The following is a 57,492-nucleotide window of genomic DNA, read 5'->3' on the forward strand; positions in this document are numbered from 1 at the left end:
GGCCGTGACCTTCTCCGCGAGCGTGTACACGTCCACCTGGGCGCGGCCGCACGACGGGCAGGAGACGATCTCGAGCTTGCGGGGGCGCAGGTTGAGCGCCTGGAGGATCTGGTTGCCGACCTTGACCTCCTCGACCGGGGGCGCGGACAGCGAGACGCGGATCGTGTCGCCGATGCCCTTGCTCAGCAGCGCGCCGAACGCCGTGGCCGACTTGATCGTGCCCTGGAACGCCGGTCCGGCCTCGGTCACGCCGAGGTGCAGCGGCCAGTCCCCCGCCTCCGCGAGCAGCTCGTACGCCCGCACCATGACGACCGGGTCGTTGTGCTTCACCGAGATCTTGAAGTCGTGGAACCCGTGCTCCTCGAAGAGCGACGCCTCCCACACCGCCGACTCGACCAGCGCCTCGGGCGTCGCCTTGCCGTACTTGGCGAGCAGTCGCGGGTCGAGAGACCCGGCGTTCACGCCGATGCGCAGCGACACGCCCGCGTCCGAGGCCGCCTTCGCGATCTCCTTGACCTGGTCGTCGAACTTGCGGATGTTGCCCGGGTTCACGCGCACCGCGGCGCAGCCCGCGTCGATCGCGGCGAACACGTACTTGGGCTGGAAGTGGATGTCCGCGATCACGGGGATCTGCGACTTCTTCGCGATCGCCGGCAGCGCGAGCGCGTCGTCCGCGCTCGGGACCGCCACGCGCACGATGTCGCAGCCCGACGCCGTGAGCTCCGCGATCTGCTGGAGCGTCGCGTTGATGTCCGTCGTCGGCGTCGTCGTCATCGACTGGACGCTGATCGGCGCGTCGCCGCCGACGTCCACCTTGCCGACCTTGATCTTGCGGCTCTTGCGTCGCGGGGCGAGGACCGGCGGCGGGGCAGCAGGCATTCCGAGACTGATGGGTACGCTCACGCCCCTAGTATCCCCCGTCGGCCGACCCGAGGGCGCGCCCGCCCACGAGCGACCACGCACCTCTCCTCCGCGTCCCGGACTTCGTCGCGGATCCTCCACGGCGACGGACGCTCGGCGCCCGACCCCTGCGCATGCCTTGACACATCTGCCGCAGCGACTTAGTTTGCCTCTAAAGTTATTGCGAAACAAAGGAGTTCCGGATGCGCCAGACCCCGAACCGGGGAGACCTGAGCGGAGCCGCCACGCTGGCGCTGGTCGGCTCACGCGGCCCCCGCAGCCGGGCGGCGATCGCTCGGGAGCTGGGCGTCAGCCCCGCGACCGTCACACAGGTGACCAAGGACCTCGTCGACCGGGGCCTCCTCGTCGAGCTGGAGACCGTGCCCAGCACGGGCGGACGGCCCGGGCGCCTTCTCGGCCTCGCCGACGGGCCGGCGCCACGGGCGATCGGCGCGAAGGTCACCGCGGACCACGTCGCGATCGTCTCGGTCGGCTTCGACGGCAGCACCTTCGACCAGTCCTCCCACCCCTTCGACCCGGCGAGTCCCGACGCCCTCGACACGCTCGGCCGCCTCCTGCGCGAGACCGTCGACGCGCAGGAAGGTCCCGTCCTCGGCGCGGGCGTCGGTCTTCCCGGCTCGGTCGACTCCCAGGCCTCGGGCGTCGTGGTCGCGCCCACGCTCGGCTGGAACGGCGTGCCGGTGGGCGCGTCCCTGCGCCGCGCGCTCGACCTGCCCGTCCTCGTCGAGAACGACGTCAACACCCTCGCGGTGGCCGAGCAGCTCTACGGCGTCGGTCGCGACCACAGCTCCTTCCTCGTCCTGACGATCGGGCGCGGCATCGGCTCGGGTCTCGTCGTCGACGGCACGATCCGGCGCGGCGCGGCCGGTGGGGCGGGCGAGATCGGCCACTTCCCGGTCCACGACGACGGGCCGCCCTGCACGTGCGGCAACGTCGGCTGCCTCGAGTCCTTCATCGGAGACGACGCGTTGCGCGCTCGGGCCGTCACCGCCGGGATCCTGCGCCCCGGCGAGACCGTCGCGGACCTGGCGGTCCGGGCCGAGGCGGGCGACCCAGCGGCCCGCGACCTCTACCGCGACGCCGGTCGCCTGCTCGGGCGCACCCTCGCCGGTGTCGTGCATCTCCTCGACCCCGAGCTCGTGATCCTCCTCGGCGAAGGCATCGGCGCCTGGGCGCACTGGCGGAGCGGGTTCGACGCGGCCTTCCGCGCGCACCTGCTGCCCTCGCGTCGCGCCATGCCGTTCGTCGTCGAGCCGTGGGCCGACGACAAGTGGGCGCTCGGTGCCGCAGCCCTCGTCCTCGCGACGCCCTTCGACGCCGCGGGCGCCTCGGGCGAGCAGGGCCGTCTCGTCGTGGCCCGCCTGCACTCCGACGTCGGTGCCGAGCCGACCCCGACCGCCGCGAGGAGGGCGTGATGACCGTCCCGGCCACCGCACCGCCACGACCCGCAGCCGAGGGCGGCACCGCACCCCGTCGCCGCCGTCGCACCTCCGCGGGATCGCGGTGGCGCAACCGCGGGTGGGTCGCGTTCTTCCTGCTCCCGAGCGCCGTCCCGCTCGCGCTCTTCACCCTCGCACCCATGGTCAGCTCGCTGTGGGTCAGCCTGCACGACTGGAACCTCGTCTCCCCCATGGAGTGGGTCGGGCTCGACAACTACGCCGACCTGCTCACGTCGGGCGACACCTGGCGGGTCCTCGGGAACACGCTGTTCTACATCGTGGGCTACCTGCCGCTCGTGTACGTCGGCGGTCTCGGTCTGGCCATGCTCCTCAACCGGGCGTTCAAGGGCCGCACGATCTTCCGCGCGGCGTACTTCCTTCCCGTCATCACGAGCTGGGTCGTCGTCGCCCTCGTGTGGCAGTGGCTGCTGAACCCCTCGAACGGGCTCGTGAACCAGCTCATCGAGCCCGCCCTCACCGGGATCAACGGGATCCTCGGCACCGAGCTGACGCCCCCCGGCTGGTGGACGGACCCGCAGTGGGCCATGCCGTCGGTCATCCTCGCCTCGGCGTGGAAGGACCTCGGTTTCGTCATGGTCATCCTGCTCGCAGGGCTGCAGTCGATCCCCGGGGAGGTCCTGGAGGCCGCCCGGGTCGACGGCGCGGGCGGTTGGAAGCGCTTCTGGCACATCACCCTCCCGCTGTTGTCCCCGTCGACCTTCTTCGTGGTCGTCATCTCGCTCATCAACGGCTTCCAGGTCTTCGACCAGGTGTACGTGATGACCGACGGCGGGCCGTCCGGTGCCAGCCAGGTCGTCGTCGGCCAGATCTACGACCTGACGTTCCGGTACGGCCGGGCGGGTGACGCGTCCGCCCTGTCCTGGATCCTCTTCGTCCTGATCCTCATCGTCACCGCGCTCCAGATGCGCGGTCAGCGCAGGTGGGTGAACCATGCCTGAGACCCTCGTCCCGACCGCCGTCACGAGTCCCGCCTCACCGGCTCGCGCGAGGCCACGTCAGCCCCGGCGCAACGCGCGCCAGGTCCTCGGCCGGGTCGGCCTCTACCTGTCCGTCGTCGTCGGCGCGGTCCTCATGCTGCTTCCGTTCCTGTGGACCGTCATCACGTCGATCACGCCCAGCGGCTCCCTGTCGGGTGGCCCGTCGCTGATCGTCGAGGACCCGACGCTCGACGCGTACCGAACCCTCATGGCGTCCATGCCGATCTGGCGGATCATCGCGAACTCGTTCGGGGTCGCGGTCGTCGCGACCCTGCTCCAGATGATCACCGGCTCCATGGCGGCCTACGGGTTCAGCCGCCTGCACTTCAAGGGCAAGCCCATCCTGTTCGCGGCGTACCTCGCGACGCTCATGATCCCGCTCCAGGTCCTCGTGGTGCCGCTGTTCATCCAGATGAGCCGGCTCAACCTCAACGACACCTACTTCGCGCTCCTCGCGCCCACGATCGCGTCCGCGTTCGGCATCTTCCTGCTCCGCCAGGCCGTCGACGGCGTGCCGCGCGAGCTCGACGAGGCCGCGACGCTCGACGGCGCCGGGCACCTGCGGATCTTCGGGCAGATCGTCCTGCCGCTCGTGAAGCCCGCGCTCGCGACCCTCGCGGTGTTCGCGTTCATGGGCTCCTGGAACAGCTTCCTGTGGCCGCTGGTCGTCATCCGCTCGCCCGAGCTGATGACCCTCCCCCTGGGCCTGTCCACGCTCCAGGGCCAGTTCACGACCCAGTGGGACGTCGTCATGGCCGGCTCGGTCGTCTCGATCCTGCCCATCGCGGTCGTCTACATGTTCGCCCAGCGCCACATCATCGCCGGGATGTCCCACACCGGGCTCAAGTAGACCCCGACCCACAGCACGCACCCGCACCGAAAGGAGAGGTCTCATGGCCTCACGCTTCACCCAGCGCACCGCTGCGCTCGTCCCCCTCGCCCTCATCTGCGTCACGGCCCTCACGGCCTGCGCCCAGGGTTCCGCCACGACGACCGCGGGCGAGGACGGAAAGACCGTCGTGCGCTACATGAACTTCACGTCCAACGACGGGCACGAGCAGGACCTCGACACCATCGTCGCGGCATACGAGAAGGACAACCCCGAGGTCGACGTCCAGGTCGAGACGATCCCCTTCGCGGACTACTTCACCAAGCTGCAGACCGCGTTCGCGGGCCAGACCGTCGCGGACGTCGTGGACCTCAACTACGAGAACTTCGTGTCCTACGCCGAGTCGGGCGCCCTCGCACCGCTCGAGGACGTCGACGCCTCGGCGTACAAGGACACCCTCCTGGAGTCCTTCGCGCTCGACGGCACGCAGTACGGCCTTCCGTCGTCGTACTCGAACGTCGTCATGTACTACAACACGTCGCTCTTCGACGCCGCGGGCCTCGACTACCCCACCGCCGACTGGACCTGGGAGGACGAGCAGGCCGCGGCCACCGCGCTCACCGACGTCGCGGCAGGCGTGTACGGCGACTTCCAACCCGTCACGTTCCACGAGTTCTACAAGGTGCTGGACCAGGCAGGCGGCCAGTTCTTCACCGAGGACGGCACGGCCACGGCGTTCGACAGCCCCGAGGGCATCAAGGCCGCGACCTGGCTCGTGACCAAGCCCGGTACGGTCATGCCGACCGAGGCCGACGGGTCCAGCACCCCCGACTACGACAAGGACCTGTTCTCTGCGGGCAAGCTCGGCATGTGGCACTCGGGCATCTGGATGTTCGACGCCCTGTCCCAGGTCGAGGGACTCGAGTGGGACATCGTCGTCGAGCCCGGTGACGTCGACAAGGCTTCGGCCCTGTTCACCAACGGTGTCGCCGTGACTGCCGCCTCGAAGCAGAAGGAGGCCGCGCAGGACTTCGCCGAGTTCCTCACGTCGTCGCCGACCGCGATCGACACCCGTCTCGCGAGCTCGTGGGAGCTGCCGCCCGTCGCCGACGAGGAGGACCTCGCCCCGTACCTGGAGCAGACGCCGCCCGCGAACCGTCAGGCCGTGATCGACTCGCTCGACTCCGTCGCGCTCCCGCCCGTGACCGCCTCGCAGCAGGAGATGCAGGACGCGATCAACGAGGAGCTGTCGAACGCGGCCGCGGGCCGCAAGACGGTCGAGCAGGCCGTCGCCGACGCCGCCTCGCGCGTCGACGCACTGCTCGGCTGACCTCACCCAGCCGGCGGGTCGTGGTGCCCCCTGCACCACGACCCGCCACCCCCGGATCCACCCACCCTCACCACCCAGGACGACATCCATGAGCATCGCCCTTCCCGCGACGACCGACGACCTCGACCACCTGCGCGACCTGGCGCACGTCAGCGCGGAGGTGATCTCACAGCACCAGGACGTCGGCGGCGCCTACCCCGCCTCGCCGACGTTCAGCGCCTACCAGGGCTACGCGTGGTTCCGTGACGGGTCGTTCGTCGCCGAGGGGATGTCCCGCTACGGCGACGTCGAGTCCGTCGACCGCTTCCACCGGTGGGCCGTGGGCGTCCTGACGTCCCGCGGCGAGCACGTCGCGGCACTGCTCGCTCGGGCCGAGGCCGGGGAGGAGCTGCCGCTGACGGACATGCTGCCCACGCGGTTCCGGCTCGACGGATCCGACGGTCAGGACCCCTGGTGGGACTTCCAGACCGACGGGTACGGCATGTGGCTGTGGCAGCTCGTGACGCACGCGGAGCGTCACGGCCGCCCTCTCGACGCCTACCGCGACGCCGTACGGATCGCGGTCGACTACCTCTTCGCGACGTGGCGCCTCCCCTGCTACGACTGGTGGGAGGAGCACGTCGAGGAGCGCCACCCCTCGACCCTGGCCCCGGTCCGCGCGGGCCTCATGGCCGTCGCGGGCGCCCGGTCGGCCGACGGCTCCCCCCTCCTCGACGACGCGCGCTCGATGCGCGCCCTCCGGATCGCCGAGGAGATCGTCGCGCTCGTGCACGCCGAGGGCATGACGTCGGGCCGCGCGAGCGACCCCGACGCTCCGCACCTCGCGAAGTGGTTCGGTTCGGGCGCGGTCGACGCGTCGCTCGCCGCGTGCGTCGTCCCGTTCGGCCTCGTCGAGCCCGGATCACCCGTCGCGGAGGCCACGCTCGACGCCGTCGCGCGCGACCTCGACGTGGACGGCGGCGTGCACCGCTTCCGCGCCGACGTGTTCTACGGGGGCGGCCAGTGGCTCCTGCTGTCGGCCCTGCTCGGCTGGAACCACGCGCGCGCCGGTCGGACCGACGAGGCGTGGCGCCACCTGCGGTGGATCGCCTCCCAGGCCGAACCCGACGGGCAGATGCCCGAGCAGGTCCCCGACCACCTCCTGCACGCCGACTCGCGCGACGAGTGGATCGAGAAGTGGGGGCCCGTGGCCCTGCCCCTGCTCTGGTCCCACGGCATGTACCTGATCCTGGCCGACGAGCTCGGCCTCTTGACCGACACGACGACGGAGCAGCACCCATGACGACCCTGATCCACCGCCCGGCCGGCATCGGCCACCCCTACGCCGCGTCGGCCGACCAGCGCGTGCCCGTACGCCCGCACGCCGGCAGTGCCGTCAGCCTGGGCGTCGTCGTCGAGAACGCCCCCGCCGACGTCGCCGTCACGTGCGAGTGGGACGACGGCGAGCAGGTCACGAGTCTCGGCGTCGCGCCCGGCTCTGTCTCGCCGGCCGACGCGGCGGCCCTCGCGGGCGGCGACGGCCACCTCGCCGCGGCGCAGGCGGGCCAGCTCGCCGCCGACGGCGCCTGGCACGCCACCAGCCCCGTCCTCGACGCCGGGCGCCGCTACCGCTACCGCTTCACGGCCGACGGCGTGAGCACCGAGTGGTTCGAGGTCAGCGCGGGCGCGTGGACCTCGACCGCCCCCGCCGGTTCCCGCGGCGTGACCGTGGGCGGGGTCCCCGCCGACGAGCACCCCCTCGTCGTCCCCGGCTCGGTCGAGTGGTGGGTCGACCAGGACCGCGCGCACCGCGTGCGCCTCGCGTTCCGCCTCGCCGACTCCGAGCACGTCGTCGGCTTCGGCGAGCGCTTCGACGCGGTCGACCAGCGCGGCAAGCGCCTCGACGCCGTCGTGTTCGAGCAGTACAAGTCGCAGGGCGCGACGGGCCGCACCTACCTGCCCATGCCGTTCGCGCACGTCGTCGGCGGTGAGGGCTGGGGCTTCCACGTCCGCACCTCGCGCCGCACCTGGTACGACGTCGCCGCCACGGCGCCCGATCGTCTCGTGATCGAGGCCGCGCTCGGGGACGACGCGGCGCTCGACGTCGGCGTCTACGAGGGCGACCCGACCGCGGTCCTCAAGGCGTTCGGCGACGAGGTCGGTCGCGCCGAGGAGCTCCCTGAGTGGGTCCTGCGTCTGTGGGCCTCCGGCAACGAGTGGAACACCCAGCAGCTCGTCATGAGCCAGATGGACGCGCACCGTGATCTCGACATCCCCGTGGGCGTGGTCGTCATCGAAGCGTGGAGCGACGAGGAGGGCATCACGATCTTCCGCGACGCCCGGTACGCGGTCCATGCCGACGGCGCACCACACTCCGCGGACGACTTCACCTACCCGGCCGACGGCGCGTGGCCCGACCCTCAGGGCATGATCGACGAGCTTCACGCGCGCGGCGTCAAGGTCGTCCTGTGGCAGATCCCGCTCCTCAAGACCGAGCACGACCTCGGCCCCGACGTGCCGCACGACGCGCAGGTCCTCGCCGACGGCCGTGCCATGGTCGCGGCCGGGCACGCCGTCCGCGAGGCCGACGGCAGCGCGTACCACAACCGCGGGTGGTGGTTCCCGCAGTCCCTCATGGCCGACCTGTCGACTCCCGAGGGCCGCGAGTGGTGGACCGCGCGGCGGCAGTACCTCGTCGGCGAGCTCGACGTCGACGGCTTCAAGACCGATGGCGGCGAGCACGCCTGGGGCGACGAGCTCCGATACGGCGACGGGCGCCGCGGCGACGAGGGCAACAACATGTACCCCGTCCACTACGCGCGCGCGTTCGGCGACCTGCTGCGCAAGAACGGCAAGGCACCCGTGACGTTCTCCCGCGCCGGGTTCACCGGCTCGCAGGCGCACGGCCTGCACTGGGCGGGCGACGAGAACTCCACGTGGGAGGCGTTCCGCTGGTCCATGACCGCGGGCATCACCGCCTCGGCGTGCGGCATCGTCTACTGGGGCTGGGACCTCGCCGGGTTCTCCGGCCCCGTGCCGGGCTCCGAGCTGTACCTGCGCGGCGTCGCGGCCGCGACGTTCACCCCCGTCATGCAGTACCACTCCGAGTTCAACCACCACCGGCGGCCGCTGCGCGACCGCACACCGTGGTACGTCGCGGAGACGAACGACGACCCGGAGGTCGTCGACGTGTTCCGCGCCTACGCCCAGCTCCGCGAGCGGCTCGTGCCCTACGTCGCCGAGCAGGCGCGCCGCTCGATCGCCACGGGCGCGCCGCTCATGCGCGGCCTGTTCGTCGACCACGCGCACGACGAGAACGTGTGGGCGCACGCGGACGAGTTCCAGCTCGGGGACGACCTCCTCGTGCACCCGGTGACGCAGGAGGGAGCCACGTCGTGGAGCACGTATCTCCCGGCCGGCGACTGGGTGGACGCGTGGACGGGGCGACCCGCCACGGGTGAGCGACGCGGCCCGGGCCAGGTCGTCACCCGTCCGGTGCCGCGCGACGTCATCCCCGTGTACGTCCGCACCGACGCGTGGGAGCGCCTCGCGCCGGTGTTCCAGGCGTAGCGCGGCTCCGGCGTAGCGGTCAGCAAGACGTCGCGCAAGAGGACGGGCCCGGGACCCGCAGAGGCGTGGTCCCGGGCCCGTCCGTGCGCTCAGGTCAGGCGGACGGGGTCGATGATGTCGGCGAGGATGAGGAGGGCGCCGACGCCGACGAGGACGACGAACATGACGTACGCGACGGGCATCATGCGGGCGAGGTCCGCCGGGCCGGGGCGCGGGAGGCCGCGGACCCGGGCGACCGTGCGCTTGGCCCCCTCGTAGAGGGCGTTGACGACGTGCCCGCCGTCGAGCGGCAGCAGCGGGATGAGGTTGAAGACGAACAGGGCCACGTTGAGCGCGGCGAGCAGCATGAGCATCGTGACGACGCGGTCGAGGACCGGGCTCTCGGCACCTGCCACGTCCACCGCGACACGGCCGACGCCGACGACGCTCATCACGGAGTCCTGACCGCGGGGCGCGTCGGTGAACGCGGCCTGGGCGGCCTCGTAGACCTTCACGGGCAGGGTGACGATGATCCCCGCCGTGCCGCTCACCTGCTGCCACGTGGCCTCGGCCGCGACGCCGATCCCCGTGGGCTGCCGCTCCACCGTCGGGGTGAAGCCGACGAAGCCGGCGGGCTCGGTCACCGGGTCGCCGGACTCGTCCACGACGGGCGTCCCGTCCTCGGCGACGACCTGGCGCTCCACGTCGACCGGCGTGATGGTGAGGTCGACCTGCTCGCCGTCGCGCTCGACGACGACGGGCGTCGCCTGTCCGGCGGAGCCGCGGATCATCCCCGAGAGCTGGTCCCAGGAGGTGACCTCCGTGCCGTCGAACGACACCACGGTGTCGCCCGGCTCCAGTCCGGCGGCGGCCGCCGGCGACGGGTCGGCCGTGGCCGCGCACTCCTCCTGCTCGGTCGCGACGACCGACGGGACGCACGCGGACACGGACCCGACCGTCGTCGTGACGGCGGGCAGGCCGATGCCGACGCACACGATCGCCATGAGCACGAACGCGATGAGGAGGTTCATGAAGGGGCCGCCGAGCATGACGACGACCTTCTTGGGGGCGGAGAGGTTGTAGAAGGCCCGGTGCTCCTCGCCGGGCCGGATCTCCTCGGTGCTCGCGTCGCGGGCGTCGGCGACGACCTGCGAGAAGAAGCCGTTCCCCCGCGGGCGCGCACCGGCGGGCGCGGGCGGGTACATGCCGACGAGGCGGACGTAGCCGCCGAGCGGGATCGCCTTGAACCCGTACTCGGTCTCGCCCCGGGTGCGCGACCACAGGGTCGGGCCGAACCCGACCATGTACTGGCTCACGCGGACGCCGAACCTCTTGGCGGGCACCATGTGCCCGACCTCGTGCAGCGCGATCGAGACGACGATCCCGACCACGATCACGAGGATGCCGATCAGCGTCGCCATCTGTCCCTCTGCTCCTTCTCGGCCCGGGCGCTCGACGCGACCGGACGCTTGCTCGTCACCGGCGGTCCAGGATCTCGCGCGCGCGGGCGCGCGCCCAGGCCTCGGCCTCCGCCACGTCGTCCAACGTCACGGCGTCCGCGGAGGTTCCGTCGTGCGCCGCGAGCACACGCTCGACGGTCGTCACGATGTCACCGAAACCTGCGCGTCCGCTGAGGAAGGCCGCGACGGCCTCCTCGTTGGCGGCGTTGTAGACCGCCGGGTGGGTCGCGCTCGCCGCGACGGCGGCGCGCGCGAGGCTCACCGCGGGGAACGCGGCGTCGTCGAGGGGCTCGAACGTCCACGACGTCGCGGCCGTCCAGTCGCACGGCGGGGTCACGGGGTCGAGCCGCTCGGGCCACGACAGCCCGAGCGCGATGGGCAGGCGCATGTCCGGGGGCGACGCCTGCGCGATCGTCGAGCCGTCGACGAACTCGACCATCGAGTGCACCACGGACTGCGGGTGGACGACGACCGTGATGTCGTCGGCGGGGACGTCGAACAGCAGGTGCGCCTCGATGAGCTCGAGGCCCTTGTTCATGAGGCTCGCGGAGTTCACGGTGACGACCGGACCCATGGCCCACGTGGGGTGCGCGAGCGCCTGCTCGACCGTCGCCGCCTTGACCGCGTCCGCGTCCCACCCGCGGAAGGGCCCGCCGGAGGCGGTCACGATCAGCCGGCGCACCTCGGCCCGCGTCCCGGACCGCAGGCACTGCGCGATGGCCGAGTGCTCGGAGTCGACGGGCACGATCTGGTCGGAGTGCTGCTGCGCCGCGCGCACCAGGGCACCCCCGGCGACGAGCGACTCCTTGTTCGCGAGGGCCAGCGTGGACCCGGCGCGCAGCGCGGCGAGCGTCGGGCCGAGCCCGACGGAACCCGTGACGCCGTTGAGGACGACGTCGCTCCCCCGGGCGGCGAGCGCAGCGGCGGCGTCGGGCCCGGCGAGCACCTCGGGGACGTCCGCGCGTCCGGCGAAGGCGCGCGCCAGCGCCTCGCCCAGCGCCGTGGCGCGCGACGCGTCGGCGACGCCGACCGCGCGCACGCCCAGCGTCGCGGCCTGGCGCGCGAGCAGCTCCACGTCTCCGCCGCCCGCCGAGAGCGCGTCGACGCGGAACCGGTCGGGGTGGGCCTGGACGACGTCGATCGCCTGCGTGCCGATCGACCCGGTCGAGCCGAGGAGCGTCACGGTGCGGAGGGCGGGGGCGGGTCCGTCGGGCATGGTTCCCATCCTCCCAGGCCGCGGGCGGTGCGTGCGCACGGCGCGTCCCGACGCGTCAGCGCGGGGCCGTCCACTCGAGCGTGTACCGGAAGAAGAGCCGACGGCGCACGCGCACCCCGGGCAGGTGCGCCCGGGCCGTGCGCGCGATCTCGTCGACGGTGTGCCGCGGGTCCCGGACCGGCATGCCCGGGGCGTCCGTCCCGGGATCCCCGGGCCGGGCTCGGCGCGGGTGCTTGACGAGGCCCACGAGGGGGTTGAGGAGCGCCGACGGGACGTCGACCGCGAGGTCGCGCGCCGACACCACGCGCGCGAGGCCGACGACGAGCAGCCGCCCGCCCGGGGCGAGGAGGCTGCGGGCGTGCGCGAGTCCGTCGTCGAGGTCGAGATGGTGCAGCACCGCGACCATCGTCACCGCGTCGTAGCCCCCGCCCACCCGGGCGTCCGGGCCGGTGGGGCGTCCCGGAGGACCGGGCTCGCCGGGTGAGCGGACGTCGTCGGGCGAGCGGACGTCGTCGAACCCGAGCTGCCGGACGGTGACGGCGGGGTCGGCGGCGAGGCGCGCCCGAGCCTGGGCGACCATGCCCGCGTCGGCGTCGATCCCGTGGACCTCGGGAGCCCGGCGGCGCAGCCGGCCGAGCAGCACGCCGGCCCCGCAGCCCACGTCGAGCACGACCCGGGCGCCGCGCGGCACCCGGCGCACGACCCAGCCGTGGAAGTGCTCGTTGTGGTTCCACGGGTGCCGGTCGTTGGCCGCCCTCAGCCACGAGGCGGCGCGGCGCACCAGCGGGTTCGCGGACGTCCGCGGATCGAGGCTCACGCGCGCCGGGTCCTGGGGCGTCGTCACTCGACGCCGAGCAGGACCTCGATGGCGCGGGCGAAGAACGCGTCGACCGGACCCTCCGCGTACCCGTCGCGACCCCGCGCACGGCCGAACGTCGCGGAGCGGATCTCCGCCGCGGTGATCGGCACCTGACGGTCGAAGTAGGCGACGAGCCGGTCGCACAGGTCGTCCACGTCGTCGATGTCGTACGCGGGCTTGCCGCGCTCCGCGAGCGCGAACTTCTCACCGTCCGGGCGGCCCAGGCGGCCGTAGAGCGACCGGGCGCGCTCGGCGAGCGCGTTCATCCAGGCCTGCTGGCCGTGGGCGGCGACGTACTCGGCGCGCTGGCGCGCGATGAACGCACCCTCGAGGCGGTCCAGCGCCGCGTCGACCTCGTGCGTGTCGTATCCCCCACGGACCAGGTCGAAGACCGAGGCCTGGATCTCGGTGCTGGTCAGCCGCTCCTGCACCCGGCCCTCGTACACGTCGCGGGCGTGCTCGAAGAAGTCGTCGACCTCCTCGGGGTCGTACCCGTTCCGGGTCTTGCCGACCGTGGTGAACAGCGAACTCACTCGTCCTCCTCTGCCGCGAGCTGCCCGCAGGCACCGTCGATGTCGCTGCCGCGGGTGTCACGGATCGTCGTCGGGATCCCGTGACCGCGCAATCGTGCCACGAACTCCGCCTCGACGGCAGGGTCGCTGGCCGTCCAGATCGAGCCGGGCGTCGGGTTGAGCGGGATCGGGTTGACGTGCACCCAGCCGCGACCCCGGGCGTTGAGCTTCTCGCCGAGCAGGTCGGCACGCCACGCGTGGTCGTTCATGTCCTTGATGAGCGCGTACTCGATGCTCACGCGCCGTCCGGTGACCTCGAAGTAGTGCCGCGCCGCGTCGAGCGTCTCGTCGACGCTCCACCGCGTGTTGATCGGCACGAGCTCGCTGCGCAGGTCGTCGTCGGGGGCGTGCAGCGACAGCGCGAGCGTCACCGGGATGCCCTCGTCGGCGAGCTTGCGCATCGCCGGGACGAGGCCGACCGTCGACACCGTGATGTTGCGCGCCGACATGCCGAGCCCGTCCGGGGCCGGCGCCACGAGGCGTCGGACCGTGCCCATGACGGCCTTGTAGTTGGCGAGCGGCTCCCCCATGCCCATGAACACGAGGTTGTTGAGCCGGGTCGGGCCGCCGGGGATCTCCCCGTCCGCGAGCGACCGGGCGGCGGAGCGCACCTGCTCGACGATCTCGGCGACGGAGAGGTTGCGCGTGAGGCCGAGCTGCCCCGTCGCGCAGAACGGGCACGCCATGCCGCAGCCCGCCTGGCTCGACACGCACAGCGTGGAGCGCTGCGGGTACCGCATGAGCACCGACTCGACTTTGGCGCCGTCGAAAAGGTGCCACAGCGTCTTGACGGTCGTCCCGCCGTCGGCCTCCATCCGGCGCGCCGCGGTGAGCAGCGGCGGGAAGAGCGCGTCCGTGAGCACGTCGCGCGTCGCCTTCGGCAGGTCCGTCATCGCCTCGGGGTCGCGCGTGAGGTGCGCGTAGTAGTGCGTCGCGAGCTGCTTGGCGCGGAACGGCTTCTCCCCGAGCTCGACGACGACGTCGCGCACCTCCTCGGGCGCGAGGTCGGCGAAGTGGCGCGGCGGCTTGCCGCGCCGGGGCGCGGTCATGACGAGCGGGAGCGGCTTCGACTCCGCGGACGGGCGGACGGAACGGACGGTCATGAGGAGGTCCAAGCGTGGGGGGTCGTGCGGACGGTTCGCACCGCGGTGCGAGCGGGCTGTCGGACGGCTGTCAGACGGCCAGCGCGAGGAGCACGTACACGAACGGGGCGGTGAGGAGCATGGAGTCGAGCCGGTCCAGGATGCCTCCGTGACCGGGCAGGAGCGACCCCATGTCCTTCAATTCTAGGTCGCGCTTGATCATCGACTCGGCGAGGTCGCCGACCGTCGCCGTGAGCGGGGCGAGGATGCCCAGCGCGACGCCCACGAGCGGGCTCGCCCCGAGGCCCACCACGGCCCCGACCACGCCGACCGCCGTCGCGAGCACGAACGAGCCCGCCAGCCCCTCCCAGGACTTCTTGGGGCTCACGGAGGGGGCCAGCGGGTGGCGCCCGAACAGGACGCCGGCGACGTACCCGCCGACGTCGTTCGCGACGGCGAGCAGGATGAAGATCAGGACCCGCACGCGCCCGTCGGGAGCGGCCAGCATGAGCATCACGAAGCCCGCCATGAACGGCAGGTACGCCGCCGCGAACGTGGCCGCCGCGGCGTCGCGCACCGCCGCCGTCCCCGACCCGTCGATGACCCGCCACACGACCGCGCCCGCGACCGTGAGCATGAAGGAGACGAGCAGGGCCTCGGGCCCCGAGTAGTACGAGGACACGAGGATGCCGACCGTGCCCACGAGGAGCGGGAGGAGCGGGAGGTGCAGCTCGCGGCGCTTGAACGCCTGGGCGAGCTCCCACAGCGCGGCGCCGACCGCCACGGTCGCGAGCAGCACGAAGAACTCGGGCCGGAAGGCGAGGCTCGCCGCGACGAGCGCGAGCAGGCCGAGGCCCACCGCGATCGCCACGGGGAGGTTGCGGCCCGCCTGGGGAGCGCGCGCCGCGGAGGTGCTGTCGCCGGCGGCCGTCGAGGAGGTGTCGGTCATCGGTGCGTGGAAGAGCTCGCCGGACGAGGTGCTCAGACCTCGAGCAGCTCGCTCTCCTTGCCCGCGAGGAGCGCGTCCACCTGGTCCACGTGCGCCTTGGTGAGGGCCTCGAGCTCCTTCTCGGCGCGCCCGACCTCGTCCTCGCCGGCCTCGCCGTCGCGCGCGATGCGGTCCAGCTCCTCCTTGGCGCGACGGCGCACGTTGCGGATCGCGACGCGCGAGTCCTCGGCCTTCGCCTTGGCGAGCTTCACGAAGTCACGGCGGCGCTCCTCCGTGAGGGCGGGCAGCACGACCCGGATGACGTTGCCGTCGTTGGAGGGGTTCACGCCGAGGTCGGAGTCGCGTAGCGACTTCTCGACCGCCGTGATCGAGCTCTTGTCGAACGGGGAGACGAGGATCGTGCGCGCCTCGGTCACCGTGAACGACGCGAGCTGCTGCAGCGGCGTCGACGCGCCGTAGTAGTCGACCGTGATCTTGTTGAACATCGCGGCGTTCGCACGGCCCGTGCGGATCGCGGCGAAGTCCTCCTTGGCCACCTCGACGGCCTTGTCCATCTTCTCCTCGGCCTCGAGGAGGGTCTCGTCGATCACCAGTGCTCCTTCGTCGTTCGTCGGTGGGGTCGTGCGGTGTCCGTCGTCAGTCGGTCGTGACCAGTGTGCCAATATTCTCGCCGACCAGGGCACGCGTGACGTTCCCCGGCTCGCTCATGCCGAAGACGCGCATCCGCACGTCGTTGTCCCGGCACAGGCTCAGCGCCGTCGCGTCCATGACCCCGAGGTCGTTGACGAGCGCGTCGGTGTACGTGAGGTGGTCGAGCTTCGTCGCCGACGGGTCCTTGCGCGGGTCGGCGGTGTAGACGCCGTCCACGCCGTTCTTGCCCATGAGGACCTCCTGGCAGTGCGTCTCGAGGGCGCGCTGCACGGAGACCGTGTCGGTGGAGAAGTAGGGCATGCCGGCGCCGGCGCCGAAGATGACGACGCGGCCCTTCTCGAGGTGGCGGATCGCCCGCAGCGGGATGTACGGCTCGGCGACCTGGCCCATCGTGATGGCGGTCTGCACGCGCGTCTTCACCCCCGCCTGCTCGAGGAAGTCCTGGAGCGCGAGGCAGTTCATGACGGTGCCGAGCATGCCCATGTAGTCGGCACGCGCGCGGTCGAGCCCGCGCTGGGAGAGCTCGGCGCCGCGGAAGAAGTTCCCGCCGCCGACGACGATGGCGACCTGCACGCCCTGGGCGACCGCGTCCGCGATCTCCTGGGCGACGCGCTGGACGACGTCGGGCGCCAGACCGATCTGCCCGCCGCCGAACGTCTCGCCCGACAGCTTGAGGAGCACCCGCCGGTGCTCGGAACCCTCGCGGGGCGTGGTCTGCTCGCCTGCCGTCACTGTCGACACCTGTCCTTCGTCCTGGCCCGGTGGGGTGGGGGGGTGGTCCTGCTCCGCCGTCGTCCCACCCGATGGTGCGGCACGACGCCGGTCGTCGCGCGCCCGGAGCCGGGTGCGCGGTCGGCCCGGTCCCGCCGCCTCGGGGGGCGGCGGGACCGGGCCGACGGGGGCGTCAGGCGCCGACGCGGTACCGCACGAACTCGGTGATGGTGCCACCGACCTCGGAGACGACCTGGCCGACCGTCTTCTTCGGGTCCTTCGCGAGCGGCTGGTCGACGAGGACGACGTCCTTGAAGTAGCCGTTGAGACGACCCTCGACGATCTTCGGCAGCGCGGCCTCGGGCTTGCCCTCGTTGCGCGAGGTCTCCTCGGCGATGCGGCGCTCGTTCTCGACCGTCTCGGCCGGGACCTCGTCGCGCGACAGGTACGTCGGGGACATCGCGGCGACGTGCTGCGCGACGTCCTTCGCGACGGCCTCGCCCGCGGCGTCCGTGGCGACGACGACGCCGATCGACGGCGGCAGGTCACGCGCCGTGCGGTGCAGGTACGCCGTGACGCGCTCGCCGGCGACGCGGGTCACGCGGCGCAGGACGATCTTCTCGCCGAGCGTCGCGGCCTGGTTGTCGATGACCTCCTGGACGGTCTCGCCGTCCGAGTCCGCGGCGAGGGCCGCGTCGGCGTCGCGCGCGCCGGCCTCGGCGGCAGCCTTGAGGACGCGGTCCGCGAGCGAGATGAACGTGTCGTTCTTGGCGACGAAGTCCGTCTCGGAGTTGAGCTCGATGAGCGTCGCGACCTGGCCACCCTCGGTGTCGCGGATGTCGACGGCGATGAGGCCCTCGGAGGTCGAGCGGCCCTCGCGCTTGGCGACGCCCTTCAGACCCTTGACGCGGATGATCTCGAGCGCCTTCTCCGCGTCGCCGTCCGCCTCGTCCAGAGCCTTCTTGACGTCGAGCATGCCGGCGCCGGTGCGCTCGCGCAGGGCCTTGATGTCAGCGGCGGTGTAGTTCGCCATGGTGGTTCCTCACTCGTGGTTCGTCACGGGTTCTTCGTCACGGGTACGTGCTGGGGCACCGTGCCGGTGCCCGGTGCGCCGGTGGGACGGCACGGGGTGGGGGGGGGGGGAACGACGCGACCACCCACTCCCCCCCCCCCCCCCCCCCCCCCCCCCCCCCCCGGGACGTCACTTGGTCTCGTCGGCCTCGGCGTCGGCGACCACGGCCTCCGCGTCGGCGACGGCGGCGACCTCGGCAGCAGCCTCGGCCACGACCTCGGCAGCGGCGTCGCCCGGCTCCTCGGCGGCGACCTCGGCAGCGGCCTCGGCGACCTCCTCGGCCGCGGCGGCCTCGACGTTCGCCTCGGCGGCGGTCTCGTCGGCCGCGAGCTGCTTCTCGGCACCGGCGAGGAGCTCGCGCTCCCACTCGGCCAGCGGCTCGGCCTCGGCGCCCGCCTCGGCCTCGGCACCGGAACGGCCGGAGTGGCGCTGGAGCAGACCCTCGGCGACCGCGTCCGCGATGACGCGCGTGAGCAGCGTCACGGAGCGGATCGCGTCGTCGTTGCCCGGGATCTTGTAGTCCACGACGTCGGGGTCGCAGTTGGTGTCCAGGATCGCGACGATCGGGATGTGGAGCTTGCGCGCCTCGTCGACCGCGAGGTGCTCCTTGTTCGTGTCGACGATCCACACGGCGGAAGGGACCTTCGCCATGTCGCGGATGCCGCCGAGCGTGCGGGCGAGCTTGTCCTTCTCGCGACGCAGGACGAGGAGCTCCTTCTTGGTGAGCGACGAGCCGGCGACGTCGTCGAAGTCGATCTCCTCGAGCTCCTTGAGGCGCTGGAGACGCTTGTGCACCGTGGTGAAGTTGGTGAGCATGCCGCCGAGCCAGCGGTGGTTCACGTAGGGCATCCCGACGCGCGCGGCCTGCTCGGCCACGGGCTCCTGGGCCTGCTTCTTGGTGCCGACGAAGAGGATGGAGCCGCCGTGCGCGACGGTCTCCTTGACGAACTCGTACGCGCGGTCGATGTACGACAGCGACTGCTGGAGGTCGACGATGTAGATGCCGTTGCGCTCCGTGAAGATGAAGCGCTTCATCTTCGGGTTCCAACGGCGGGTCTGGTGCCCGAAGTGGACACCGCTCTCGAGGAGCTGGCGCATGGTCACGACGGCCATGACACGTCCTTTCGCCGTGCGGCCCGGGATCCACCCGGTGCGCGCACGCTTCTGGCGGCCCCTCCCGTGGGACGGACCGCGGTGCGGTTGTCGGTGACGACCCTGGTGGTCGCACCCCTGGCGTCACCCGTGCCGACGCCTGCGACGCACCGTTCGAGCAGGTGCGGGCAGGACCGACGCCGGACGCGGCCCCGCCCGGTCCGGCGGAGCCGGGAGGATGGGCGAGGACGTGACGCGCGAAGTCGACCGGCTCCGTCCTCGGCCGAGGTGATCACCTCGGGCCGGGCACGGCGAACGCGCCGGTCGCAGCGGCAAGTCTACCCGACGGCAGGGCCGACCACAGCCGCCGGTCCCGGGCGCCGTCGCGACCCGCCGTCCACAGGCCGCCGGCTCCCGCCGCCCGGCCACGGCCCGCGTCGGGCACCCTGGCGCGATGGCTCTCGACCGTACCCCTGCGACCGTCCGACGACGTGCGGTCGCCCTCGCGCTGACCGCGCTCCTGCTCGTCCTGGTCCCGGGGGCGACCGCGGCGCCGGGCGGGCTCCTGGTCGCCGCCTCCGCCCCCTCCCCCGGGTGGGTGCCGCCGCTCGACCGCGCTCCGGGCGCGCTCGGCGTGCTCGCGCCGTTCGACCCTCCGCCGCACGACTGGCTGCCCGGCCACCGGGGCGTCGACCTCGCCGCCGCCGCCGGGGAGACCGTCCTCGCCCCCGCACCCGGGGTCGTCACGTTCGCCGGCCCGGTCGCGGGCCGCGACGTGGTGGTCGTCACGCACGACGACGGCCTGCGCACGTCGCTCGAGCCGGTCACCGCCGTGGCACCGCGGGGGACGCGCGTCGCCGCAGGGAGCGTCCTCGGGACCGTGCAAGGACCGGGAGGCGGCGGGGCCATCGCGAGCCACTGCGCGGCCACCTGCGTGCACTGGGGCGTGCGGCGGGGCGAGCGCTACGTCGACCCGCTCGCGCTGCTCGGCGAGCGGCCGCCGATCGTGCTCCTCCCGCTCGGGGAGCCGTGACCGGAAGACCTGCGCGCCCGGAGCCTCAGGCGCGCGGGAAGGCCTGCTCGAACGAGCTGCGGAGCCGCTCGGCCGTCACGTGGGTGTAGCGCTGCGTCGTCGCGAGCGAGGAGTGCCCGAGGATCTCCTGGACGCTGCGCAGGTCCGAGCCGCCCGCGAGGAGGTGCGTCGCGGCGCTGTGCCGCAGGTCGTGCGGAGCGACGTCGTCGACCCCGGCCGCCTGCGCGAGCCGGTGCACCGCGTCGCGCACCTGTCGCTGCCCCCACCGACCGCCCCGGTCCCCGACGAGGAGCGCCGCACCCGACCGCTCCGTCACGAGCGCCGGCCGACCCGCGTCCAGCCAGCGGGTCACGGCCCGCGCCGCCGGGACGCCGAACGGGACGACGCGCTCCTTGTCGCCCTTGCCGAGCACCCGGACGACTCGCTGCGACAGGTCCACGTCGTCCACGTCGATCCCCGCGAGCTCGCCCACGCGGATGCCGGCCCCGTAGAGGAGCTCCGCGGCGGCCCACTCGCGCAGCCGGGCCGGCTCGCCCGACGCGGCCGCCTCCCGCGCGCAGTCGAGCATGCGACCGGCCGCGTCGGCCGTGAGCACGGTCGGCAGGGTGCGCGGGACGCGCGGGCTCGCGAGCCGTGCCGCCGGGTCCGCCGCGACGCGACCGGTCCGCCGCGCCCAGTCGAAGAACGCCCGCGCGGCGGCGCCCCGGCGCGCGAGCGTCGCGCGGGCGAGCCCGCGTTCCGACTGCTCCGTCAGCCATGCGCGCAGGGCGGCGAGGTCGACGTCGCTCGGCGACGCCGCGCCGTGGCGTGCCGCATGACCCAGCAGCGCCTCGACGTCGCCCGTGTACGCGCGCACCGTGTGCGCGGACGAGCCCTGGGCGAGCTCGAGGTGCACGGCGAAGTCCGCGAGCGCCGCGCGCAGGGCCGCCGGCAGCGCGTCGGCCGACGCGGGCGCCCGGTCGGCGCCCTGCTCGGCCGCCGGGTCGTCGGGGAGGTCGGACGGGGTCACGCGACCAGTCTGGCGCGTGCGCCTGCGCGCCTCGCGGAGGCGCTCCGTCCGGGTGCCCTTCCGGAGACGCGCCGTCCGGTGTGCTCTCCGGGGTCAGCTCGCGCGCACGCGCCGCCACCCGCCGGACGTCCGCTCGGCCAGGCCGCGGATCTCGAGCCGGCCGAGGGCACCGACGGTCTCGGGGACGGCGAGCCCCGCCGACCGCGCGACGGCGTCCGTCGGCACCCCTGACCGCAGCGGCAGGGCGTCCCACGTCCGGGTCTCGACGGCGTCGAGCCCGTCGTACACGGCGTCGCGGGGCGCCCTGCGCGTCCCCGCGGCCGGTGCTCCCGGCGCCGCGTCCCGTGCCAGCGCTCCGGCCAGCTCCGCCACCTCGTCGGCGTCGGTGACGCACACGGCGGCACCGTCGCGCAGGAGCCGGTGGCAGCCGGTCGACGCCATCGAGGTCACGGGTCCGGGGACGGCGCCGACGGGCCGCGAGAGCTCGGCGGCCCGGACCGCCGTGCTGAGCGATCCCGAGCGCCAGGCCGCCTCCACGACCACGGTCGCGCCCGCGAACGCCGCGATGAGCCGGTTGCGCAGCAGGAAGCGGACCCGGCTGGGCACGGATCCCGGCGGCACCTCCGACACGACGGCACCCCCGGTCCCGACGACGGCCCGGAGGAGCTCCGTGTTGCCGACGGGGTACAGCCGGTCCACCCCGCCCGCGAGGAACGCGACCGTCGGGCCGCCGGACACGAGCGCCGCGCGGTGGGCCGCGGCGTCGATGCCGTAGGCACCGCCCGAGACGACCGTGAACCCGCGCGCCGCGAGACCGGACGCGATCTCCCCGGTCACGTGGCGCCCGTAGTCCGTGCACGCGCGTGCCCCGACGACCGCGACGGATCGCGCCGCCAGCGCCGCCAGGCCGTCCGAGCCACGGACCCAGAGCGCGAGCGGACGGCCCGGACCCAGGTCGTCGAGGGGCGTCGGCCAGCCCGGGTCGCCCGGGACGACGAGGGAGCCGTCGAGCCGGTCGAGCACGTGGAGCTCGCGGCGTGGGTCGAGGCCCTCCAGCCGCGGTGCCCAGCGCGCGACGGCGCGCAGGAGCCGCGCGACGGGCCCGCTCCGCGGGTCGCGACCGGGCGCGGGCCGGTCGTCGCCGGCTGCCGCGGTGCCCGGCCCGGCCCCTCCGAGCAGCGGCCCCAGCCCCGACCCGCCGTCGTCGGCGACCTCCGCGAGCCGGACGAACTCGCGGCGGGCCTGCGCCGGGTCGTTCACCGCCTCGACGAGCCAGGCCAGCGCGCCCGGGGCCCCGAGCTGCTCGACGAGCGCGACCGCGACCTCGTCCCCGGGCTCCGCCAGGCGCGACCACGCCGCCCGCGCGAGCCGGTCGTCGGCGACGTCGAAGACCGGGCGCACGGGTGCGGTCGGGTGCACGCGGCGCTCAGCCACGGTAGCCCCGCGTCCGGAGCGCGAGCCCGGCCCCGACGTCGGCGCGCGTGGGTGCGGCGTGCCCGGCGAGGTCGGCGACCGTCCAGGCGAGGCGCAGCACACGGTCCGCGCCGCGCAGGCTCAGCGTGCCGCGGTCGAGCGCGGCGTCGACGTCCGTCAGCAGGCCGGGGTCGGGCCCCAGCCGGTCGCGCAGCCACGTGCCGGGCACCTCGGCGTTCGTCCGCCACGGCGTCCCGGCCAGGCGCGCTGACGCCGTCTCCCGGGCGGCGGCGACCCGTCGTGCGACCGCCGCGCTCGGCTCCGGCTGCCCGGCGTCCGCGCGCTCGACCCGGGTGACGGGACGGACCTCGACCTGGACGTCGACCCGGTCGAGCAGCGGACCGGAGAGCCGGCCGAAGTAGCGGCGCTGCGCGACGGGCGAGCACGTGCACTCGAGCCCCTTCCCGACGCCCTTGCCGCACGGGCACGGGTTCGCCGCCAGGACGAGCTGGAAGCGCGCGGGGTAGCGCGCCGTCCCCCCGGCCCGGTGGATCACGAGCTCGCCGTGCTCGAGCGGCTGCCGCAGGGTCTGCAGCACGCGCGCCCCGAACTCCGGTGCCTCGTCCAGGAAGAGGACCCCGCGGTGCGCGCGCGACGCGGCACCGGGCCGGGGCAGGCCGCTGCCGCCCCCGACGATCGCCGCCGGGGTGGCCGTGTGGTGGGGGTCCTCGTACGGCGGGCGGCGGACGAGCCCGGAGCCCGGGTCGAACACCCCGGCCACCGAGTGGACGGCGGTCACCTCGACGGCCTCTCCCTCCGTGAGGTCGGGCAGGATCCCGGGCAGCCGTGACGCGAGCATCGTCTTGCCCGCGCCCGGCGCACCGACCAGCAGCAGGTGGTGCCCGCCCGCCGCGGCGACCTCGAGCGCGTGCCGAGCCTCGTGCTGCCCGACGACGTCCGCGAGGTCGCCCGGCTGCGGCCGCGCGGCGGCCGGGCGGGGCACCACGACCGGTGGCGCGGCACCGCCCGGGTCGTCGAGCGACGCCCCGTGGAACCGGGCGACGTCGGCGAGGGTCGTGGCCCCCACGACGTGCGCTCCCGGCACCAGCCGGGCCTCCTCGGCGTCCGCCGCGGGCACGACGACGTCGGGGAACCCGGCGGCGACGGCCGCAGCCACCGCGGGCAGGACGCCGCGCACGGGCTGCAGGCGGCCGTCCAGGCCGAGCTCCCCGAGGTGCACGACGTCCTCCACGGCGCGCGCCGGGACGACCTGGGCTCCCGCGAGCAGCGCGACCGCGATCGCGAGGTCGAAGCCCGTGCCGGACTTGGGGAGCGCCGCGGGCGAGAGGTTGATCGTGACCTTGCGCTGGGGCCACGGGATGCCCGACGAGGTGACCGCCGCACGCACGCGGTCGCGCGACTCGCTGAGCGCCGCGTCCGGGAGCCCGACGAGCACGAAGCCGGGCACCGAGGCAGCCAGGTGCGCCTGCACCTCGACGACGTGGCCCGACAGCCCGACGAGCGCGACGGCGCGGGTCGTCCCCAGACCCATCAGGCGCTCACCCCGACGAGGTGCTCCACCTGCGCCGCGCCCGCGCGCGCCACGAGCACCGCGACGACGTCGATGCGGACCGACCGTGCGCGCACGTCGTGGGTCGCGAGCCACTCCCCCGTGAGCCGGCGCAGGCGACCGAGCTTCGCGGGCGTCACGGCCTGGGCAGGGTGCCCGAACCCGGTGCCGCGACGCGTCTTCACCTCGACGGCGACCAGCACGTCCCCGTCCAGCGCGACGACGTCGAGCTCGCCGCGCGTCCCGCGCCAGTTGCGGTCGAGCACGGTCCAGCCGGCCTCGACCAGGTGGGCCGCGGCCACCCTCTCCCCGTACCGCCCGACGGCGTCCTTCGCTCCCATGGGGCTCACCTCCGCCGCCCACCGTGGGCGACGGGGAGGACGCGGCGCCAGCGATCCGCGACCGCCTGTGGACGGGACCCTCAGGAAACGGCCGTGTGGACGGCCACGACCGTGGTCAGAGCTGGAGCTCCGCCTTCGCGAGCTCCTCGACGTTGACGTCCTTGAAGGTCACCACCCGGACCGACTTCACGAACCGCGCCGACCGGTACACGTCCCACACCCACGCGTCCGCGAGCCGCAGCTCGAAGTACACCTCGCCCGCGGCGGAACGCACCTGGAGGTCCACCTGGTTCGCCAGGTAGAAGCGGCGTTCGGTCTCCACCACGTACGAGAACAGGCCCACCACGTCGCGGTACTCGCGGTACAGCGCGAGCTCCATCTCGGTCTCGTAGTTCTCGAGGTCTTCGGCGCTCACGCCTCCATCATGGACCATCGAGCGCTCCGCGCCCGCCTCAGCTCGTGGGCAGCCCGGCGTCGGGGTCGAGCTCGAGGACGTCCACGGGCTCGCCGTACGCGGGGGCGCCGAGACCCTCGTCCCCGCGCTCGGGCAGGCGCCAGGACCGGCGGTGCTGCGGCGTCGGGCCGTGCTCGCGCAGCGCCTCGACGTGGGCCGCCGCGCCGTAGCCCTTGTTCTGGTCCCACCCGAAGGCCGGGTACTGCCGCGCGAGGCTGGTCATGAGACCGTCGCGCTCGGTCTTCGCGAGCACGCTCGCCGCGGCGACGGAGGCGCACTGGAGGTCGGCCTTGACCAGCGTGCGCACGCGCGGGTCGACGATCCGCGCGTCGTCGTGCGGGTCGAGGTCGAACGCCTCGAAGAGGTCGACAGCCGACGGGCGGCTGAGCCAGTCGTGCTTGCCGTCCAGGAGGACCGCGTCGACGTCGCCGACCGTGCGGCGCACCTGGGCGAGCGCGCGGCGGCCCGCGAGGCGCAACGCACCGACGATGCCGTGCGCGTCGATCTCGGCCGGACCGGCGTGGCCCACGGCCCACGCGACCGACCACGAGCGCGCGAGCGGCACGAGGGCCTCGCGCGCGGCCGCGGTGAGGAGCTTGGAGTCGGTGAGACCGGGCGGGCACGGCTTCGTGGCGAGGTCGACGACCACGACGCCCACCGAGACCGGGCCCGCGAGCGCGCCGCGGCCGACCTCGTCCATGCCGGCGACGAGCCGGGCGCCGTCGCGCAGCATCGCGCGCTCCTGGCGCAGGTCCGGACGACGCCGCGCGGGCGCGCGGCGCCCGCGCGAGGGTGCCGCCGGCGGCGGAGCGACGGGCGCCGCGGCGGGCGCGGGAACGGCGGGAGGCGCGACGGCGTCGAGCGTCACGGCTCCACCTCGGGCACGTCGGCGAACACGTCACCGGGGTTGCGCAGCAGGCCGAGGTGGGAGAGCGGCCAGACCTTGACGAACGCCGTCCCGACCACGTTGCCCATCGGCACGAACCCGCCGCCGGGCTTGCCCGTGTTGTAGCGCGAGTCCGCCGAGTTCTGCCGGTTGTCGCCCATGACGAACAGCATGTCCTCGGGCACGGTCCGGTCGAACGGGTCCTGGCTGGGGATCGAGCCGGGCTTGATGTACGTCTCGTCGATCGAGACGCCGTTGACGCTCACGCGCCCCTCCGCGTCGCAGCACACCACGTGGTCGCCCGGCGTGCCGATCACCCGCTTGATGAGGTGCTCGCCCGTGTCCTGCGGCAGCAGGCCGACGAAGGTCAGCGCCGCGCGCAGCGCCTCCGACACCGGGCTCTCGGCCTGCGGCACCGGCGGCGGCAGCCACCCGCCCGGGTCCTTGAACACCACGATGTCTCCGCGGTGCACGTCGAACGCACCCGGCACGAGCCGGGACACCATCACCCGGTCGCCCTCGACCAGCGTGTCCTCCATGGACGCGCTCGGGATGAAGAACGCCTGCACGAGGAACGTCTTGATGAGCAGCGACAGCACGAGCGCGCTGACCACGATGATGGCCGTCTCGCGCAGCAACGACGACTTCCGGGCCGGGCGCTCGCGCGAGCCGCGCGACGAGCCGCCCGCCCCGTCGGCGGCGAGGTGCTGGCCGTGCGGGCCCGGCCCGTCGTCCTCGGGACCGAGCGCCGCGCGCTCGGTGCCGGCGTCGGGCTGCGGGCCGCGGGGCGGGGCGCTGTCGGTCACGCGTTCACAATGCCACCTTCCGGCGACTTCCGAGAAACGGACCGGCCCTCGGACCGCGGGTCCGGGGACGACGACGGCGGCCGTCCCGAGGGGACGGCCGCCGTCGGACGAGCGGAGCGGCAGCACGTGTCGGCCGTCTGTCGACGGTCCGTCGACGGCCTGCCGGCAGCCGATCAGCGAGCAGGCGCGGTGTCGCGCTTCTCCTTGATCTTCGCCTTCTTGCCGCGGAGCGCGCGCAGGTAGTACAGCTTGGCGCGGCGCACGTCACCGCGCGTCACGACCTCGACCGAGTCGATGGACGGCGAGTGCACGGGGAACGTGCGCTCGACACCCACGCCGAAGCTGATCTTGCGGACCGTGAACGTCTCACGGATCCCGCTGCCCTGACGGGCGATCACGACGCCCTGGAACGCCTGGACGCGGGAGCGGGTGCCCTCGACGACCTTGACGTTGACCTTGAGCGTGTCGCCGGGGCGGAACTCCGGGACGTCGCTGCGCAGCGATGCTGCGTCGACGCTGTCCAGCGTGTGCATGTGCTTCTCCTCGTCCGCCACAGGTCGGACGCGTGCTCGTGGCCCGGGCGCGCCGGGCCGTCGTCGTCTGTCGGTTGGGGTGTGCCGTGCTGCGCGTGGACGGTCGACCACCTCGCGGTCGTCGTCCGTCGTGCCAGTCCGCCCGAGGATCCGGGCGCGGGCTCCCCTGTGGCAGAGGTTCCGGGGCGGCACACACCGATCGACCATTCTGCCACACCCGGAGGGTCTGCCGGCAGCCGGCGTCTCGCGGGGTCGACGCGACCTCAGGGAGCGCCGTGCGCGGCGGGCACGAGGCGACCGTCGACGACGGCCCACCCCACCTCCGCGAGGACCTCCAGGTCGTGCCGGTCGAGCCCGTCGACGGCCAGCGCACGCACCATGTCCGGCCGTCGCGCGGCGGTCCGGCGCAGGGCCTGGTCGCGGCGCCAGCGATGGATCCGCGCGTGATGACCCGACAGGAGCACGTCGGGCACCTCGAGGTCGCCCCAGGCGGGCGGCTTCGTGTACACGGGGTACTCGAGCAGGCCCGCGGCGCCGTGCGACTCCTCGACCAGCGACTCGGGGTTGCCCACGACGCCCGGCAGCAGCCGCCCGACCGCCTCGACCATGACGAGCGCGGCGACCTCTCCCCCGTTGAGGACGTAGTCGCCGATCGACAGCTCGCTGACCCGCATCCCGGCCGACCGGTAGTGCTCGGCGACGCGCGCGTCGATCCCCTCGTAGCGTCCGCAGGCGACGACGAGGTGCTCCTCGGTCGCGAGCGCCTCCGCCGTGCGCTGCGTGAAGGTCTCGCCCGACGGCGTCGGCACGACCAGGTGCACCGCGCCCGCCGCGTCCGGCGTCCCCGCCGAGAGGCCCGCCACGTCGTCGATCGCGCGGCCCCACACGTCGGGCCGCATGACCATGCCCGCCCCGCCGCCGAACGGCGTGTCGTCGACGGTGCGGTGCCGGTCGGTCGTCCAGTCCCGCAGGTCGTGCACGCGCAGGTCGAGGATCCCCGCGGCGCGCGCCTTGCCGACGAGCGACAGGTCGAGCGCGGCGAGGTAGTCGGGGAAGATCGTGACGACGTCGATCCGCACGTCAGGCCTCGCCGTCGTGCTGGTCGTCGGTCTCGCTCGCGGTGGAGCCCGACGTGTCGGCGCCGTCCGGCGCCGCGACCTCGAGCCGGTCTGCGTCCGACGCGAGCAGCCCACCCGGCGGGTCGAGCACGACCCGCCCGCCCGCCACGTCGACGAGCGGGACGATCTGCCGGACGAACGGGACGAGCGTGCGGGCCCCTCCCGTCTCGCGGAGCACGAGGACGTCGTGCGCGGGCAGGTGCTCGAGGCCGTCGATGCGTCCGAGCGTCCGGCCGTCTAGGTCCTCCGCGCGGAGCCCGACGAGCTCGTGCGGGTACCACGCGTCCTCCTCGTCGGACGCCTCGACCTCGACGACGAGCTCGACGCCGCGGAGGGCTTCCGCGGCCGTGCGGTCGCGGACCCCCTCGAACCCGACGAGCCAGCGCCCCTGGTGCACCCGCACGGTCGCCACGGTCAGCGGGCCCGTCGCAGCGGGACGCGTCTCCAGGCGCTCACCCACCGCGAGGCGCTCCTCGGGCTCGTCGGTGCGCAGGTCGAGCACGACCTCGCCACGCAGTCCGTGCGCCTTGCCGACGCGCGCGACGGTCAGCTCCATGGTCGTCACTCCTCCGGTGGTCCTGGTCGGGGTGGTGCCGGGTCGGCACCGGGTCTCGCAGCGGGTACAGGAAGGCCCGGCCCGCCGGTCGGCGGGCCGGGCCTAGCCCGTGGCCCCTCACGGGGCACGATGGTGCGGGCCTCAGCGGCGGTCGACGTCCACGACGTCGACGCGGACCGGCCCGTCGGTCGCGAGCGCGCCGATCACCGTGCGCAGGGCACGGGCGGTGCGCCCGCCACGACCGATCACGCGGCCGAGGTCGTCCGGGTGCACCCGGACCTCGAGCAGGTCACCGCGACGCAGCGTCTTCGCGTTCACCCGGACGTCGTCCGGGTTGTCCACGATGCCGCGCACGAGGTGCTCGAGCGCCTCGGCGATCATCAGGCCTGCTCGTCGGCAGCGGCCTCGTCGGCCGCGTCGGCGGGCTCCTCGGCCGGAGCCTCGGCCTTCTTCTCGGCGGCCTTGGCCTTGACCTTCTCCGCGTCGGCGGCGGCGGCCTCGATCGCGGCGGCCGGGTCGACCTTCTCGCCCTTGACCTTGAGCGTGCCCTCGGCCCCGGGCAGGCCCTTGAACTTCTGCCAGTCGCCCGTGATCTTGAGGAGCGCGAGCACCTGCTCGGTCGGCTGCGCGCCGACGCCGAGCCAGTACTGGGCGCGGTCCGAGGTGATCTCGATGAACGAGGGCTCCTCGGTCGGGTGGTACTTGCCGATCTCCTCGATCACGCGACCGTCGCGCTTGGTGCGCGAGTCCGCGACGACGACACGGTAGTACGGCGCACGGATCTTGCCGAGACGCTTCAGACGAATCTTGACGGCCACAGTGGTGGTCTCTCCTGGTTCTGGTTCGGGCGAACCCGGACCCGTCCCGTGGGGACAGGACGAGGAAGGGGTTCAGGACACGGCACGCGCCGGAGAGAGGGGCCGGGGCACGCCGAGTACCGGGACATTGTGCCAGACCGGACCGGCCGGGACCAACCTGCGCGCGAACCCCTCAGCCGGCGTGCGGGGCGACGATCTCGCCGCGCAGCACGACCGCGGTCGGGGCGCGCAGGACGCCGACGTCCTCGCGCGGGTCCTGCGGGTACACGACGAAGTCCGCCGACGCGCCCTCGACGAGCGACGTGTAGCCGAGGTACTCCCGGCCCTGCCAGCTCGCCGCCGCGACGACCGCCGCGTCGGGGATGCCGGCGGCCACGAGCTCGGCGCACTCGTCCGCGAGGCGGCCGTGCCCGATCGTCCCGCCCGCGTCGGTCCCCACGAGGATCTGGATGCCCGCCTCGTACAGCGCCCGGGCCTGCTCGTACCGTCGCTCGTGGAGCCGTCGCATGCGCGCCGCGAACACCGGGTACTTCCCGTCGGCCTGCCGGGCGATCGCCTCGAACTGCCCGACCTGCAGCAGCGTCGGCGTGACGGCGATCCCCCGCTCGGAGATCTCGTACATCAGGTCCGGGTCGATCCCCGTGCCGTGCTCGATCCCGTCGACGCCGGCGGCGAGCAGCGACGGGATCACCTCCTCCGAGAACGCGTGCACGGTGACGCGCGCGGCCTCGGCGTGCGCAGCCGCGACGGCCTCCGCGAGGACGTCGTCGGGCCACAGCGGTCGCAGGTCGCCCTCGGACCCGAGGTCGCGGTCGATCCAGTCACCGACGATCTTCACCCAGCCGTCGCCCTGGCGCGCCTCGCGGCGGACGGCCTCGGGGAGCTGCGCGACGTCGTCGAGCTCGAGCCCGTAGTGCCGCAGGTAGCGCTTGGGACGCGCGAGGTGACGCCCGGCCCGCACGAGCCGCGGCAGGTCGCGCCGCCCGTGGACCCAGCGCGTGTCGAGCGGCGAGCCGGCGTCGCGCACGAGGAGGACGCCGCTGTCCCGGTCCGTGACGGCCTGGTCCTGCGCCGTCGCCGCGTCGACCGCGCCCTGCGCCCCCAGGCCGACGTGGCAGTGCACGTCGACGAGGCCGGGCAGGGCCCAGCCCTCGAGCTCCACCATGTTGGTGCCCTGGGCGGACGGCCGCGTGAGACTGATCCGTCCGTCCTTGACCCACAGGTCGCCCACCTCGCGGTCGTCGCCGACGATGACGTGGCCGCGGACGTGCAGCGTGGGGCCTTCCAGCGCGGACATGCGGCTCCTGGGTGAGGACGGTCAGGACGGTCGGCCCGGTTCGCGGGCCCGGGAGGCACCGGACGGGTGCCACGGACATAACCTAGCGCCACCTGGCGACCAGGCGGCTGCGGGACGCACCCGGGACACGACGCGGCGGCCGCGGGCGGCGGTCGGTCAGCGGCCGAGCAGCTTCTCGAACCCGGGCGGGAGCTGGAGGTCGTCGGGCGTCGTCCGGGCCGGCTCGGCGGGGCTGCCGACACCGAACGCCGACCCGGCGGGCGCGGACGGTCCGGGGGTCTCCCCCGCCGCGCGGGCGGCGGCCGCGCGCTCCTGCGCGGCGCGCTTCGCCGGGTTGCCCGACTTGCCCTTGACCTTGCGCTGCGGCGCCTGGCGCCCGCGAGCCTTCTTGCCGCCCATGCCCGGCAGGTTGCCCATGCCCGGCATCCCCGGCATGCCGCCGCCCCGGCTCATCTGCCGCATCATCTTCTGCGCCCCGGCGAACCGCTCGAGGAGCTGGTTGACGTCGCTGGTCGTCACGCCGGACCCGCGCGCGATGCGCGCGCGGCGCGACCCGTTGATGATCTTCGGGTTGTCGCGCTCCGCGGGGGTCATCGAGCGGATGATCGCCTCGATGCGGTCGACCTCGCGCTCGTCGAAGTTGTCGAGCGCCTCGCGCATCTGGCCCATGCCCGGGAGCATCCCGAGCATCTTCTTCATCGAACCCATGTTCTTCATCTGCTGCATCTGCACCAGGAAGTCCGCGAGCGTGAAGTCCTGCCCCGTGGCGACCTTCTCCGCCATCTTCGCGGCCTGCTCGGCGTCGAACGCCTTCTCGGCCTGCTCGATGAGCGTGAGGACGTCGCCCATGTCGAGGATGCGCGACGCCATGCGGTCCGGGTGGAACGCCTCGAAGTCGGTGAGCTTCTCGCCGGTCGAGGCGAAGAGGATCGGGCGCCCGGTGACGCCGCGCACGGACAGCGCGGCACCGCCGCGCGCGTCGCCGTCGAGCTTGGTGAGCACGACGCCCGTGAAGTCGACGCCCTCCTCGAACGCCTTCGCGGTCGCGACGGCGTCCTGACCGATCATCGCGTCGATGACGAACAGGACCTCGTCGGGCTGCACGGCGTCGCGGATGTCCGACGCCTGCTGCATGAGGACCGCGTCCAGGCCGAGGCGGCCCGCGGTGTCGACGATGACGACGTCGTGCTGACGCTGCCGCGCCGTCTCGACGCCCTCGCGCGCGACGGCGACCGGGTCGCCGATCACGTCGTCGACCTCGACGCCGCTCTGGTTGCCGGGGTGCGGCGCGAACACGGGCACCCCCGCGCGCTCGGCGACGACCGAGAGCTGGGTGACGGCGTTCGGGCGCTGGAGGTCGGCGGCGACGAGGAGCGGCGTGTGCCCCTGCTCGCGCAGGTGCAGGGCCAGCTTCCCGGCCAGGGTCGTCTTTCCCGCACCCTGGAGGCCCGCGAGCATGATGACGGTCGGGGGCGTCTTGGAGAAGCGCAGCCCGCGGCTCTCACCGCCGAGGATGCCGACGAGCTCCTCGTTGACGATCTTGACGACCTGCTGCGCCGGGTTGAGCGCGCCCGAGACCTCGGCCGAGAGCGCGCGCTCGCGCACGGTCGCGCTGAACTCGCGCACGACGGGGACCGCGACGTCGGCGTCGAGCAGCGCGCGCCGGATCTCCCGGATCGTCGCGTCGATGTCCGCCTCGGACAGCCGGCCCTTCGCACGCAGGTTCTTGAAGGTCGAAGTCAGTCGGTCCGACAGCGTGTTGAACACCGCGTCATCCTCACCAGTCGTCGGAAGTCTCGTCCGCGTCGGCGCTCCCGCCTGCCGTCGCCCGAGGTCGGGCGCGGGCTGGCAGAGGACGCGCCGTCCGCGAGGGACCAGCCTACCCGGCGGCGTCCGGTTCTCCCGGCACGTCTCTCGGCGCAGCCCGCAGCACCCGGAGCGTCTCCCCCACGAGGTCGTCGACGAGGCGAGCACGCCAGGCGGTCCACGCGCTCGGGCCGAGCGACGACGCGTCGGCCTCGGTGAGCGCCCGCAGCACCTCGAGCAGGTCGGCGCGGTGGTCGACGGCGGCGGCGAGCTCGGCCACCGTCGCCGGGTCGTCGGGGTCCTCGCTCACGGCGAGGCGGGACAGCGTCAGGTGGTGGCGCACGAGCCGCTCGACGTCGGACACGACGTCCGGCTCGAACCCCATCCGGCCGAGGATCGCGGGCACGAGGCGCGCACCCTCGACCGAGTGGTCGACGGCTCCCGCACGCTTGCCGATGTCGTGCAGCACCGCGGACAGCAGGAGCAGCTCCGGCCGCTCGACGTCCTTGCGGACGCGCGCGGCACGCGCGACGACCTCCACGAGGTGCCGGTCGACGGTGTGCCGGTGCACGGCGGCGCGCTGCGGGCGGTTCCGCACGCCCGCCCACTCGGGGATCCACGTGGTCACGACCCCGGCCAGGTCGAGCGCCTCCCACACGGCCACCTGGGCCTGCCCCGACCCGAGGAGGGAGAGGAACGCGGCGCGCGCGGCACGCGGCCACGGCTCGGGCAGGGGCGGGCACTGGGCGAGGCTCGCGACGGAGACCGGCGAGAGCGTGAGGCCCGTCCGCGCGGCGGTGGCGGCGGCGCGCAGGGACAGGAGCGGGTCGGACGCGGGGTGGGCGTCCACGGCGAGCACGAGCTCGCCGTCGTGCTCGACGAGCCCGTCGCCGACGGACCGCAGGCGGGGCGCCGTCCGACGGCCCCGGACGAGCACCGGACGCCGCGTGACCGACGGCCGCTGGAGCGCCTGGCGGGCGCGCCGGACCGTGGTGTCGAGCGCGTAGGAGACCTCACGGCCCGCCGCCGCGAGGCTCGCGAGCAGCTCGTCGGGGTCGTCGAAGCCGGACAGCGCGGCGACCTCGTCGAGGTCGGCCAGCAGGAGCCGGCTCGTGTGCCGCCCCGTGACGACCTGCAGGGTGTCCCGTACGTCGAGCAGGTGCGCGTGCGCGCGGTCGACGGACCCGTGAGGGCGGTCCGTGAGCCACGTCGCGGCGAGGGCCGAGAGCACGACGGCGTCCCGGATGCCTCCGCGCGACTCCTTGAGGTCGGGCTCGATGAGGTAGGCCAGCTCGCCGGACCGCTCGGCGCGCTCGCGCGTGGACGCGAGCAGGTCGGGCAGGCGGCGGCGCGACGCGGAGCGCCAGTCGGTGAGGACGGCGGACGACGCCCGGTGCACGACGACCGCGTCGCCGGCCACGGCACGCACGTCGAGCCAGCCGACGGCCGCGGGCACGTCCTTGGACGCCACCTGGCGGCACTGCGAGAGCGAGCGCACGGAGTGGTCGAGGTCGACCCCGGCGTCCCAGAGCGGGTACCACAGGCGCTCGGCGACGCGGGCGACGTCGTCCGCCGTGTGGCTGCGGCCGTCGTGGACCAGGACGAGGTCGAGGTCGCTCGCCGGCCCCATGTCGCCCCGGCCCAGGCTGCCCACCGCGGCGAGCGCGATGCCGTCCGGCGCGACGCCGTCGGTCGCCTCGCGCCACAGGCCCTGCAGGGACGAGGTCACGAGGTCGACGACGGCGGCCCGGCGCGCGACCCCGCTGCGGCCGGGGCCGCTCCTGGACCGCGCGACGTCGAGCATCCGCGCGCGGAGGTCCCGCACCCCGACGGGGTGCGGGACCTCCGCGTCGTGCTCGCCCGGCTGCTGCCCGAGGCGCCCCGCCGATCCCCCTGCGACCCCGCCCGTGGTCGGGGTGTCGGCGTGGTCGGTCATCCGATGGCCCGTCGCCTCACAGGGCGCCGGGGCCGTGCTCGCCCGTGCGCACGCGGGCGACGTCGTCCACCGGGACCGTCCAGACCTTGCCGTCGCCGATCTTGCCGGTCTGCGCCGCCTTGACGATCACCTCGGTGACCGCGGTCGCGTCGGCGTCGTCGACGAGGACCTCGACGCGGACCTTGGGCACCAGGTCGACCGTGTACTCCGCACCGCGGTAGACCTCGGTGTGGCCCTTCTGGCGCCCGTAGCCGCTGGCCTCGCTGACCGTCATGCCCCGCACGCCCGCGGCCTCGAGCCCCGACTTCACGTCGTCGAGCCGGTGCGGCTGGATGATTCCCGTGACGAGCTTCATGCCCGCACCTCCTTGATGACGCTGCCCTGCTGGATGGACTCGTACGCCGTCTCGCCGTGGACCGCGAGGTCGATGCCGCCGACCTCGGCGTCCTCGCTGACCCGCCAGCCCATCGTCGCCTTGAGGATCAGGCCGATGACGAGCGTCGTGGCCGCCGAGAACACGATGGCGACGAGGGCGATGAGGATCTGCACGACGAGCTGCTGCGCGCCGCCGCCGAAGAAGAGGCCCGTGTCGGTGGCGAGGAAGCCGATCGCGACGGTACCCCAGAGGCCCGAGACCAGGTGGACGCCGACGACGTCGAGCGAGTCGTCGTAGCCGAAGCGGTACTTGAGACCCACCGCGAGCGCGGAGAGCGCGCCGGCGACGAGGCCCAGGACGATCGACGTCACGGGGTTGAGGGCGCCCGCGGCCGGGGTGATCGCGACGAGACCCGCCACGACGCCCGACGCAGCACCGAGCGACGTCGCGTGGCCGTCGCGGATCTTCTCCGTGAGGAGCCAGCCGATGATGCCCGCCGCGGTGGCGCTCGTCGTGTTGACCCACGCGAGTCCGGCGGTCTCGTTCGCACCGAAGGCCGAGCCGGCGTTGAACCCGAACCAGCCGAACCACAGGAGGGCCGCGCCGAGCATGACGAACGGCAGGTTGTGCGGGCGCATCGGCTCCTTGCCGAAGCCCTTGCGCTTGCCGATGAGGATCGCGAGCACAAGGGCCGCGACACCGGCGTTGATGTGGACGACGGTGCCGCCCGCGAAGTCGATCGGCGCGACCGTGGCGGCGCCGTCCGTCACCCCGAAGACGCGTGCCGCGAGGCCGTTCTCGTTGCCCGAGAGGAAGCCGCCGCCCCAGACCATGTGGGCGAGCGGGAAGTAGGTGACGGTGACCCAGATCGCCGTGAAGGTGAGCCAGGTGCCGAACTTCACGCGGTCGGCCAGCGCACCCGAGATGAGCGCGACCGTGATGATCGCGAACGTCACCTGGAACGCGATGTCCACCACGTTCGGGTAGTTGCCGAGCGTGCTCGCCACGGCGCTGCCGTCGGCGTCCGTGATCGCCCCCGAGAGGCCGAACTGCGCGAACGGGCTGGCGACGAGGCCGCCCGTCCCGGCCTCGCCGTAGGACATCGACCAGCCCCACAGCACGTAGACGACGCCCACGACGGCCATCGCGCCGAACGACATCATCATCATGTTCAGCACGGACTTGGCGCGGACCATGCCGCCGTAGAAGAACGCCAGTCCGGGCGTCATCAGGAGCACGAGGGATGCTGAGGTCAGCATCCACGCGGTTGCCCCGGTGTCCCACTCCATCGGATCATCTCCCCTCGCCAGCCGGGCGGCCGGTCGGGGACTACGGTGGTGCGGGCGGGTTTCCCCCGCGGTGTCACCGTGTTACGCGGGTGTGACAAGCGTTCCTCGGACGTAAACGTTCCGTTTCACCGCCCCTTCACACCTCCGGGGACCTCGTACCGCGTCCGGATCGCGACACGCTCGTGATCGGAGCGTGACACGACCGTGACCCGTGGACGTCGCCCGTCAGTCGCCGAGGAGCCCGTCGACGAACTGCTCCGGGTCGAACGGGGCGAGGTCGTCGGGTCCCTCCCCCAGCCCGACGAGCTTCACGGGGACGCCCAGCTCGCGCTGCACCGCGACGACGATGCCTCCTCGAGCCGTCCCGTCGAGCTTCGTCAGGACGATCCCCGTCACACCGGCGACCTCGCCGAACACGCGCGCCTGGTTGAGACCGTTCTGCCCCGTGGTCGCGTCGAGGACGAGGAGGACCTCGGAGAGCGGCGCCTCCTTGGTGATGACGCGCCGGATCTTGCCCAGCTCGTCCATGAGGCCCTGCTTGTTCTGGAGCCGGCCGGCGGTGTCGACGAGCACGACGTCCACGCCCTCGGCGCGACCCCGGCGCACGGCGTCGAACGCCACGGCGGCGGGGTCGGCGCCGTCGCGGTCCGAGCGCACGGTCGGGACGCCGACGCGCGAGCCCCAGGTCTCGAGCTGGTCCGCCGCCGCGGCCCGGAACGTGTCCGCCGCGCCGAGCACGACGCTGCGGTCCTCCGCGACGAGCACGCGCGCGAGCTTGCCGACCGTCGTCGTCTTCCCCGTGCCGTTCACGCCGACGACGAGCACCACGGCCGGCACCGGGTTCCCGTCCTCGCCGGCGTGGGGCGACGTCGCGAGCGACCGGTCGAGCGACGGGTCGACGAGCGCGACGAGCTCCGTGCGGAGCAGGTCGCGCACGCTCGCGGCGTCCCGGACGCCGAGGACGCGGACCTTGGTGCGCAGCGCGTCGATGAGCTCGCCGGCAGGACCGGCGCCCACGTCCGCGAGCAGGAGCGTCTCCTCGAGCTCGTCCCAGTCGTCCTCCGCGAGGTGGTCGCGCGAGAGCACGGAGAGGAGCCGGGCGCCGAGCGGCGAGCCGGAGCGCGCGAGGCGCTCACGGAGCCGGACGAGGCGACCGCCGACGGGCTCCGGCCGCTCGACCGTCGGCGCGGGAGGCGCCTCCTCCACGGGCGGGGCCTGCACCTCGGCGCCCGGGGGCGCCGTCACGGGCTCGCGGGTCGCCGGCGGCTCGGCGGGTGCGGTGGGCGGGGGCTCGACGACGTCGCGGCGACGCCGACGGACCGACACGGTCCCGAAGGTGACGAGGCCGACGAGGAGCAGGACGCCGAGGACGATCCAGAGCGGGAGGAGGTCGTTCACCCCGGAAGTCTCTCAGACGAGGGCGGAGGCCACGCGGCGGTCACGCCCGTGGTCCCGCGGTGGTCACGCCTGAGGGGGACGCTCTCCCGTGTGCAGCGGCCGCACGCGCTCCCGCGCGCGGTGCAGGACGTCGGTGAGCTCCTCCGCGTCGACGTACGCGTTCGACGTCACCTCGGTCGCGGTGAAGAAGTCGTCGATGCTCGTGTCGACCGGCCGAGGCATGCGCACGGTCCCGACGTGGTGGGCGTCCAGGTTCCCGCGGCGACGCCGCCGACGCAGCCCCGAGCGGAAGTCGCGCCAGAACGCGCGCATCCCCTGCTCGCCGGAGCGGTCCCCCGCCGCGCCCGTGGCCTGGGCCTCCGAGCGCGCGACGACGCTCGCGAACAGGAACACGACGGCGGCGACGCCGAGCGTGAGCCCCAGCCACACGAACATCCAGACCATGAGGTCCAGTATCCGGGTCGACGCACGCGGCGCGACCCGTGCCACGCCGTGCCGTCCGATCGGCACCACATCTTCACAAGGCCCGGAGTTCCAACGTTTCTCCAGCGTCCGCCCAGGTCGCGCACGTGCCGTGCGGCGGCGTGAGCCCGCTCACACGGGGACCTCCTCGCGCGTCTCGTTCATCCGCTGGCTGATGACGGTCGTCACGCCGTCGCCGCGCATCGTCACCCCGTAGAGGGCGTCGGCGATCTCCATCGTGCGCTTCTGGTGCGTGATGACGATGAGCTGCGAGTCCTCCTGGAGCTCCCGGAAGATCTCGAGGAGCCGGCCGAGGTTGACGTCGTCCAGCGCGGCCTCGACCTCGTCCATGACGTAGAACGGCGAGGGCCGGGCCTTGAAGATCGCGACGAGCAGCGCGACCGCGGTGAGCGAGCGCTCGCCGCCGGACAGGAGCGAGAGCCGCTTGACCTTCTTGCCCGCCGGCCGCGCCTCGACCTCGATCCCGGTCGTGAGCATGTCGTCCGGGTCCGTGAGCACGAGCCGCCCCTCTCCGCCGGGGAACATGCGCGCGAACACCCGCTCGAACTGCTCGGCGGTGTCGCGGTACGCGTCGGCGAACACCCGCTCGACGCGCTCGTCGATCTCCTTGACGATCTCCAGGAGATCGGCACGCGACTTCTTGAGGTCGGCGAGCTGGTCCGCGAGGAACTTGTGCCGTTCCTCGAGCGCCGCGAACTCCTCGAGCGCGAGCGGGTTCACCTTGCCGAGCCGACCGAGGTCCCGCTCGGCGGCCCGGAGCCGCTTCTCCTGGGCCGCGCGGTCGTAGGGCACGGTGCGCGGCTCGTCGTCGTCCGACGCGACCGGGACGTCGCGGTGCGGGCCGAGCTCCTCGACGAGGACCGCCGGGTCGAGGCCGAGCTCGTCGACGCTGCGCGCCTGGAGCTGCTCGATGCGCAGCTGCTGCTGCGCGCGCGCCACCTCGTCGCGGTGCGCGACGTCGGTCAGCTCGCGCAGGCGGGAGGCGAGGTCGTCGACCTCGCGCCGGGCAGCGGTCACGGCGGCGTCGCGCTCCGCGCGCGCCGCCTCGGCGGCCGCGCGCTCCTCGCCCGCGCGGGCGAGGGACCGGTCGACCGCGCCGAGGGCGCGCGCCGCGCCGTCGCGCACGGCCGACGCGCGCTCAGCCTGGCGCACCCGGGCGGCCTCGCGCCGCGCGGCCCGCTCGCGCGCCTCGCGCTCCGCCGCGGCGGCCCGGGCGAGCGACTGCGCCCGGCCGGCCACGGCGCGCGCGCGTTCCTCGCTGGTCCGCAGCGCGAGACGCGCCTCGGTCTCGGTGGTGCGCGCCGCCGACGCGAGCGCGAGGAGACGGTCGCGCTCGGTCGTCGCGTCGGCGACCGCCTCCTCGGACTGCTCCGGGGCCGCCTCCGCGACGTCGAGCCGCGCCACGAGGTCCGCGAGCACCTCGCGCGCGTCGTCGAGCCCCTGCGACGCGCGCTCGAGCGAGGTACGCACGCGCTCCGCCTCCGCCGCGGCCGAGCGCGCCGTCGCGCCGAGGTGTCCGAGCTGTTCCGCGACGGCCGCGAGCTGGGCGTCCGACTCGTTGAGCCGGTCGAGGGTGTCGTCGTACCGAGCGCGGGCCTCCTGCGCGGCGTCGCGCGCGCCCACGAGGGCGAACCGCGCGCGCTCCCCCCGGGCCGCGGCGTCGTCGTGGGCGGCGCGCGCCTCGTCGAGGGCGGCCTGCAGGTGCAGCACGCTCGGAGCGGAGGCCGACCCGCCCCACGCGCGGGTCGTCGCGAGGAGATCGCCGCCGCGCGTCACGACGGAGATGCCCGGGTGCCGCGCCACGAGGGCGCGCGCGTCCGCGAGGTCCTCGACGACCGCGACGTCGGAGAGCAGCGCGCGCACGGCGCCGCCGACGCCCCCGCCGACCGTCACGACGTCGACGACCCAGCGCGCGCCGTCCGGCAGGGCGACGTCGCCGTGCACGCTCCCGTCCGCCCCGTCGGCCGCCACGACCAGGCCCGCCCGTCCGGCGTCCTCGGTGCGCAGGTAGCGCAGCGCGTCGACGGCGGCGTCGACCGACTCGACGGCGACGGCGTCCGCGGCGGGGCCGAGCGCCGCAGCCACGGCGTCCTCGTACCCGGCCTCGACGCCGAGCAGCGCCGCGAGAGACCCCACCACCCCGACGCCGTCGGCCGCGAGCAGCGCGCCGGCGCCGTCCTTGCGGTCCAGGCTCAGCTCCAGGGCCTCGATCCGCGCGCTCCACGTGGCACGCTCCTGGTCCGCCACGGAGGCCTCGTCCTCGAGCTCCCGCACGACCGTCGTCGTCCGCTCGACCTCGTCCGCTGCGGCCTCGTGCTCGGCGTCGAGGCCTTCCTCGCCCTCCTCGGCGCCGACCACCTGGGTCTCCAGCACCGCGAAGTCCGTGCGCGCCTGGGTGCCCCGGTGCTCGGCCTCCGCCAGCGACTCGCGGAGGCGCCCGATCTCCGCCTCCGCGGCCTCGACCCGCGAGCGCTGCGCGGCGACCTGGCCCGCGAGGCGCGCGAGGCCCTCCCGCCGGTCGGCGGCACCGCGGAGCAGCGTCGCGACCGCGCGCTCGGCCTCGCCCGCCGACCGCTCGGCGTCCTCGCGGTCCGCGACGGCCGCCGCGAGCGCGTCGCGCGCCCGGACGACCTCCGCCTCGAGCTCGGCCTCGGTCGCGCGCACGCGCTCCGCCTGGGCCTCGAGCTCGTCGGGGTCCTGGCCCCGCTGGGCGGGCTCCGGGCGACCGAGCAGGCGGACCCGCTCCTCCGCGAGCGTCTGCGTGCCGCGCAGGCGCTCGCGCAGGGACGACAGCCGGAACCAGACGTCGGTCGCGGCACCGAGCGCGGGCGCCGCCTCCGCGGCCTCGCGCTCGAGCCGGCCGAGCCCGTCGCGGGCGGTGGCGAGCGCCCGCTCGACCTCCGCCTGCTGCGCGCGCAGCGCCGCCTCGTCCGCGATCTCCTGCTCCAGGGTCGCGGTGAGCTGCGCGAGGTCGTCCGCGAGCAGGCGGGCTTTGGCGTCGCGCAGGTCCGCCTGGATCGTCGCCGCCTTGCGGGCGATCTCGGCCTGGCGTCCCAGCGGGCCGAGCTGGCGGCGGATCTCCGTCGTGAGGTCGGCGAGGCGGGTGAGGTTGGCCTGCATCGCGTCGAGCTTGCGGAGCGCCTTCTCCTTGCGCTTGCGGTGCTTGAGGACGCCCGCGGCCTCCTCGACGAAGCCGCGGCGGTCCTCGGGGGTCGCGCGCAGGACCGCGTCGAGCTGCCCCTGCCCGACGATCACGTGCATCTCCCGGCCGAGGCCGGAGTCCGAGAGGAGGTCCTGGATGTCGAGGAGGCGGCACGCGGCGCCGTTGATCGCGTACTCGGAGCCGCCGCTGCGGAACAGCGTGCGGGAGATCGTCACCTCGGTGTAGTCGATCGGCAGCGCGCCGTCGGTGTTGTCGATCGTCAGGGAGACCTCGGCGCGCCCGAGCGGCGGCCGCCCGGACGTCCCGGCGAAGATGACGTCCTCCATCTTGCCGCCGCGCAGCGTCTTGGCGCCCTGCTCCCCCATGACCCACGCGAGCGCGTCGACGACGTTGGACTTGCCCGAGCCGTTCGGCCCGACGACGCACGTGACCCCGGGCTCGAAGCTCAGCGTCGTCGCGGACGCGAACGACTTGAAGCCGCGCAGCGTCAGGGTCTTGAGGTGCACGGACCCGAGCCTAGTGGCGGCCCCCGACGAACCCGCGGATCTGCGCCCCGCGCGGCCGGACGCCGTCGGCAGGGGCGCCGGGACGCAAGATGCCCCGCCCCGGCCGGTGCGGCCGGGACGGGGCGCGGTGCCGCGTGACGGTGCGTCAGCCGAGCTCGGGGAACCAGAGCGCGATCTCGCGCGCGGCGGACTCGGGCGAGTCGGAGCCGTGGACGAGGTTCTGCTGGACCTTGAGGCCCCAGTCGCGACCGAGGTCGCCGCGGATGGTGCCGGGCAGGGCCTCGGTCGGGTTCGTCGCGCCCGCGAGGGAGCGGAAGCCGGGGATGACGCCCTGGCCCTCGGCCACGACCGCGAGGATCTTGCCCGAGAGCATGAAGTCGACGAGCGGCTGGTAGAACGGCTTGCCCTCGTGCTCGGCGTAGTGCGCGGCGAGCAGCTCGGGCGTCGCGTCGAGCAGGCGCACGGCGGCGAGCGTGTAGCCCTTGGCCTCGACGCGCCGCAGGATCTCGCCGGACAGGCCGCGGCGGACGCCGTCGGGCTTGACGAGGATGAGGGTGCGCTCGATGGTCTCGGTCAGTGCGGGTGCGACGTCGGTCATGGTCGCCGAGCCTACCGGCCGCGCGGGCGTGCGGGACGCCGTGACCACCGGGCCCGTGGGGCGCGCCTCAGTCGGCGTTGGGCGCGGTCTCGGGGTGCTCGGCGTCGTACGCGGCGCGCTCCCGGTCGATGCGCCCGCCGAGCCGGATCGAGACGACCCACAGCACGACGAAGAGCCCGCCGACGACGAACATCATCGGCACGACGAGGCCGAACGCCAGGACCGGCACCTGGACGACCGACCCGGCGACGTAGCCGCCCGGCGTGCCGACCATGCGCGAGAGGACGACGAGCACGACCGCGAGGGCGCCGCCCACGAGCCAGATCGACGTCGCGCTCGGCAGCTCGAGCGGCCCGCGCGAGTACGGCACGTCCCGCAGCCCGTAGGCGACGAGCGTGGCGAACACCACGAGGAACGCCTCGAGCAGCAGCGTGGTGGACGCGAACTGGACCTTCGCGGGCTTCTTGGGCTTGATCCGGTCGCCCGGCGAGGGGCGCACCGGGCCCGCCGCGCGGCCGTAGCGGGACGGCTGCGCGGCGGGCTGCGACGGCGAGGTGCTCACCCGGTCAGGATACCGGCGTGGCGTCGCGGCCCCGGTCCTCCGGGTGGTCGCCGCCCGCCCCCGCGGCTCCCGCGGTCACGACGGCCGGGGCCTCGCCCGCGCCGTCCTCGACCGGCACCGGGGCGTCCTCGACGAGGTCGCCGTGGTCCGCGACGGCCTCGCCGCGCGCGACCATCCCCGCGACGTCAGAGAGCTTGACCTCGCGCAGGAAGAGCGCGAGGACGAACCCGACGAGCACGAGCGGGACGAGGTACCAGAAGGCCGGGGCGAGCGCGTCCGTGAACGCGTCGACGACGCCCGTGTGGATCGGCTCGGGGAGCTGCTGCACCATCTCGGGCGTGAGCGAGGCCCCCTCGGCACCGGCGGGGGCCGAGCCCGCGGGCAGGCCCGCGAAGACGCCCTCGAGGTTGTCCGCGAGGCGCGACGTGAAGATCGTGCTGAACAGCGCCGTGCCGACGGCCGCGCCGATCTCGCGGAAGAAGTTGTTCGCGCTCGTCGCGGTCCCCAGCTCGTGCGGGTCGACGGCGTTCTGGACCGCGAGGACGATCGTCTGCATGACGAGGCCCATGCCGGCGCCCATGACGAAGATCATGGCGCCGAAGAGCCACATCGACATGTCCCCGGTGATGCGCGTGAGCCAGATCATGCCCGCGGCGGTGATGGCGAGCCCGACGACCGGGAACACCTTGTAGCGGCCGGTCTTGGTGATCGCGATACCGGACCCGATCGCCGTGAGCATGACGCCCGCCATCATGGGCAGCAGGAGGAAGCCGGACTCGGTGACCCCGGCGCCGGTCGACATCTGGAGGAACGTCGGCAGGAACGCGAGCGCCGAGAACATGCCCATGCCCAGCACGAGGCCGATGAGCGTCGCGATCGTGAACGTCCGGTTCTTGAAGAGGTGCAGCGGGAGCAGCGGCTCCTCGGCACGGTTCTCCACCACGACGAACGCGGCGATCGACACGATCACGACCGTGACGAGGCCCAGGAGCCACGGGTCCGACCAGTCGTAGCCGCGCGAGCTGGTGAGGGACTCCCAGCTCGTGACGAGCACGATGCCGGACGTGGCGACGACCATGAGGAAGATCCCGGCGACGTCGATCTTGCGGCCCGAGCGGTGCGACGGGAGCTTGAGCGCGACCCACGCGACGACGAAGGCCGCGACGCCGATCGGCACGTTGATCCAGAACGCCCAGCGCCAGCCCGGCCCCTCGGTGAACCAGCCGCCCAGGAGCGGCCCGATCACGGCCGCGATGCCGAACAGGGCGCCCATGGGACCCATGTACTTGCCGCGGTCCTTCGCGGGCACGATGTCCGCGATGATCGCCTGCGACAGGATCATCAGACCGCCGCCGCCGAGGCCCTGCACGCCGCGCCAGGCGACGAGCTCGGGGAACGACTGCGCGAACCCGGCACCGGCCGACGCGATGGTGAAGAGCCCGATCGCGACGAGGAACGGCCACCGACGACCCCAGAGGTCGCCGAACTTGCCGTACAGGGGCATGACGATCGCGATGGCCAGGATGTAGGCCGTGATGACCCAGCCCTGGTGCTCGACGCCGTGGAGCTCGCCGACGATGGTCGGCATCGCGGTGCCGACGATCGACTGGTCGAGGGAGGACAGGAACATCGACGCCATGAGCGCGCCGAAGATCACCCACACGGTGCGCGGGGTGAGCACGACGAGCGGCTTGGCGCCGTCGACGGGGGGTGCTGCGGTGGAGGAGGCCATGAGGATCCGGTTCGGTCAGGACGGGCGGGCGCGCGCCGACGGGCGCGGCCCGTCGTCGGGTGGGGAGCTGGTGAGGCGGTGGAGCGGTGGTGGTGCGGTGGCCCGCAGGGCGTGCGGCTAGCGGGCCACGGGATCAGGGGCGCGCGTTTCCGCCAGGAGCGCGCGGAGCTGGGCGACGACGGTCGGCAGGTGGTCCACCGGCTCGCCCTCGCGGTCGCGCTGCTGCCACTCGAGGGTGCTCGCGCGCAGCAGGCTCATGACCACGAGGGCCAGGAGCTCGGGATCGGGGACGAAGGGCCGGACGGCCCGGCGTGCGACGAACATGTCGACGAGCTCCGCGCGATGGCCGTCGACCCACGCGACGTGCCGCGCGACGAGCTGCGGCTCGCGCTGGACGAGCTCGAGCGTGCGCGCCATGCGCTCGGGCGTGACGACCTGGTGCCCGAGCACGTCGGCGACGACCACCTCGAGGTCGTCGAGCAGGGCGCCCGTCGGGCCGCCCTCGACGAAGGCCGCGACGACCTCCGGGCGCACGGAGAAGTCCTCCAGGCCGAGCACGGCGTCGTCCTTGGAGGGGAAGTAGTTGAAGAACGTGCGCGGCGAGACCCCGACCTCGGCACAGATGTCCTCGACCGTCACCGCGTCGAAGCCGCGCTCCAGCACGAGCGTCTGCGCGGCCTCGACGAGCGCCTCCCGTCGGGCGCGCTTCTTGCGCTCTCGCAGACCGCCGGGAGACGGCGCGAGGCACGTCGCGGCCCGCTCGACCAACGAGGGGCGAGCGGGCACGTCAGGGAGAGTCAGGGGCACCCGTGTATTCTTGCACCCTCTGCAATTTTGCATCAACTGCAATATGGCGTGACGCCCGTCACACCGGGGTGCCGGTCAGACCTCCCCGAATCCGCCCTCCACGGCCTCGACGACCGCGCGCACGGCGTCGGCGGCCTGGGGTCCCTCCCCCGTCACGGTGAGGTCCTGCCCGCCCGTGGCCCCCAGCTTCATGAGCTCGAGGACGCTCGCGCCGTTGACCCCGTCGATCGCCACCGTCGCGTCGAAACCGGCGACGAGCCGCGCGAGCACCGCGGCGGGGCGCGCGTGCAGGCCGAGCGGGTTGCGCAGCGCGACGACGGCGCGCGTCGCACCGTCCGCGGGAGGCTCCGCCCGGGTCGCAGACGCCTCCTCGGCGGGAGCTCCGCCGGCGACCGCGAACGTGCCGCCCGCATGCTCGGCCGACGCGAGCACCTCCGCGACGTCGCCGCCACCGTGCGCGGTCACCGCCGCCGCCACCGCGCCCTCGACGAACGGGGCGTCGGCGAGCCGGACCCTCCCGTCGAACCCGTCCTCCATGTCCAGCACCGACTCGACGGTCATGACGGCGGAGCCCAGGTCGGCGAGCACGACCACGCCCTCCGCGACGGCCAGCGCCTCGTCGAGCGCCGCGGACACCCGGTCGTAGCTCGTGCCGAGCCCGCCGTCGTCGGTCCCTCCCGCGGCGAGCAGCAGCACGCCGGGAGCCATCTGCGCGGACAGCTCGACGGCACCCTCGGCGAGCCGCTGCGAGTGCGAGACGAGGACGAGCGCGACGCGCGCTCGCGCCCCGACCGGCCCGGCGGCGCCGCTCACGCCGTCGCCGCGTCGCGCGCGGCCTCGAGGAGGATCGCGGTCGAGGTCGCCCCCGGGTCCTGGTGCCCGGCGCTGCGCTCACCCAGGTAGCTCGCGCGGCCCTTCGTCGCGACGAGCGGGACCGTCGCCTCGGCGCCCGCGCGCGCCGCCTGCGCGGCGGCGGCGAGGACGTCGCCGGTCGACGCCCCGGCGTCCGCGGCGGCCTCCGCGGCGTCCACCGCCGGCTGCCAGGCGTCCACCATCGTCTTCTCCCCGACCTGCGCCTTGCCACGGGCGGTGATGCCCTCCAGCGCGCCCTCGAGGAGGGCCACCACGCCGTGGGCGTCGAGCTCGGCCAGGCCCGTCACCTTCGCCGCACGCAGGTAGGCGGTGCCGTAGAGCGGCCCCGAGGCGCCGCCGACGGACGACATGAGGGTCGTGGCCACGAGCTTGAGCACGTCGCCGATCTGACCCGGCGGCTGGTCCCCGGCGGCCGTCCCGTCGAGCTTGGCGACCACCGCGCGGAACCCCCGGTCGAGGTTCTCCCCGTGGTCGCCGTCACCGATCTGGCGGTCCAGCTCGGTCAGCTCGTCCCGTGCCGCCGCGATGCGCTCCGCGCTCAGCCGCGTCCACCGGTCCGCCCAGGCCACGTCCAGCGTCATGCCCCACCTCTCCTCGCCGTCGAGCCGGCGGTCCGCCGGCCCCTCGGAGACTGCACGCACGGGCGCCGCCTCACCAGCGCAGCGCAGCCGTGTGGACGGGAGCGTCCCACAGGGCGGTGAGCTCGTCGTCCAGGCGCAGCACGGTGACCGACGCACCCTGCATCTCCAGCGACGTGACGTAGTTGCCGACGAGCGAGCGCGTCACCCGTACGCCGCGCCCCTCGAGCAGCCTCCTCGCCTGACGATAGACGACGTACAGCTCGGACAGCGGCGTACCGCCCATTCCGTTAACGAACAGCAACACGTCCTCGCCGTCCGACAGGCCCAGGTCGTCGGCGACGGGGTCCACGAGCCGCTGCGTGATCTCGTCCGCCGAGGCCAGCGGGATGCGGTGCCGGCCCGGCTCACCGTGGATGCCGATCCCGATCTCGACCTCGTCGTCGCCGAGGTCGAAGCTCGGCTTGCCGACGTGCGGGACCGTGCAGGCGGTGAGCGCGACGCCCATCGAGCGCACGTTCGCGACGACGCGGCCCGCGATCTCCGTCACCGCGCCGAGGTCGTCGCCGCGCTCGGCCGCGGCGCCCGCGATCTTCTCGACCGCGACCGTCCCCGCGACGCCGCGCCGGCCGGCGGTGTACAGCGAGTCCTCGACCGCGACGTCGTCGTTGACGAGGATGCTCGTGACCTGGGTGCCCTCCGCCTCGACGAGCTCGACCGCCGTCTCGAAGTTCAGCACGTCGCCCGTGTAGTTCTTCACGATCGCGAGGACGCCCGCGCCCGAGTCGGCGCCGAGGATCGCCGGGACGATCTGGTCCGGCGTCGGCGACGTGAAGACCGCGCCCGGGACCGCGGCGTCGAGCATCCCCAAGCCGACGAAGCCCGCGTGCAGCGGCTCGTGCCCGGACCCACCGCCGGAGACCAGCCCGACCTTCCCGGGGACCGCACCCCCGGCCCGCGAGACGTAGGGCGGCGCGAGGTGCACCTCCACGAGGTCGGCGTGCGCCTGGCCGAACCCCTCCAGGGACTCCGACACCGCGTCCTGGGGATCGTTGAGCAGCTTCTTCACCGGTCATCCCTCCATCGGTCCGTGCGCCCGGTGCTCCGGACGCCGACGACCCCCGTCCGGCGTGTCCGTCGCCGTCGTCGCCTCCATCAAACACCCGGGTGCGGCGGGCCGCGAGGCGTCCCCGACGCGACGAGGCGCGCCACCCGGTGGCGCGCCTCGTGCGCGGAGGAGCAGTGCCGCGCGGGACGGGGCGTCAGCCGCGCCCGAGGAGGATGCGCGCGTCGGCGACCGTGACGACCGAGCCCGTGACGAGCACGCCCGAGCCGGTCCCCACGCCCACCGCGTCGTCCCGCTCGGCGAGGTCGACGGCCACCTGGAGCGCCTCGTCGAGCCGCTCGGTGCTGTGCACGCGGTCCTCGCCGAACACGTCCGCGGCGAGCTCGGCGAGCTCCGTCGGGTCGGCCGAGCGCTCCGAGCTGTTGCGCGTCACGACGACCTCGGACAGCACCGGCTCGAGCGCCGCGAGCAGCGGCTCGGCGTCCTTGTCCGCCATGATCGCGACGACCCCGACGAGGTGGCGCAGGTCGAACGCCTCGCCGAGCGCGGTCGCGAGCGCCTCCGCGCCCGCGGCGTTGTGCGCCGCGTCGACGAGGACGGTCGGGCTCGACCGCACGACCTCGAGCCGGCCCGGCGAGGTGACGTCCGCGAAGGCCGCCTCGACGAGCGTGCCGTCGAGCGCCCGGCCGCCGAGGAACGCCTCCACCGCGCCGAGCGCGAGCAGCGCGTTGTGCGCTTGGTGCTCGCCGTGCAGCGGGAGGAACACCTCGGTGTAGAGCGCGGCGGGCGTGCGCAGGTCGAGGAGCTGCCCCCCGACCGCCACCTGCCGTGCCGCCACGTCGAGGTCGACGCCCTCGCGCAGCAGGCGCGCACCGACGCGCTCGGCGCGGGCGCGCAGCACCTCCTCGACCTCCGGGCGCTGCGCGGCGGAGACGACGGTCGCGCCACCCTTGACGATGCCCGACTTGACCGTCGCGATCTCCTCGAGCGTGCTGCCGAGCCAGCGCTCGTGGTCGAGCGCGACGGGCGTCACGACGGCGACCTCGGCGTCGACCACGTTGGTCGAGTCCCACTCGCCGCCCATGCCGACCTCGACGATCGCGACGTCGACGGGCGTGTCGGCGAACGCCGCGAACGCCACGCCCGTGAGCACCTCGAAGAAGCTGAGCTGCGACTGCCCGGCCTCGGCGAGCTCGGCGTCGACGACCTGCACGTACGGGTAGACGTCCTCCCAGACCTCGACGAACCGGCGCGCCGAGAGCGGCTCGCCGTCGACGACGATCCGCTCGGTGACGCTCGTCAGGTGCGGGCTCGTGAACATCCCCGTGCGCAGCCCGTGCTCGCGCACGAGGCGCTCCGCGACGCGCGCGGTGCTCGTCTTGCCGTTGGTCCCGGTGAGGTGGATCGTCCGGAACGCGTGCTGCGGGTCGCCCAGCAGCTCGAACAGGCGCCGCACCCGGTCGATCGTCGGGTCGAAGTCGTGCTCGGGAGCACGGGACACGATGTGCTGGTAGACACGCTCCAGGTCCGCCTGCGCGGCGACGTCCTCCGCGGCCGCGCGGGCGTCCTTCGCGCTCTGCCGGCGTGCGGCGCCGGGGTCCTTGCGGGCGGCGCTCACAAGATCACCGCCGTGTCCGGAACGGTGCCGTCGGCCTTCTCGACGCGCACGGAGCGCACGTCGGTCGGCGACGTCTCGAGGACGACCTCGACCGCGAGGGTCTCGCGCGCGACGAGGTCGCGGTGCTCCTCGACCGCGACGAGCCACTCGCCGGGCACGTCGAGCGACAGCCGGATGCGGTCGGCCACGTCGAGGCCGGCGGCCTTGCGCGCGTCCTGCACGTCGCGGATCACGTCGCGTGCGTAGCCCTCGGCGAGCAGCGCGTCGTCGAGCGCGAGGTCGAGGACGGCGAACCCGCCGCTCGCGAGCACCGCGGCGGCGACGCTCGGTGCCTCCGCGTCGGGCTCCGGGCCGCCGGCCCGGGTGGCGGCGACCACCGTCGTCAGCTCGCACTCTGCGGGCAGGAGCGCGACGTCGCCGTCGTCCGTCGTCACGACGACCTCCCCGGCGTCGTCCACGCGCCACGCACCCGCCTTGGCGGCCTTGATGACGGCCTGGACCCCGCGGCCCAGGCGCGGTCCCGCGGCGCGCGCGTTCACGGCGAGGCGCTGCGTGATGCCGAAGCGCTCGGCGGCGTCCGAGTCGGTCGACTCGAGCTCGACGGCCTTGACGTTGAGCTCGCGCGCCAGCAGGTCCGTGTACGGCGCGAGCGCCTCGGGGTCGTCCACGACGACCGTGAGGCGCGCGAGCGGCTGGCGCACGCGGAGCTGGTGCGCCTTGCGCAGGCCGAGCGCGGCCGACGCGACGGCGCGGACCTCGTCCATCGCGGCGACGAGCGCCGGGTCGGCGACGAGGGACGCGTCCGGGACGTGGCGCACGGCCACGGCTGACGAGCCGTCCTCGCCGACAGCCTCGGTGGACGCCGGCCAGTCGGTGAGGTGGACCGAGCGCCCGCCCGTCAGGCCGCGCCACACCTCCTCCGCGAGCAGCGGGGCGAGCGGCGCCATGACGCGCGTGAGCGTCTCGAGCGCCGTGTACAGCGTGTCGAACGCGTCGGCGTCCTCGGCCCAGAACCGGTCGCGCTGGGTGCGCACGTACCAGTTCGTCAGGACGTCGAGGTGCTCGCGCACGGTCTCGCACGCGCCCGCGATGTCGTAGGCGTCGAGCTGCTCGGTGACGCGCACGACGAGGTCGTGCGTGCGCGCGAGCAGGTAGCGGTCGAGCGCCGGGAGCCCGGCCACGCGCTCGGGTGCGACCTTCTGCGCGACGTATCCCGCCGCGCCGCCCGGCTCGCCCGCGCGCGCCTGCGCCTTCGAGGAGTTCGCGTACAGGGTGAAGAAGTAGTACGTGCTCCACAGCGGGAGCAGCACCTGGCGCACCGCGTCGCGGATCCCGTCCTCGGTGACGACGAGGTTGCCGCCGCGCAGGATCGGCGAGCTCATGAGGAACCAGCGCATCGCGTCGGAGCCGTCGCGGTCGAAGACCTCGTTGACGTCCGGGTAGTTGCGCAGGGACTTGCTCATCTTGCGGCCGTCGGAGCCCAGCACGATGCCGTGCGAGACGGCCGAGCGGAACGCGGGGCGGTCGAACAGCGCGGTCGCGAGCACGTGCAGCGTGTAGAACCAGCCGCGCGTCTGGCCGATGTACTCGACGATGAAGTCGCCCGGGTTGTGGTGCTCGAACCAGTCCGTGTTCTCGAACGGGTAGTGCACCTGCGCGTAGGGCATGGACCCCGAGTCGAACCAGACGTCCATGACGTCCTCGACGCGGCGCATGGTCGAGCGGCCCGTCGGGTCGTCGGGGTTGGGCCGGGTGAGGCGGTCGACGAACGGGCGGTGCAGGTCCGGCTCGCCCTTCTCGTTGCGCGGCAGCGTGCCGAAGTCGCGCTCGAGCTCGGCGAACGACCCGTAGACGTCGACGCGCGGGTACTGCGGGTCGTCGGAGCGCCACACCGGCACCGGGCTCCCCCAGAACCGGTTGCGCGTGATCGACCAGTCGCGCGCGTTCTCGAGCCACTTGCCGAACTGGCCGTGCTGGATGTGCTCGGGCGTCCAGGAGATCTGCTCGTTCAGCTCGACCATGCGGTCCTTGAACGTCGACACCGCGACGAACCACGACGACACGCCCATGTAGATGAGCGGCTGCCGGCAGCGCCAGCAGTGCGGGTAGGAGTGCGCGTACGACTCGCGGCGCAGCAGCACCGTCCCGGCGCTGGTGGCGCCGAGCGCGAGGTCCGGAGCCGCCTCGCCCGCCGCCACCGCGGCGTCGTGCCGCGTCCGGCCCTTGAGGTGGTCGATGATGAGCGCGTTCGCGTCGAAGACCTGCAGGCTCTCGTAGTCGACGACGGGGAAGACGAACTTGCCGTCGGACGCGACCGGGAGGACCGGCTCGACCCCCTCGCGGTCGGAGACGACCTTGTCCTCCTCGCCGAACGCGCCGGCGTTGTGCACGAGGCCGGTGCCGTCCGTCGTCGTGACGAAGTCCGCCTCGACGACGCGGTGCGCACCGGGGTGGCCGGCGAAGTAGGAGAACGGCGGCGTGTAGGAGCGCCCGACGAGGTCGGCGCCCGTGAGGCGCTCGACGACCTGCGTCGTCACGTCCTCGACGCCCTCGTCGGCGAGCTCGCGCGCGTACGCACCGAGGCGCTCGGCCGCGATCACGTAGCGCTCCGTGACGCCCGTGAACGACGACTCCACGACGACGTACTCGACGTCCGGCCCGACCATGACGAACAGGTTGGACGGCAGGGTCCAGGGCGTCGTCGTCCAGATGAGCGCGAGCTCGCCCGTCTCGAGCCGGAAGCCCACGGTGACCGCCGGGTCCTGGCGGACCTGGTACACGTCCTCGTCCATGCGCAGCTCGTGGTTGGACAGCGGCGTCTGGTCGTTCCAGCAGTAGGGCAGCACGCGGAAGCCCTCGTAGACGAGGCCCTTGTCGTAGAGCTGCTTGAACGCCCACAGGACCGACTCCATGAACGTCGGGTCGAGCGTCTTGTAGTCGTGCTCGAAGTCGACCCAGCGCGCCTGGCGGGTCACGTAGTCCTGCCACTCGCTCGTGTACTTCAGCACCGACGCGCGGCACGCGTCGTTGAACCGCTCGATCCCCAGCTCGAGGATCTCCTCCTTGGTCTTGATCCCGAGCTGGTCCATCGCCTCGAGCTCGGCGGGCAGGCCGTGCGTGTCCCACCCGAAACGGCGCTCGACGTGCTTGCCGCGCATCGTCTGGTAGCGCGGCACGACGTCCTTCGCGTACCCCGTGAGCAGGTGCCCGTAGTGGGGCAGGCCGTTGGCGAACGGCGGGCCGTCGTAGAAGACGAACTCGTTGCTGCCGTTCTCGCCGGCGGGGTTGCGCTCGACCGAGGCGCGGAACGTGTCGTCCGCGTCCCAGTAGGCGAGCACCTCGCGCTCGATCGCGGGCAGGTCGGGAGAGGCGGGCACGCCGAACGCGGCTCCGGGGTGCGAGTCGGCGGCAGAGGCGGCGGACGAGGGGGCGCGGTGCAGCGGATAGGCCATGGTCTCGAGGACTCCGGAGGGTAGCGGCCGGCGGGGTGTCCGCCGTGGTGGTACGGGTCGGTCGTGCTCTCCTGCGAGGACGACTCCCCCACCTGGGGCGGGCTCGCCGCGGTACCACCTCGCTTGCCGGCGCCGTGCCCGCAGGCGCCCGACGTCGTCGGGCACCACGGGCGGTCGCCGACCGCTCGTCGCAGGCTGTGACGGGCCCACCCGTCCGGGTCTAGTGAGGACCTGCCGCGGGCCGTCAGGCCTGTCCCGCGGCGCGGGTCCCGTTCTTCCGGAGGCTCACCGGTGATGGCCGGGTCGACGCCTGTGCGTCCATGGTAGCCGCCGCGCGGCGGCGCGCGGTGTAGGCGTCGATGTCCCGCGCGACGAGCCACTCGAGCGTGAGCGGCGGGCGGGCGTCGTGCCCGACGGCGGTCGTCGCGGCGGGCGGGCGGGCGGGCTCGCGCGACGGCGCGGCGAGCGACGTCGTCGGGCGGTAGCGGGGAAAGCTCCGGGGAACGTACATGGTGTGGTCTCGCGTCCTGTGCTCGGCGGGCGTCCGGAGGTGCAGACCCGGGCGTCGCGCGGGACTCATCGATGAGCCCGTGGCACGAGACCGGCGACCGTCACGCCCCTTCGTCTGGAGGGAGGGGCGGGAGGCTGCTCGCGGACACCAGGTCGAGGCTGCGCAGGGCGCCGCGAGCCCTCAACAACAGGTGGCGGAGGAGACCTGCGGGCGCGCGTCGACGAGCGTGCGGCTCGTGGGGCGCGGGGAGGTCACGCGGACATGGTGCCAGGGCGGACCCGGGCGGACAACCCCGCGTCCACGGGCCGGACGCGGTCCCGTCAGTCGACGCGGACCGTGACCTCGTGCCACCCCGACGCGCCGTCGGGCGCGGGCGGGGCGACGTCGGCGGTCTGCGTCCGGCCGTCGGCGTCGGTCGCGCGGACCGTCAGGCGGTGCTCGCCCGGCGTGGCGTCCCACGCGTACGACCACTGCCGCCACGTGTCGGGGCCCACCGTCTCGACGAGCGTCGCGGTGCGCCACGTGCCGTCGTCGACCCGGACCTCCACGCCCGCGATCCCCGTGTGCTGCGCCCACGCGACGCCCGCGACGGTCACGACGCCCGCCGGGACCGGCGCCCCCGCGCGCGGCGTGTCGACGCGCGACGCGAGCTTGATCGGGCCGCGCTCGGACCAGCCGCGCGTGGACCAGTACGCGACGTCGTCGGCGAACGTCGTGACCTTGAGCTCGGTGACCCACTTGGTCGCGGACACGTAGCCGTAGAGCCCCGGGACGACGAGCCGCGCGGGGAACCCGTGCTCCGCGGGCAGCGGCTCGCCGTTCATCCCGACGGCGAGCAGGCACGCGCGGTCGGGGTCGGTGAGCACGTCGAGCGGGGTGCTCGCGGTCCAGCCGTCGGCGCTCGTGGACAGGACCATGTCGGCGCCGTCGCGCACCCCGGCGCGCGCGAGCAGCTCGCGCACGGGGTAGCCGAGCCACCGCGCGTTGCCGACGAGGTCGCCGCCGACCTCGTTCGACACGCACGTGAGCGTCACGTGGTGCTCCGTGAGCGGGAGCGCGAGCAGATCGTCGAGCGTGAGCTCGAACGGCTCGTCGACGAGACCGGTCACGCGCAGCGTCCACGAGGCGGGGTCGACCTGGGGCACGCGCAGCGCGGTGTCGATCCGGTAGAAGTCGCCGTTGGGCGTCACGTACGGCGCGAGGCCTGGCACCCGCAGGTCCGCCCCGGCGGGGACGGCCGGGGCGGGCGTCGCCGGGGAGGGCAGCCGCAGCGCCTCGCGCGCGGCCGTGACGGCGCGCGACCCGGCCGACACCGCCCGGGACGTCGCGAGCGCGACGACGCCCGCCGCGGCGGCGAGGCCGGTGACGAGGAGGAAGCGGCGCCGGTCCATCGGGCCACGGACCCCGGTGACCGCCCGGCCGTCGTCGGCGACGCTCTCGGCGAGGAGCCCCGCGTCCGACGGGCCGCGCAGCGGCGCGAGGGACGCCCGGAGCAGCAGGACCCCGACCCCGACCCCGACGAGCGACGGCAGCGCCCACGCGACGCTCGCGCCGGGCCGCGTCGCGGCCACGACGGCGCCGACGGCTCCCACGGCGCCCAGCAGCAGGGAACCCCACGGCGGACGGCGCAGCTCGAGCCCGCCCGCGAGCGCCGCGCCCGCGGCGAGGACGACCCCCATGCCGCCGAGCAGCACCGCCTTGTCGGCGGTCCCGAACGTCGCGACCGCCCAGTCCTTGACCGGGCCGGGGACGGCGTCGACCACCCCGGCGCCCGCGGCGAAGAGCGGGCTGGACCCCGGCCCGACGAGCGCCGCGACGAGCTCGGCGACCGCGAACCCGACGGCCGCGCACACGACCCCCGCGAGCGCGGCCCACGCTCCCGCCCGACCGTTCCGACCGCCGCCCATCCGCCGACCTCCTGTCGCTCCCAGTGAACGCCCGTCACGGGCTCCGCGCTACGGCCTCGGCCTCGCGCCGTCTCCGCGGGTCGTCGCTCAGGCGGTCTCGACGCCCTTGGGGACGAGCGGGGCGCGCCACAGGGAGTACGTCGACGCCTGGGCGACGGGGCGCAGGACCAGCGAGTCGATGTTGACGTGGTGCGGGCGCGTGACGGCGAAGGTCACGACGTCGGCGACGTCGTCGGCGGTGAGCGGGTCCACGACCCCGGCGTACACGGCGTCGGCCCCGGCCTGGTCCCCGTGGTAGCGGTTGAGCGAGAACTCCGGCGTGTGCACGAGGCCGGGCGCGATCTCGATGACGCGGATCGGCTCGCCGACCAGCTCGAGGCGGAGCGTCTTGGCGACCCCGAGCAGCGCGTGCTTCGACGCGACGTAGCCGGACCCGCCGACGTAGGTGTCGTGACCCGCGGTCGACGTCATGAGCACGATGTCGCCCCGCCGCGACGCGCGCAGGAGGGGCAGGAACGCCTTCGTCACGCGCACGGTGCCGAGCACGTTCGTCTCGTACATCGCGCGCCACTCGTCGATCTTCGCCTCGTCCACGTGGTCGACGCCGAGCCCGAACCCGGCGATGTTGAGCAGCGCGTGCACCGGCCCGCGCGCGCCCGCCTCCGCGACGAGGCGCGCGACGTCCTCGTCGGACGTGACGTCCCCGACGACCGGGTGGGCGCCCGTGCGCTCCGCGACCTCCGTGAGCCGGTCCGCGCGCCGCGCGAACGCGACGACGTCCCAGCCGCGAGCGCGCAGGTACCGCACGCACGCCTCCCCGATGCCCGACGACGCGCCGGTCACCACCGCGCGCAGCGGTGCGGTCGAGGGGTTCTGGGCAGGCAGGTTCGATGGCTCCGTCACGACGGACACTCTGCCACGACGGACCGCCGGAGGGACTAGGCTGACGGAGGACCACGGGCCCCGCACTGGCCCGTCCGGGCGGCACGGATCTGTGCCGCGGGTCCGCGCGACGCGAGATGACGCGTCGGTCCCGGCCGGCGCTCGCCGGTCGGCATCGAGAACGCACCGCCGCAGCGGCGTGCCCACCGAGAGCACGCCGCACCGCGCCCGACCCCCGGAGACCTCGCCCGTGCCCTCGTCCCGCACCGTGCACCGCCAGCCCGTCCGCCGCGCCGTCCTCGCGCTCCCGACCGCCACGCTCGCCCTGCTGCTCGCCGCCTGCTCGTCGGGCACCGCACCGGGCGACGACCCGACCGCGGACGGCGACGCCACGCCGACGGGCGACGCGAGGGCGACCACCTACCCCCTCACGCTCGACGACTGCGGGTTCGAGGTGACGTTCGACGCGGCACCGGAGCGCGTGGTCACGATCAAGTCGAGCACGACGGAGATGCTGCTCGCGCTCGGGCTGGGCGACCGGATCGTCGCGAGCGCGTTCGCCGACGGCCCGGTCCCCGAGTCGCTCGCCGACGCGGCGGCGGACGTCCCCGCCGTCGCCGAGCCGCTCTCGGACCAGGTGCCCGGTGCGGAGGCGGTCCTGGAGACCGAGCCCGACCTCGTCTACGCGGGCTGGGAGTCCAACCTCACGGCGGAGGGCGCGGGCGACCGCGAGACGCTCGCGCAGCTCGGCGTCGCGACGTACGTCTCCCCCGCCGCGTGCAAGGCGCCGGAGTACATGCCCGACCCGCTGACGTTCGACGACGTGTTCGCCGAGATCACCGAGGTCGGCACGATCTTCGACGCGCAGGACGCCGCGGCGGACCTCGTCGCGGAGCAGCGCGCGACGCTCGACGGCGTCGTCCGCGACGACCGCGGCCTGACCGCCCTGTGGTACTCGTCGGGCGACGACATCCCGTACGTCGGCGCGGGCATCGGCGCGCCGCAGATGATCCTCGACGCGGTCGGCCTCGAGAACGTCGCGGGCGACGTGCACGACACCTGGACGTCGTACGCGTGGGAGGAGGCGATCGCCGCCGACCCCGACGTCCTCGTCCTCGTCGACGCGGCGTGGAACACGGCCGAGGCGAAGATCGAGCGGCTCGAGTCCAACCCGGCGACGGCCGAGATGACGGCCGTGCGCGAGGGCCGCTACCTGACGATCCCGTTCCCGGCGACCGAGGCCGGCGTGCGCAACGTCGACGCTGTCGTGGACCTCGCGGCACAGCTGGAGGCGCTCGGCCTGTGACCACGCTCCCCACCCGGCCCGCCCCCGCGCCGCCCGCCCGACGGGACGGCGCGGGGACCGGCGCGCGCCGGGGCGCGGGCTGGTGGGTGCCGGTCGGCGT

52 protein-coding genes (2 of these 52 only partly in view) are annotated in these 57,492 nt (G+C 74.1%); 9 read left to right on the forward strand and 43 right to left on the reverse strand.

Annotated elements, in window-relative coordinates:
* Positions 1-879 carry the 5' portion of a flavodoxin-dependent (E)-4-hydroxy-3-methylbut-2-enyl-diphosphate synthase gene (gene ispG, locus ACTJIY_RS08660; protein WP_237843615.1) on the reverse strand. 261 nt of this gene lie to the left of the window's left edge, so only the first 879 of its 1,140 coding nucleotides appear in the window; the start codon lies at positions 877-879; its stop codon lies beyond the left edge, outside the window.
* 224 nt (positions 880-1,103) lie between these two features.
* Between ispG and ACTJIY_RS08665 the strand changes: the two genes are divergently transcribed.
* The 6 genes from ACTJIY_RS08665 (at position 1,104) to ACTJIY_RS08690 (ending at position 9,066) form a co-directional block, all read left to right on the forward strand.
* The gene (locus ACTJIY_RS08665; RefSeq protein WP_440674152.1) at positions 1,104-2,336 is read left to right on the forward strand and encodes an ROK family protein; all 1,233 of its coding nucleotides are present in this window, start codon (positions 1,104-1,106) and stop codon (positions 2,334-2,336) included.
* Complete coding sequence (locus ACTJIY_RS08670) at positions 2,336-3,319, forward strand: carbohydrate ABC transporter permease (RefSeq protein WP_440674151.1); 984 nt, start codon at positions 2,336-2,338, stop codon at positions 3,317-3,319. The genes ACTJIY_RS08665 and ACTJIY_RS08670 overlap by 1 nt, the downstream gene beginning before the upstream one ends.
* Complete coding sequence (locus ACTJIY_RS08675; protein WP_440674150.1) at positions 3,312-4,208, forward strand: carbohydrate ABC transporter permease; 897 nt, start codon at positions 3,312-3,314, stop codon at positions 4,206-4,208. Before ACTJIY_RS08670 ends, ACTJIY_RS08675 begins: the two co-directional genes overlap by 8 nt.
* Positions 4,209-4,251: 43 nt before the next feature.
* The gene (locus ACTJIY_RS08680; protein WP_353706758.1) at positions 4,252-5,517 is read left to right on the forward strand and encodes an ABC transporter substrate-binding protein; all 1,266 of its coding nucleotides are present in this window, start codon (positions 4,252-4,254) and stop codon (positions 5,515-5,517) included.
* A gap of 88 nt (positions 5,518-5,605) precedes the next feature.
* Positions 5,606-6,799, forward strand: coding sequence for a glycoside hydrolase family 15 protein (locus ACTJIY_RS08685; RefSeq protein ID WP_353708129.1), 1,194 nt, complete (start codon positions 5,606-5,608; stop codon positions 6,797-6,799).
* Complete coding sequence (locus tag ACTJIY_RS08690; protein ID WP_440674962.1) at positions 6,796-9,066, forward strand: glycoside hydrolase family 31 protein; 2,271 nt, start codon at positions 6,796-6,798, stop codon at positions 9,064-9,066. Before ACTJIY_RS08685 ends, ACTJIY_RS08690 begins: the two co-directional genes overlap by 4 nt.
* A gap of 89 nt (positions 9,067-9,155) precedes the next feature.
* Here the strand turns inward: ACTJIY_RS08690 and ACTJIY_RS08695 are convergent, their stop codons facing one another.
* From ACTJIY_RS08695 to rpsB, 10 genes are all read right to left on the reverse strand, one after another.
* On the reverse strand, positions 9,156-10,466 hold the full coding sequence (locus tag ACTJIY_RS08695) for a M50 family metallopeptidase (RefSeq protein WP_253051289.1): 1,311 nt from the start codon (positions 10,464-10,466) through the stop codon (positions 9,156-9,158).
* A gap of 55 nt (positions 10,467-10,521) precedes the next feature.
* Positions 10,522-11,721: a 1-deoxy-D-xylulose-5-phosphate reductoisomerase gene (gene dxr / locus ACTJIY_RS08700; RefSeq protein ID WP_440674961.1), complete on the reverse strand. Its 1,200-nt coding sequence runs from the start codon at positions 11,719-11,721 to the stop codon at positions 10,522-10,524.
* A 55-nt stretch (positions 11,722-11,776) separates the two neighbouring features.
* Positions 11,777-12,538, reverse strand: a complete 762-nt coding sequence (locus ACTJIY_RS08705; protein ID WP_253051287.1) for a class I SAM-dependent methyltransferase — start codon at positions 12,536-12,538, stop codon at positions 11,777-11,779.
* A 23-nt stretch (positions 12,539-12,561) separates the two neighbouring features.
* A complete protein-coding gene (locus tag ACTJIY_RS08710; RefSeq protein WP_253051286.1) occupies positions 12,562-13,113 on the reverse strand; it encodes a DivIVA domain-containing protein in 552 nt (183 codons plus the stop codon).
* On the reverse strand, positions 13,110-14,201 hold the full coding sequence (gene rlmN / locus ACTJIY_RS08715) for a 23S rRNA (adenine(2503)-C(2))-methyltransferase RlmN (protein ID WP_253051465.1): 1,092 nt from the start codon (positions 14,199-14,201) through the stop codon (positions 13,110-13,112). The genes ACTJIY_RS08710 and rlmN overlap by 4 nt, the downstream gene beginning before the upstream one ends.
* Positions 14,202-14,325: 124 nt before the next feature.
* A complete protein-coding gene (locus ACTJIY_RS08720; RefSeq protein WP_440674960.1) occupies positions 14,326-15,183 on the reverse strand; it encodes a phosphatidate cytidylyltransferase in 858 nt (285 codons plus the stop codon).
* A 32-nt stretch (positions 15,184-15,215) separates the two neighbouring features.
* Entirely contained in the window at positions 15,216-15,773 is a 558-nt protein-coding gene (gene frr / locus ACTJIY_RS08725; RefSeq protein WP_440674959.1) for a ribosome recycling factor, read from the reverse strand.
* A gap of 46 nt (positions 15,774-15,819) precedes the next feature.
* Positions 15,820-16,575: a UMP kinase gene (pyrH, locus tag ACTJIY_RS08730; protein ID WP_253051283.1), complete on the reverse strand. Its 756-nt coding sequence runs from the start codon at positions 16,573-16,575 to the stop codon at positions 15,820-15,822.
* A 163-nt stretch (positions 16,576-16,738) separates the two neighbouring features.
* Positions 16,739-17,578 carry a translation elongation factor Ts gene (gene tsf, locus ACTJIY_RS08735; protein WP_253051282.1) on the reverse strand — a complete coding sequence of 280 codons (840 nt, stop codon included), beginning with the start codon at positions 17,576-17,578 and terminating at the stop codon, positions 16,739-16,741.
* A gap of 168 nt (positions 17,579-17,746) precedes the next feature.
* A complete protein-coding gene (gene rpsB / locus ACTJIY_RS08740; protein WP_253051281.1) occupies positions 17,747-18,730 on the reverse strand; it encodes a 30S ribosomal protein S2 in 984 nt (327 codons plus the stop codon).
* 433 nt (positions 18,731-19,163) lie between these two features.
* Between rpsB and ACTJIY_RS08745 the strand changes: the two genes are divergently transcribed.
* Complete coding sequence (locus tag ACTJIY_RS08745; protein WP_253051280.1) at positions 19,164-19,742, forward strand: M23 family metallopeptidase; 579 nt, start codon at positions 19,164-19,166, stop codon at positions 19,740-19,742.
* Between the two features lie 25 nt (positions 19,743-19,767).
* On the opposite strand, the gene ACTJIY_RS08750 is transcribed toward ACTJIY_RS08745, so the two are convergent.
* From ACTJIY_RS08750 to ACTJIY_RS08905, 32 genes are all read right to left on the reverse strand, one after another.
* Entirely contained in the window at positions 19,768-20,676 is a 909-nt protein-coding gene (locus ACTJIY_RS08750; RefSeq protein WP_440674964.1) for a tyrosine recombinase XerC, read from the reverse strand.
* 168 nt (positions 20,677-20,844) lie between these two features.
* On the reverse strand, positions 20,845-22,185 hold the full coding sequence (gene dprA, locus ACTJIY_RS08755) for a DNA-processing protein DprA (protein ID WP_440674958.1): 1,341 nt from the start codon (positions 22,183-22,185) through the stop codon (positions 20,845-20,847).
* On the reverse strand, positions 22,178-23,716 hold the full coding sequence (locus tag ACTJIY_RS08760) for a YifB family Mg chelatase-like AAA ATPase (protein ID WP_440674957.1): 1,539 nt from the start codon (positions 23,714-23,716) through the stop codon (positions 22,178-22,180). Before ACTJIY_RS08760 ends, dprA begins: the two co-directional genes overlap by 8 nt.
* Positions 23,716-24,075 (reverse strand): YraN family protein, encoded by a 360-nt coding sequence (locus tag ACTJIY_RS08765; protein WP_253051277.1) that lies wholly within the window; start codon positions 24,073-24,075, stop codon positions 23,716-23,718. Before ACTJIY_RS08765 ends, ACTJIY_RS08760 begins: the two co-directional genes overlap by 1 nt.
* 115 nt (positions 24,076-24,190) lie before the next feature.
* Positions 24,191-24,490, reverse strand: a complete 300-nt coding sequence (locus ACTJIY_RS08770) for a DUF2469 domain-containing protein (RefSeq protein ID WP_024840525.1) — start codon at positions 24,488-24,490, stop codon at positions 24,191-24,193.
* A gap of 37 nt (positions 24,491-24,527) precedes the next feature.
* Complete coding sequence (locus ACTJIY_RS08775) at positions 24,528-25,262, reverse strand: ribonuclease HII (RefSeq protein WP_440674963.1); 735 nt, start codon at positions 25,260-25,262, stop codon at positions 24,528-24,530.
* A gap of 131 nt (positions 25,263-25,393) precedes the next feature.
* On the reverse strand, positions 25,394-26,221 hold the full coding sequence (lepB, locus tag ACTJIY_RS08780; RefSeq protein WP_353708121.1) for a signal peptidase I: 828 nt from the start codon (positions 26,219-26,221) through the stop codon (positions 25,394-25,396).
* Between the two features lie 173 nt (positions 26,222-26,394).
* On the reverse strand, positions 26,395-26,754 hold the full coding sequence (gene rplS / locus ACTJIY_RS08785; RefSeq protein ID WP_253051275.1) for a 50S ribosomal protein L19: 360 nt from the start codon (positions 26,752-26,754) through the stop codon (positions 26,395-26,397).
* 263 nt (positions 26,755-27,017) lie between these two features.
* On the reverse strand, positions 27,018-27,833 hold the full coding sequence (trmD, locus tag ACTJIY_RS08790) for a tRNA (guanosine(37)-N1)-methyltransferase TrmD (protein ID WP_440674956.1): 816 nt from the start codon (positions 27,831-27,833) through the stop codon (positions 27,018-27,020).
* A 1-nt stretch (position 27,834) separates the two neighbouring features.
* Positions 27,835-28,428: a ribosome maturation factor RimM gene (rimM, locus tag ACTJIY_RS08795; protein ID WP_253051273.1), complete on the reverse strand. Its 594-nt coding sequence runs from the start codon at positions 28,426-28,428 to the stop codon at positions 27,835-27,837.
* Positions 28,429-28,569: 141 nt separating this feature from the next.
* Positions 28,570-28,809: an RNA-binding protein gene (locus ACTJIY_RS08800; RefSeq protein WP_024840519.1), complete on the reverse strand. Its 240-nt coding sequence runs from the start codon at positions 28,807-28,809 to the stop codon at positions 28,570-28,572.
* Complete coding sequence (gene rpsP / locus ACTJIY_RS08805; RefSeq protein ID WP_253051272.1) at positions 28,809-29,246, reverse strand: 30S ribosomal protein S16; 438 nt, start codon at positions 29,244-29,246, stop codon at positions 28,809-28,811. The genes ACTJIY_RS08800 and rpsP overlap by 1 nt, the downstream gene beginning before the upstream one ends.
* Positions 29,247-29,418: 172 nt before the next feature.
* Positions 29,419-30,543, reverse strand: coding sequence for an amidohydrolase family protein (locus tag ACTJIY_RS08810; protein ID WP_253051271.1), 1,125 nt, complete (start codon positions 30,541-30,543; stop codon positions 29,419-29,421).
* A 156-nt stretch (positions 30,544-30,699) separates the two neighbouring features.
* Positions 30,700-32,310: a signal recognition particle protein gene (ffh, locus tag ACTJIY_RS08815; RefSeq protein ID WP_353708118.1), complete on the reverse strand. Its 1,611-nt coding sequence runs from the start codon at positions 32,308-32,310 to the stop codon at positions 30,700-30,702.
* A gap of 112 nt (positions 32,311-32,422) precedes the next feature.
* Positions 32,423-34,285, reverse strand: a complete 1,863-nt coding sequence (locus ACTJIY_RS08820) for a [protein-PII] uridylyltransferase (RefSeq protein WP_440674955.1) — start codon at positions 34,283-34,285, stop codon at positions 32,423-32,425.
* Between the two features lie 16 nt (positions 34,286-34,301).
* Positions 34,302-34,640 carry a P-II family nitrogen regulator gene (locus ACTJIY_RS08825; RefSeq protein ID WP_253051268.1) on the reverse strand — a complete coding sequence of 113 codons (339 nt, stop codon included), beginning with the start codon at positions 34,638-34,640 and terminating at the stop codon, positions 34,302-34,304.
* On the reverse strand, positions 34,637-35,950 hold the full coding sequence (locus ACTJIY_RS08830; RefSeq protein ID WP_253051267.1) for an ammonium transporter: 1,314 nt from the start codon (positions 35,948-35,950) through the stop codon (positions 34,637-34,639). The genes ACTJIY_RS08825 and ACTJIY_RS08830 overlap by 4 nt, the downstream gene beginning before the upstream one ends.
* Positions 35,951-36,175: 225 nt before the next feature.
* Positions 36,176-37,348 (reverse strand): signal recognition particle-docking protein FtsY, encoded by a 1,173-nt coding sequence (gene ftsY / locus ACTJIY_RS08835; RefSeq protein WP_253051266.1) that lies wholly within the window; start codon positions 37,346-37,348, stop codon positions 36,176-36,178.
* 63 nt (positions 37,349-37,411) lie between these two features.
* A complete protein-coding gene (locus tag ACTJIY_RS08840; RefSeq protein WP_253051265.1) occupies positions 37,412-37,792 on the reverse strand; it encodes a hypothetical protein in 381 nt (126 codons plus the stop codon).
* 150 nt (positions 37,793-37,942) lie between these two features.
* Complete coding sequence (gene smc, locus ACTJIY_RS08845; protein ID WP_440674954.1) at positions 37,943-41,500, reverse strand: chromosome segregation protein SMC; 3,558 nt, start codon at positions 41,498-41,500, stop codon at positions 37,943-37,945.
* A 145-nt stretch (positions 41,501-41,645) separates the two neighbouring features.
* Positions 41,646-42,098, reverse strand: a complete 453-nt coding sequence (gene ndk / locus ACTJIY_RS08850) for a nucleoside-diphosphate kinase (RefSeq protein WP_440674953.1) — start codon at positions 42,096-42,098, stop codon at positions 41,646-41,648.
* A 67-nt stretch (positions 42,099-42,165) separates the two neighbouring features.
* On the reverse strand, positions 42,166-42,660 hold the full coding sequence (locus ACTJIY_RS08855) for a DUF4233 domain-containing protein (protein WP_308202275.1): 495 nt from the start codon (positions 42,658-42,660) through the stop codon (positions 42,166-42,168).
* Positions 42,661-42,664: 4 nt separating this feature from the next.
* Positions 42,665-44,392: an MDR family MFS transporter gene (locus tag ACTJIY_RS08860; protein ID WP_253051262.1), complete on the reverse strand. Its 1,728-nt coding sequence runs from the start codon at positions 44,390-44,392 to the stop codon at positions 42,665-42,667.
* A 117-nt stretch (positions 44,393-44,509) separates the two neighbouring features.
* Complete coding sequence (locus ACTJIY_RS08865) at positions 44,510-45,178, reverse strand: TetR/AcrR family transcriptional regulator (RefSeq protein WP_440674952.1); 669 nt, start codon at positions 45,176-45,178, stop codon at positions 44,510-44,512.
* A gap of 96 nt (positions 45,179-45,274) precedes the next feature.
* Complete coding sequence (gene dhaM / locus ACTJIY_RS08870; protein WP_353708115.1) at positions 45,275-46,012, reverse strand: dihydroxyacetone kinase phosphoryl donor subunit DhaM; 738 nt, start codon at positions 46,010-46,012, stop codon at positions 45,275-45,277.
* Entirely contained in the window at positions 46,009-46,653 is a 645-nt protein-coding gene (dhaL, locus tag ACTJIY_RS08875) for a dihydroxyacetone kinase subunit DhaL (protein ID WP_439159082.1), read from the reverse strand. The genes dhaM and dhaL overlap by 4 nt, the downstream gene beginning before the upstream one ends.
* 70 nt (positions 46,654-46,723) lie before the next feature.
* The gene (gene dhaK / locus ACTJIY_RS08880) at positions 46,724-47,719 is read right to left on the reverse strand and encodes a dihydroxyacetone kinase subunit DhaK (protein ID WP_253051258.1); all 996 of its coding nucleotides are present in this window, start codon (positions 47,717-47,719) and stop codon (positions 46,724-46,726) included.
* 193 nt (positions 47,720-47,912) lie between these two features.
* The gene (locus ACTJIY_RS08885) at positions 47,913-49,334 is read right to left on the reverse strand and encodes a bifunctional folylpolyglutamate synthase/dihydrofolate synthase (RefSeq protein ID WP_440674951.1); all 1,422 of its coding nucleotides are present in this window, start codon (positions 49,332-49,334) and stop codon (positions 47,913-47,915) included.
* Positions 49,331-52,786 carry an isoleucine--tRNA ligase gene (gene ileS / locus ACTJIY_RS08890; protein ID WP_440674950.1) on the reverse strand — a complete coding sequence of 1,152 codons (3,456 nt, stop codon included), beginning with the start codon at positions 52,784-52,786 and terminating at the stop codon, positions 49,331-49,333. The genes ACTJIY_RS08885 and ileS overlap by 4 nt, the downstream gene beginning before the upstream one ends.
* A 244-nt stretch (positions 52,787-53,030) precedes the next feature.
* On the reverse strand, positions 53,031-53,297 hold the full coding sequence (locus ACTJIY_RS08895) for a hypothetical protein (protein ID WP_440674949.1): 267 nt from the start codon (positions 53,295-53,297) through the stop codon (positions 53,031-53,033).
* 320 nt (positions 53,298-53,617) lie between these two features.
* On the reverse strand, positions 53,618-55,204 hold the full coding sequence (locus ACTJIY_RS08900) for a molybdopterin-dependent oxidoreductase (RefSeq protein WP_440674948.1): 1,587 nt from the start codon (positions 55,202-55,204) through the stop codon (positions 53,618-53,620).
* 87 nt (positions 55,205-55,291) lie between these two features.
* Positions 55,292-56,107, reverse strand: a complete 816-nt coding sequence (locus tag ACTJIY_RS08905) for an SDR family oxidoreductase (protein WP_253051253.1) — start codon at positions 56,105-56,107, stop codon at positions 55,292-55,294.
* A 229-nt stretch (positions 56,108-56,336) separates the two neighbouring features.
* On the opposite strand from ACTJIY_RS08905, the gene ACTJIY_RS08910 reads away from it, so the two are divergent.
* Positions 56,337-57,392, forward strand: coding sequence for a putative F420-0 ABC transporter substrate-binding protein (locus ACTJIY_RS08910; RefSeq protein ID WP_439159077.1), 1,056 nt, complete (start codon positions 56,337-56,339; stop codon positions 57,390-57,392).
* Positions 57,389-57,492 carry the beginning of a putative F420-0 ABC transporter permease subunit gene (locus ACTJIY_RS08915; RefSeq protein ID WP_440674947.1) on the forward strand. It continues 982 nt past the right edge of the window, so 104 of the gene's 1,086 nt are visible here — the first part of the coding sequence; its start codon is at positions 57,389-57,391; the stop codon falls past the right edge of the window. Before ACTJIY_RS08910 ends, ACTJIY_RS08915 begins: the two co-directional genes overlap by 4 nt.

The sequence above is a fragment of the Cellulosimicrobium sp. 22598 genome (assembly GCF_052044445.1).
Lineage (GTDB): Bacteria > Actinomycetota > Actinomycetes > Actinomycetales > Cellulomonadaceae > Cellulosimicrobium > Cellulosimicrobium cellulans_G.

Excerpts from the sequence above, each read along its gene's own strand:
- ACTJIY_RS08760 (WP_440674957.1), bottom strand. The coding sequence starts at position 23,716 with ATGGGTCTGGGGACGACCCGCGCCGTCGCGCTCGTCGGGCTGTCGGGC.
- ACTJIY_RS08675 (WP_440674150.1), top strand. The coding sequence starts at position 3,312 with ATGCCTGAGACCCTCGTCCCGACCGCCGTCACGAGTCCCGCCTCACCG.
- ACTJIY_RS08765 (WP_253051277.1), bottom strand. The coding sequence starts at position 24,075 with ATGGGAGCGAAGGACGCCGTCGGGCGGTACGGGGAGAGGGTGGCCGCG.
- dhaL (WP_439159082.1), bottom strand. The coding sequence starts at position 46,653 with ATGACGCTGGACGTGGCCTGGGCGGACCGGTGGACGCGGCTGAGCGCG.
- ACTJIY_RS08670 (WP_440674151.1), top strand. The coding sequence starts at position 2,336 with ATGACCGTCCCGGCCACCGCACCGCCACGACCCGCAGCCGAGGGCGGC.
- ACTJIY_RS08860 (WP_253051262.1), bottom strand. The coding sequence starts at position 44,392 with ATGGCCTCCTCCACCGCAGCACCCCCCGTCGACGGCGCCAAGCCGCTC.
- rplS (WP_253051275.1), bottom strand. The coding sequence starts at position 26,754 with ATGCACACGCTGGACAGCGTCGACGCAGCATCGCTGCGCAGCGACGTC.
- ACTJIY_RS08900 (WP_440674948.1), bottom strand. The coding sequence starts at position 55,204 with ATGGGCGGCGGTCGGAACGGTCGGGCGGGAGCGTGGGCCGCGCTCGCG.
- ACTJIY_RS08695 (WP_253051289.1), bottom strand. The coding sequence starts at position 10,466 with ATGGCGACGCTGATCGGCATCCTCGTGATCGTGGTCGGGATCGTCGTC.
- ndk (WP_440674953.1), bottom strand. The coding sequence starts at position 42,098 with ATGACCGACGTCGCACCCGCACTGACCGAGACCATCGAGCGCACCCTC.
- ACTJIY_RS08775 (WP_440674963.1), bottom strand. The coding sequence starts at position 25,262 with ATGCTGCGCGACGGCGCCCGGCTCGTCGCCGGCATGGACGAGGTCGGC.
- rimM (WP_253051273.1), bottom strand. The coding sequence starts at position 28,428 with ATGGAGCTGACCGTCGCGCGCGTCGGCAAGGCGCACGGACTGCGTGGC.
- ACTJIY_RS08745 (WP_253051280.1), top strand. The coding sequence starts at position 19,164 with ATGGCTCTCGACCGTACCCCTGCGACCGTCCGACGACGTGCGGTCGCC.
- ACTJIY_RS08840 (WP_253051265.1), bottom strand. The coding sequence starts at position 37,792 with ATGGTCTGGATGTTCGTGTGGCTGGGGCTCACGCTCGGCGTCGCCGCC.
- ACTJIY_RS08825 (WP_253051268.1), bottom strand. The coding sequence starts at position 34,640 with ATGAAGCTCGTCACGGGAATCATCCAGCCGCACCGGCTCGACGACGTG.
- dxr (WP_440674961.1), bottom strand. The coding sequence starts at position 11,721 with ATGCCCGACGGACCCGCCCCCGCCCTCCGCACCGTGACGCTCCTCGGC.
- ACTJIY_RS08895 (WP_440674949.1), bottom strand. The coding sequence starts at position 53,297 with ATGTACGTTCCCCGGAGCTTTCCCCGCTACCGCCCGACGACGTCGCTC.
- ACTJIY_RS08665 (WP_440674152.1), top strand. The coding sequence starts at position 1,104 with ATGCGCCAGACCCCGAACCGGGGAGACCTGAGCGGAGCCGCCACGCTG.
- rpsB (WP_253051281.1), bottom strand. The coding sequence starts at position 18,730 with ATGGCCGTCGTGACCATGCGCCAGCTCCTCGAGAGCGGTGTCCACTTC.
- ACTJIY_RS08830 (WP_253051267.1), bottom strand. The coding sequence starts at position 35,950 with ATGGAGTGGGACACCGGGGCAACCGCGTGGATGCTGACCTCAGCATCC.
- ACTJIY_RS08680 (WP_353706758.1), top strand. The coding sequence starts at position 4,252 with ATGGCCTCACGCTTCACCCAGCGCACCGCTGCGCTCGTCCCCCTCGCC.
- ACTJIY_RS08820 (WP_440674955.1), bottom strand. The coding sequence starts at position 34,285 with ATGACCGACCACGCCGACACCCCGACCACGGGCGGGGTCGCAGGGGGA.
- ACTJIY_RS08810 (WP_253051271.1), bottom strand. The coding sequence starts at position 30,543 with ATGTCCGCGCTGGAAGGCCCCACGCTGCACGTCCGCGGCCACGTCATC.
- ACTJIY_RS08690 (WP_440674962.1), top strand. The coding sequence starts at position 6,796 with ATGACGACCCTGATCCACCGCCCGGCCGGCATCGGCCACCCCTACGCC.
- ACTJIY_RS08800 (WP_024840519.1), bottom strand. The coding sequence starts at position 28,809 with ATGATCGCCGAGGCGCTCGAGCACCTCGTGCGCGGCATCGTGGACAAC.
- rlmN (WP_253051465.1), bottom strand. The coding sequence starts at position 14,201 with ATGACCGCGCCCCGGCGCGGCAAGCCGCCGCGCCACTTCGCCGACCTC.
- tsf (WP_253051282.1), bottom strand. The coding sequence starts at position 17,578 with ATGGCGAACTACACCGCCGCTGACATCAAGGCCCTGCGCGAGCGCACC.
- ACTJIY_RS08685 (WP_353708129.1), top strand. The coding sequence starts at position 5,606 with ATGAGCATCGCCCTTCCCGCGACGACCGACGACCTCGACCACCTGCGC.
- ACTJIY_RS08720 (WP_440674960.1), bottom strand. The coding sequence starts at position 15,183 with ATGACCGACACCTCCTCGACGGCCGCCGGCGACAGCACCTCCGCGGCG.
- ileS (WP_440674950.1), bottom strand. The coding sequence starts at position 52,786 with ATGGCCTATCCGCTGCACCGCGCCCCCTCGTCCGCCGCCTCTGCCGCC.